The sequence below is a fragment of the Haloarcula pellucida genome, assembly GCF_014647235.1.
Classification (GTDB): Archaea; Halobacteriota; Halobacteria; order Halobacteriales; family Haloarculaceae; genus Haloarcula; species Haloarcula pellucida.
This window is the reverse complement of record NZ_BMOU01000002.1, coordinates 167,083-223,183: the sequence shown is the minus strand read 5'-3', so window position 1 is coordinate 223,183 and position 56,101 is coordinate 167,083. Positions and strand designations below refer to the sequence as shown.

The 56,101-nt window shown below is 64.6% G+C and carries 55 protein-coding genes and 2 pseudogenes (1 of these 57 cut by a window edge); 22 read left to right on the top strand and 35 right to left on the bottom strand.

Annotation, left to right across the window (positions count from 1 at the left end; genetic code table 11):
* On the top strand, positions 1–357 hold the 3' portion of the coding sequence (locus IEY28_RS07785; RefSeq protein WP_188996095.1) for a hypothetical protein. It extends 165 nt beyond the left edge of the window; only the last 357 of its 522 coding nucleotides appear in the window; the start codon falls outside the window, past its left edge; the stop codon is at positions 355–357.
* Between the two features lie 127 nt (positions 358–484).
* On the opposite strand, the pseudogene IEY28_RS20920 reads toward IEY28_RS07785, so the two are convergent.
* From IEY28_RS20920 to IEY28_RS07755, 6 genes and pseudogenes are all read right to left on the bottom strand, one after another.
* Positions 485–1,175: pseudogene (locus IEY28_RS20920) on the bottom strand (GIY-YIG domain-containing protein).
* A 51-nt stretch (positions 1,176–1,226) separates the two neighbouring features.
* Entirely contained in the window at positions 1,227–2,267 is a 1,041-nt protein-coding gene (locus IEY28_RS07775; protein WP_188996093.1) for a ParB/RepB/Spo0J family partition protein, read from the bottom strand.
* 1 nt (position 2,268) lies between these two features.
* Complete coding sequence (locus IEY28_RS07770) at positions 2,269–3,159, bottom strand: hypothetical protein (RefSeq protein ID WP_188996091.1); 891 nt, start codon at positions 3,157–3,159, stop codon at positions 2,269–2,271.
* 67 nt (positions 3,160–3,226) lie between these two features.
* Positions 3,227–4,126, bottom strand: a complete 900-nt coding sequence (locus IEY28_RS07765) for a ParB/RepB/Spo0J family partition protein (protein WP_188996089.1) — start codon at positions 4,124–4,126, stop codon at positions 3,227–3,229.
* A 1-nt stretch (position 4,127) separates the two neighbouring features.
* The gene (locus tag IEY28_RS07760) at positions 4,128–4,358 is read right to left on the bottom strand and encodes a hypothetical protein (protein ID WP_188996087.1); all 231 of its coding nucleotides are present in this window, start codon (positions 4,356–4,358) and stop codon (positions 4,128–4,130) included.
* Between the two features lie 189 nt (positions 4,359–4,547).
* A pseudogene (locus IEY28_RS07755) lies at positions 4,548–5,120 on the bottom strand (transposase); the annotation flags it as partial.
* 50 nt (positions 5,121–5,170) lie between these two features.
* Between IEY28_RS07755 and IEY28_RS07750 the strand changes: the two are divergent.
* Entirely contained in the window at positions 5,171–5,371 is a 201-nt protein-coding gene (locus tag IEY28_RS07750) for a DUF8015 family protein (protein ID WP_188996085.1), read from the top strand.
* Between the two features lie 4 nt (positions 5,372–5,375).
* On the opposite strand, the gene IEY28_RS07745 is transcribed toward IEY28_RS07750, so the two are convergent.
* Positions 5,376–5,729 (bottom strand): DUF5811 family protein, encoded by a 354-nt coding sequence (locus IEY28_RS07745; protein WP_188996083.1) that lies wholly within the window; start codon positions 5,727–5,729, stop codon positions 5,376–5,378.
* A 75-nt stretch (positions 5,730–5,804) separates the two neighbouring features.
* Positions 5,805–6,275: a pyruvoyl-dependent arginine decarboxylase gene (locus tag IEY28_RS07740; RefSeq protein WP_188996081.1), complete on the bottom strand. Its 471-nt coding sequence runs from the start codon at positions 6,273–6,275 to the stop codon at positions 5,805–5,807.
* Positions 6,276–6,473: 198 nt separating this feature from the next.
* Between IEY28_RS07740 and IEY28_RS07735 the strand changes: the two genes are divergently transcribed.
* Entirely contained in the window at positions 6,474–7,877 is a 1,404-nt protein-coding gene (locus IEY28_RS07735) for an MBL fold metallo-hydrolase (protein ID WP_188996078.1), read from the top strand.
* Between the two features lie 112 nt (positions 7,878–7,989).
* A complete protein-coding gene (locus tag IEY28_RS07730; RefSeq protein WP_188996076.1) occupies positions 7,990–9,582 on the top strand; it encodes a methyl-accepting chemotaxis protein in 1,593 nt (530 codons plus the stop codon).
* Here IEY28_RS07730 and IEY28_RS07725 read toward each other — a convergent pair.
* On the bottom strand, positions 9,579–10,790 hold the full coding sequence (locus IEY28_RS07725; protein ID WP_188996074.1) for an outer membrane protein assembly factor BamB family protein: 1,212 nt from the start codon (positions 10,788–10,790) through the stop codon (positions 9,579–9,581). The two genes, IEY28_RS07730 and IEY28_RS07725, sit on opposite strands and share 4 nt — an antisense overlap.
* Before the next feature lie 106 nt (positions 10,791–10,896).
* Between IEY28_RS07725 and IEY28_RS07720 the strand changes: the two genes are divergently transcribed.
* A complete protein-coding gene (locus IEY28_RS07720) occupies positions 10,897–12,396 on the top strand; it encodes a hypothetical protein (RefSeq protein ID WP_188996072.1) in 1,500 nt (499 codons plus the stop codon).
* A gap of 69 nt (positions 12,397–12,465) precedes the next feature.
* Here the strand turns inward: IEY28_RS07720 and pan2 are convergent, their stop codons facing one another.
* The 3 genes from pan2 to truA form a co-directional block, all read right to left on the bottom strand.
* Complete coding sequence (pan2, locus tag IEY28_RS07715) at positions 12,466–13,686, bottom strand: proteasome-activating nucleotidase Pan2 (protein WP_188996070.1); 1,221 nt, start codon at positions 13,684–13,686, stop codon at positions 12,466–12,468.
* Between the two features lie 117 nt (positions 13,687–13,803).
* Complete coding sequence (gene pepF / locus IEY28_RS07710; RefSeq protein WP_188996068.1) at positions 13,804–15,594, bottom strand: oligoendopeptidase F; 1,791 nt, start codon at positions 15,592–15,594, stop codon at positions 13,804–13,806.
* Between the two features lie 40 nt (positions 15,595–15,634).
* On the bottom strand, positions 15,635–16,438 hold the full coding sequence (gene truA / locus IEY28_RS07705) for a tRNA pseudouridine(38-40) synthase TruA (protein ID WP_188996066.1): 804 nt from the start codon (positions 16,436–16,438) through the stop codon (positions 15,635–15,637).
* Between the two features lie 97 nt (positions 16,439–16,535).
* On the opposite strand from truA, the gene IEY28_RS07700 reads away from it, so the two are divergent.
* Positions 16,536–17,042 (top strand): GNAT family N-acetyltransferase, encoded by a 507-nt coding sequence (locus tag IEY28_RS07700; protein ID WP_188996064.1) that lies wholly within the window; start codon positions 16,536–16,538, stop codon positions 17,040–17,042.
* Here IEY28_RS07700 and IEY28_RS07695 read toward each other — a convergent pair.
* The 6 genes from IEY28_RS07695 to IEY28_RS07670 form a co-directional block, all read right to left on the bottom strand.
* On the bottom strand, positions 17,039–17,413 hold the full coding sequence (locus IEY28_RS07695; RefSeq protein WP_188996062.1) for an SHOCT domain-containing protein: 375 nt from the start codon (positions 17,411–17,413) through the stop codon (positions 17,039–17,041). The two genes, IEY28_RS07700 and IEY28_RS07695, sit on opposite strands and share 4 nt — an antisense overlap.
* A 39-nt stretch (positions 17,414–17,452) precedes the next feature.
* Entirely contained in the window at positions 17,453–18,760 is a 1,308-nt protein-coding gene (gene hisS / locus IEY28_RS07690; RefSeq protein WP_188996060.1) for a histidine--tRNA ligase, read from the bottom strand.
* Positions 18,761–18,844: 84 nt separating this feature from the next.
* Positions 18,845–19,444 (bottom strand): DUF7411 family protein, encoded by a 600-nt coding sequence (locus IEY28_RS07685; protein WP_188996058.1) that lies wholly within the window; start codon positions 19,442–19,444, stop codon positions 18,845–18,847.
* On the bottom strand, positions 19,445–19,795 hold the full coding sequence (locus IEY28_RS07680; protein WP_188996056.1) for a DNA-binding protein: 351 nt from the start codon (positions 19,793–19,795) through the stop codon (positions 19,445–19,447).
* Between the two features lie 67 nt (positions 19,796–19,862).
* Positions 19,863–20,324 carry a 30S ribosomal protein S19e gene (locus IEY28_RS07675; RefSeq protein WP_188996054.1) on the bottom strand — a complete coding sequence of 154 codons (462 nt, stop codon included), beginning with the start codon at positions 20,322–20,324 and terminating at the stop codon, positions 19,863–19,865.
* Positions 20,325–20,386: 62 nt separating this feature from the next.
* Positions 20,387–21,427 (bottom strand): lysylphosphatidylglycerol synthase transmembrane domain-containing protein, encoded by a 1,041-nt coding sequence (locus IEY28_RS07670; protein WP_188996052.1) that lies wholly within the window; start codon positions 21,425–21,427, stop codon positions 20,387–20,389.
* 97 nt (positions 21,428–21,524) lie between these two features.
* Between IEY28_RS07670 and thiL the strand changes: the two genes are divergently transcribed.
* A complete protein-coding gene (gene thiL, locus IEY28_RS07665; RefSeq protein WP_188996050.1) occupies positions 21,525–22,391 on the top strand; it encodes a thiamine-phosphate kinase in 867 nt (288 codons plus the stop codon).
* Here thiL and IEY28_RS07660 read toward each other — a convergent pair.
* The 3 genes from IEY28_RS07660 to IEY28_RS07650 all read right to left on the bottom strand — a co-directional run bounded on the left by IEY28_RS07660 (position 22,388) and on the right by IEY28_RS07650 (position 24,261).
* Entirely contained in the window at positions 22,388–22,528 is a 141-nt protein-coding gene (locus IEY28_RS07660; protein ID WP_166966569.1) for a hypothetical protein, read from the bottom strand. The genes thiL and IEY28_RS07660 overlap by 4 nt on opposite strands.
* Before the next feature lie 202 nt (positions 22,529–22,730).
* Positions 22,731–23,915, bottom strand: coding sequence for a site-2 protease family protein (locus IEY28_RS07655; RefSeq protein WP_188996048.1), 1,185 nt, complete (start codon positions 23,913–23,915; stop codon positions 22,731–22,733).
* Between the two features lie 97 nt (positions 23,916–24,012).
* Positions 24,013–24,261 carry a DUF7123 family protein gene (locus IEY28_RS07650; RefSeq protein ID WP_166966572.1) on the bottom strand — a complete coding sequence of 83 codons (249 nt, stop codon included), beginning with the start codon at positions 24,259–24,261 and terminating at the stop codon, positions 24,013–24,015.
* 338 nt (positions 24,262–24,599) lie between these two features.
* Here IEY28_RS07650 and pyrH point away from each other — a divergent pair, with 338 nt between their 5' ends.
* From pyrH to argS, 5 genes are all read left to right on the top strand, one after another.
* Complete coding sequence (gene pyrH, locus IEY28_RS07645; protein WP_188996046.1) at positions 24,600–25,298, top strand: UMP kinase; 699 nt, start codon at positions 24,600–24,602, stop codon at positions 25,296–25,298.
* Positions 25,291–26,940 (top strand): lysine--tRNA ligase, encoded by a 1,650-nt coding sequence (gene lysS, locus IEY28_RS07640; RefSeq protein ID WP_188996044.1) that lies wholly within the window; start codon positions 25,291–25,293, stop codon positions 26,938–26,940. Before pyrH ends, lysS begins: the two co-directional genes overlap by 8 nt.
* Before the next feature lie 299 nt (positions 26,941–27,239).
* The gene (locus IEY28_RS07635; RefSeq protein ID WP_188996042.1) at positions 27,240–27,911 is read left to right on the top strand and encodes a methyltransferase domain-containing protein; all 672 of its coding nucleotides are present in this window, start codon (positions 27,240–27,242) and stop codon (positions 27,909–27,911) included.
* Positions 27,912–28,093: 182 nt separating this feature from the next.
* Positions 28,094–29,857, top strand: coding sequence for a site-2 protease family protein (locus tag IEY28_RS07630; RefSeq protein ID WP_188996040.1), 1,764 nt, complete (start codon positions 28,094–28,096; stop codon positions 29,855–29,857).
* Positions 29,858–29,946: 89 nt separating this feature from the next.
* Positions 29,947–31,683, top strand: a complete 1,737-nt coding sequence (gene argS / locus IEY28_RS07625; protein ID WP_188996038.1) for an arginine--tRNA ligase — start codon at positions 29,947–29,949, stop codon at positions 31,681–31,683.
* Positions 31,684–31,709: 26 nt separating this feature from the next.
* On the opposite strand, the gene IEY28_RS07620 is transcribed toward argS, so the two are convergent.
* Entirely contained in the window at positions 31,710–32,528 is an 819-nt protein-coding gene (locus IEY28_RS07620) for a MinD/ParA family ATP-binding protein (RefSeq protein WP_188996036.1), read from the bottom strand.
* Between the two features lie 154 nt (positions 32,529–32,682).
* Between IEY28_RS07620 and prf1 the strand changes: the two genes are divergently transcribed.
* On the top strand, positions 32,683–33,939 hold the full coding sequence (gene prf1 / locus IEY28_RS07615; protein WP_188996034.1) for a peptide chain release factor aRF-1: 1,257 nt from the start codon (positions 32,683–32,685) through the stop codon (positions 33,937–33,939).
* A gap of 173 nt (positions 33,940–34,112) precedes the next feature.
* A complete protein-coding gene (locus IEY28_RS07610; RefSeq protein WP_188996032.1) occupies positions 34,113–35,366 on the top strand; it encodes a right-handed parallel beta-helix repeat-containing protein in 1,254 nt (417 codons plus the stop codon).
* A 167-nt stretch (positions 35,367–35,533) separates the two neighbouring features.
* On the opposite strand, the gene IEY28_RS07605 is transcribed toward IEY28_RS07610, so the two are convergent.
* The 11 genes from IEY28_RS07605 to ahaH all read right to left on the bottom strand — a co-directional run bounded on the left by IEY28_RS07605 (position 35,534) and on the right by ahaH (position 46,102).
* A complete protein-coding gene (locus tag IEY28_RS07605) occupies positions 35,534–35,926 on the bottom strand; it encodes a DUF6276 family protein (protein WP_188996030.1) in 393 nt (130 codons plus the stop codon).
* A gap of 55 nt (positions 35,927–35,981) precedes the next feature.
* Positions 35,982–36,674, bottom strand: a complete 693-nt coding sequence (locus IEY28_RS07600; RefSeq protein WP_188996028.1) for a V-type ATP synthase subunit D — start codon at positions 36,672–36,674, stop codon at positions 35,982–35,984.
* A 260-nt stretch (positions 36,675–36,934) separates the two neighbouring features.
* On the bottom strand, positions 36,935–37,690 hold the full coding sequence (locus tag IEY28_RS07595) for a bacteriorhodopsin (protein ID WP_188996025.1): 756 nt from the start codon (positions 37,688–37,690) through the stop codon (positions 36,935–36,937).
* 172 nt (positions 37,691–37,862) lie between these two features.
* Positions 37,863–39,275 (bottom strand): ATP synthase subunit B, encoded by a 1,413-nt coding sequence (locus IEY28_RS07590; protein ID WP_188996024.1) that lies wholly within the window; start codon positions 39,273–39,275, stop codon positions 37,863–37,865.
* A 2-nt stretch (positions 39,276–39,277) separates the two neighbouring features.
* Positions 39,278–41,038, bottom strand: a complete 1,761-nt coding sequence (locus tag IEY28_RS07585) for an ATP synthase subunit A (protein WP_188996022.1) — start codon at positions 41,036–41,038, stop codon at positions 39,278–39,280.
* A 2-nt stretch (positions 41,039–41,040) separates the two neighbouring features.
* Positions 41,041–41,364 carry a V-type ATP synthase subunit F gene (locus IEY28_RS07580; RefSeq protein WP_188996019.1) on the bottom strand — a complete coding sequence of 108 codons (324 nt, stop codon included), beginning with the start codon at positions 41,362–41,364 and terminating at the stop codon, positions 41,041–41,043.
* Positions 41,361–42,437: a V-type ATP synthase subunit C gene (locus tag IEY28_RS07575; RefSeq protein ID WP_188996018.1), complete on the bottom strand. Its 1,077-nt coding sequence runs from the start codon at positions 42,435–42,437 to the stop codon at positions 41,361–41,363. Before IEY28_RS07575 ends, IEY28_RS07580 begins: the two co-directional genes overlap by 4 nt.
* Positions 42,434–43,015 carry a V-type ATP synthase subunit E gene (locus tag IEY28_RS07570; RefSeq protein WP_188996016.1) on the bottom strand — a complete coding sequence of 194 codons (582 nt, stop codon included), beginning with the start codon at positions 43,013–43,015 and terminating at the stop codon, positions 42,434–42,436. The genes IEY28_RS07575 and IEY28_RS07570 overlap by 4 nt, the downstream gene beginning before the upstream one ends.
* 22 nt (positions 43,016–43,037) lie before the next feature.
* Complete coding sequence (locus IEY28_RS07565) at positions 43,038–43,304, bottom strand: F0F1 ATP synthase subunit C (protein ID WP_188996014.1); 267 nt, start codon at positions 43,302–43,304, stop codon at positions 43,038–43,040.
* Between the two features lie 232 nt (positions 43,305–43,536).
* On the bottom strand, positions 43,537–45,783 hold the full coding sequence (locus IEY28_RS07560) for a V-type ATP synthase subunit I (RefSeq protein WP_188996012.1): 2,247 nt from the start codon (positions 45,781–45,783) through the stop codon (positions 43,537–43,539).
* On the bottom strand, positions 45,770–46,102 hold the full coding sequence (gene ahaH / locus IEY28_RS07555; protein WP_188996010.1) for an ATP synthase archaeal subunit H: 333 nt from the start codon (positions 46,100–46,102) through the stop codon (positions 45,770–45,772). The genes IEY28_RS07560 and ahaH overlap by 14 nt, the downstream gene beginning before the upstream one ends.
* A gap of 155 nt (positions 46,103–46,257) precedes the next feature.
* Here ahaH and IEY28_RS07550 point away from each other — a divergent pair, with 155 nt between their 5' ends.
* A complete protein-coding gene (locus tag IEY28_RS07550) occupies positions 46,258–46,878 on the top strand; it encodes a methyltransferase domain-containing protein (protein ID WP_188996008.1) in 621 nt (206 codons plus the stop codon).
* 100 nt (positions 46,879–46,978) lie between these two features.
* On the opposite strand, the gene IEY28_RS07545 is transcribed toward IEY28_RS07550, so the two are convergent.
* The gene (locus tag IEY28_RS07545; RefSeq protein ID WP_188996006.1) at positions 46,979–48,223 is read right to left on the bottom strand and encodes a DUF7096 domain-containing protein; all 1,245 of its coding nucleotides are present in this window, start codon (positions 48,221–48,223) and stop codon (positions 46,979–46,981) included.
* Positions 48,224–48,377: 154 nt separating this feature from the next.
* On the opposite strand from IEY28_RS07545, the gene IEY28_RS07540 reads away from it, so the two are divergent.
* The 7 genes from IEY28_RS07540 (at position 48,378) to IEY28_RS07510 (ending at position 54,991) form a co-directional block, all read left to right on the top strand.
* Entirely contained in the window at positions 48,378–49,532 is a 1,155-nt protein-coding gene (locus tag IEY28_RS07540) for a helix-turn-helix transcriptional regulator (protein WP_188996004.1), read from the top strand.
* Between the two features lie 71 nt (positions 49,533–49,603).
* On the top strand, positions 49,604–50,395 hold the full coding sequence (locus IEY28_RS07535; RefSeq protein WP_188996002.1) for an electron transfer flavoprotein subunit beta/FixA family protein: 792 nt from the start codon (positions 49,604–49,606) through the stop codon (positions 50,393–50,395).
* A complete protein-coding gene (locus IEY28_RS07530) occupies positions 50,395–51,348 on the top strand; it encodes an electron transfer flavoprotein subunit alpha/FixB family protein (RefSeq protein ID WP_188996000.1) in 954 nt (317 codons plus the stop codon). The genes IEY28_RS07535 and IEY28_RS07530 overlap by 1 nt, the downstream gene beginning before the upstream one ends.
* Positions 51,349–52,270: 922 nt before the next feature.
* On the top strand, positions 52,271–53,113 hold the full coding sequence (locus IEY28_RS07525; RefSeq protein WP_188995998.1) for a polyprenyl synthetase family protein: 843 nt from the start codon (positions 52,271–52,273) through the stop codon (positions 53,111–53,113).
* A 290-nt stretch (positions 53,114–53,403) separates the two neighbouring features.
* Complete coding sequence (locus IEY28_RS07520) at positions 53,404–53,967, top strand: AAA family ATPase (RefSeq protein WP_188995996.1); 564 nt, start codon at positions 53,404–53,406, stop codon at positions 53,965–53,967.
* Complete coding sequence (locus IEY28_RS07515; protein WP_188995994.1) at positions 53,964–54,380, top strand: RNA-binding domain-containing protein; 417 nt, start codon at positions 53,964–53,966, stop codon at positions 54,378–54,380. The genes IEY28_RS07520 and IEY28_RS07515 overlap by 4 nt, the downstream gene beginning before the upstream one ends.
* Complete coding sequence (locus IEY28_RS07510) at positions 54,377–54,991, top strand: HAD family hydrolase (protein WP_188995992.1); 615 nt, start codon at positions 54,377–54,379, stop codon at positions 54,989–54,991. The genes IEY28_RS07515 and IEY28_RS07510 overlap by 4 nt, the downstream gene beginning before the upstream one ends.
* On the opposite strand, the gene IEY28_RS07505 is transcribed toward IEY28_RS07510, so the two are convergent.
* On the bottom strand, positions 54,988–56,043 hold the full coding sequence (locus tag IEY28_RS07505; protein ID WP_188995990.1) for a molybdopterin-dependent oxidoreductase: 1,056 nt from the start codon (positions 56,041–56,043) through the stop codon (positions 54,988–54,990). The genes IEY28_RS07510 and IEY28_RS07505 overlap by 4 nt on opposite strands.
* Positions 56,044–56,101 lie beyond the last annotated feature (58 nt).

Below are 56,101 nucleotides of genomic sequence, written 5' to 3'. Positions count from 1 at the left end.
AATATAGATGCAGTAAACCGAACAATCACGACAATTCTTGGTCTATTATTCCCTGTCTTAGCAATCATCTACACATTTGGGTTTAGAGATGAGAATCCAGCAATCAAGGAACTGAAGCGCGTCGGGAAGTTTGATGAGGTGATTTCAGTATTCACTATCTCAATCGCCATTATCGGACTCACATGGATATACACGTTCAGTATTACAGTATTTGAGCTTCACACCCTATTCGGTAGCACAGCCAAGCTCGCATTTGCTTATACAGCTGTCCTTGCGTTCTTCTTCGTCATCTTGAGACTATGGAGATGTTTCCAGATATTTGTTCTACTGAACAAGGCAATCAGGGCCAACGAGTAACTCACCCAATCCAAACTAAGCACCGCCACAATCGACAGCAGTCAGTCAAGGTCATAGCTACATACCTAAGTCACCGTCCCCAGCAGAATTGACACTGGCCCTCACAGAATCGAATTGCGACTGACCGTCACAGTGGGGTCGTGTCCTCGACGGCGTCCTCCAGCAGGTCCAGAAAGTCAGGGTCATATTGCTCCTCAACGTGGTTCACGTTCCAGAGTCCTGATTCTCGAATTGCCCGACTACGACTGTACTTCCCAAGCCATCCGTCGTCTCGTGGGTCAACTGTCTGACCCTCGAAGTTGCTGAGGAGGGCGATAGCGTTCTGCTCGATGTGCGCTCGGTCACTGTCCGCGCGGGGTTCGTCGTCGACGTCAACCCATAGAAACGGCTGCTCGCGGATGTACGTACTCACACGCGTTCCAGTATGTACTCCTCGTCACGAACCTCCGACCGGTCTCGGTCGATACTCGACCAGCGTTTGTCCCAGTCGGGATAGTCGTCGTGGAGGTTGTGTTTCTCGATAATCGCCTCACCGACGCGCTTTCGGTACACCGAACCCCGATGGTTCCCGCCATGAGGGTGGTTGCTACTGGCGCTACTGTTCCATAGTGTTGCTTGAGGCTGTCCCAGAGGGATGTGCTGCTCCCCTTAGACACTGCGTGTGTCCCAACGCGGGTTACGCGCAGTTGGTCCGAGGAGTCTCGGGTTTCGCCCGATTCAAGGAAGAAATAGACACCACGGTCGGGCCAGTTCATGTATCCAGTGCAGTTTTTGAGTTTCTGTTTCCCACTGACCCGCCGTTCAAGAGTGTCGATCATGTTATAGAATCGACTGACTTAATTATGATGATTCATATTAATACAAATGATTTAGCTGTCATCAAAGACACTCAATCGGTCAATCCCGTGCTCAGTAAGATAGTATAACCACTCATCAAGCGCACGTTCAACGGCTTCACTCATATCCATATCGTGCTCATCACAGAGGTCGCGTAGGTCGTTAGCTATTTCATCATCTAACTCGGACAAGTCGACATTCCCGGTTTGCTCTCGTTCAAGCCGTTCTAAAACAATCTGTTTCACTGCTTTTTTCTCATTCAGCCCGCGGTCCTTGGCCCACGCATGTAATTGCTCAACATCGTCTCCTGTAAGAGTAATTCGAGGACGAATCCTATCTTCCCCTCTGACTTTGGCGTTCCACTGCTCCACAATTTCATCCCAGAATCCCTCTGGCCCGTCTGCAACCTCTGCCGCACTCCTCACCGCACCAGGAGGTACGTTCTTTTCTATTATTTTCTTTGCAAATCTTTCGGCTAGCTCACTGTCTCCAGTTACTCTACGTAACTTCGGTACTATGTCGTCAGCGAGATATTCCGTATCAATGTCTGAATCAACATCGGGGTCAAAAATTGTGCCACTCCAGAAATCATCTGTTGGCTCCAGTCGAAGCCGAACTGTCTGAGTATCTATACCAAGCTGGTCAGCTACTTCCTCAATACCCCAGTCTTCAACTAATTCTTCGAGTGCTTTAGCTCGGTCTTTGCGAGAAACGTCTTTATCGAGATATTCATTATTTTCGTTTACCGAAGCTGCAAGAGCCTCCATGTCATCAAGCTCCTTGACTATGAGCGGTATTTCAGGAACTCCAACAGCTTTAGCTGCCATCAGCCGCCTCTGTCCGGCAAATACCTTGTAACCTTCTCCATCATCTGTGGGCCGAGCCTGCGGAGGGTCTTCTATACCATTTTCCTTGATAGACTGCTCCAAATCGCCCAAGTCGGTTTCGGGGCCTACTCCGGTTTGCCGTTCGTTGAACTCGTCCACCCTCACCTTGCTTGGGTCGACATATTTTAACTCAGCATCGTGATGCCTGAAACCAGTGTCAGCATTATCGTTTGCCGTATCCGCCATTTTATGCCTCAGTCTGCACCCATTCTTCGTCTTCCTCCCACTCGAACACCTTTGTAGATGTGATATCGCGGGAATACACCCTACGCCACAACCCGGCAAAATCACTACTACGGATTACGCCCGTATAGTCCTCAGATGGCTCGAAATAGTTCATTATATACTTCTCGAGCTTTCTGGGGGTCCAATCATACTGTCGGTCGTCCTTACGGACTGTGTGAATAGCTTGCGCTCTGTTAATGAACCCCTGATACGACCAGACAGATTGGAGATCCAGCGTTCGGATTGACCAGTCCATCCCTTCATAATCCTCCTCAGCCTCAAACATCGGCTTGAAATAGAAATCCTCGTGAATCTCACGTACACGGTCCCGTGCATCTCCTTCCCCGGGGTCCGAAGACTCCAATACCGCATAAAAAGGTGATTCAATCCAAGAGAGCGGAGGATCATTCATGTCGAGGGCCTCTCTGATAGCGTCTCGCCATTCATTTTCAAATTCTTCATCCTCAAAACGGACTACCAGACGCCGAACAGGCAGGTCATAGACAGTAGACGACTGCCCAAGCACAGACTGGATGTCTAACCAAGGGAAGTCACCGTTCTCTGCACGGTCAAATTCCAGTTCGAATTGTTTCCTCTTGACGACATCTCCCTCCATTATATCCGAAACATCGGAAGACGAAACCGCTGCAATACTCTCTCGCTCAGTATTGAATGAACGATTTGCGTCCAGTTCCTGAATATTATCGGCATTCAGATGAGCCATGGCCTTCCGAAGGCCCTGTGTGAAGCTATAAGGGACGTAGCGTTTCGTATTTTCTTTCTTTTGTCTTTCATCTAGAAAGCTGTCTGTAACAAGAGGCTCAAGGGCCTTCCAAGGAACTTCGTCAGTCATGTTTACAGTCGTATCTAAACGGGCGTTAGCCACCGACTAAAAAGTGTGGTAGAGACTGAACGTGGAGTTAGAGATACCCTTCGTCCGTTAGGAACGCTTCGATGGCTTTCCTCACGAGCTGCTCCTCAGAGGTGCCGTAATCCCGCGCTGCTCTTTTTAGCCCAACAGCGTAGTCGCCGGTGAAAGTAGTCTCCGTCCTAACTTTCATATCACCTTCTCGCTGCTCTTCTTTTTCTTTACTCACTTCCTCAACTGTTTCAACAAAAGACTGCTCGCTCCTGTCCGCTCGCTTCTTTGCTTCCCGTACTTCCTCGCTGGACAGGTCGTTTTTCGATACTTTCTGTACCACCTCTTCTCTTTCTTCAGTGGAATCTGCACCTGTCCGAATTGTTGCCAAATCTCTATCCGGGATTTCGTCAACTTCTTCCTTGTTTATCCCCAAAGAGTTTGAATCATGGGTCTCAACTTCGACATCTGTCTCTTCGTCGTCTTCATCACTTGGATCAACATGGACAGACGTACTTTCCCATTCATCCCGAGTACGTTCAAGCCAGTATTGTACACTCCGGTTCGATATCCCCAACTCATCTGCGATGTCTGGTGGGGTCCAGTTATTAATCTCCATCAACTTTTGAACAGCAGCGGCACGGTCGCTCCGGGATACCCCCTTTTCAAACGCCTCGACGTTTTCAGTGATGCTTGCTTCAAGTGCTTCTGAATCGTCCCAGTTCATGACGATAACTGGGATACTATCAAGGCCGACAGATTGGGCTGCGAGAGTTCGTCTTTGCCCAACCACGACCCGAAGGCTCCCATTATCAGGTCGTGCGACAGGCGGTTGGATTATGCCCTGCTTTTCAATGCTCTCTTCAAGCGACTCATCATCTTTGTGAGGTCCAACGTTCTCATTTCGCTCATTGAGAGGGTCGATTTCCAGTTCAGATGGGTCAATTTCTCTAACTTCCATTTTATTTACCGCCCATAAGACGGAGTGCGATTGTCTGCCACGACATTTCCGCGATAGTCCAGTCCTCCCCTTCTACTTCGACACGAACAACGCTGACATCATCTGACTCCGGGTCAACATCCTCAGACTGGTCGCGTAAGTAATCGATTGCTTCATCCTCTTCGTTATGTAGCGTTTTCTCGTCTGGCAGGTGAACGAGATAAAACGTACCATCGTCTACGCTGAGCACCATGTCACGCCATTTAATAGGAGGGTTATTCAAGCTTGTTCCTCAGCGGGCAGTTACAACTGGTTCCACCCGTTGTTTAGAACTATCTCAGATATCAGACGATATAGTTTCTATGCCTATGGAGGTCAACCGTCACACTCTGATGGGCCGTGGTGAATCGCCAGACGTAGCTTGATTTCATGGTTTCAGAGACTACTCGATGTTGTGAACCGCACACATCAGGACGAGCCCTCGAAATTCTCCGTACCAAGTTCGCGCACGTACGGCGTCGCCGAGCGTGCGCGTGATCGATGGGCCGGTACTCACGATGTTTGATCAGCGGTCTCACGCCCTCTTCGCGGAGTTTGTCGCGTAACTCTATCCAATCGTAGCCTTTGTCGGCAGCCGAACTGTGTGTCGTGGCGTTTCTCAGTCGTACAGTGAACGTCCAGAATCGCTTGGCTTTTTGTGTCGACGAGCGCTGTCGCTTTGAGCGTCTGCACTCGGTAATTCGTCCGACGGCAGTAATGTTTGCTAGCGTTTTCGCGGTCGAAGAACGTCGCGTCGATGGCGGCGTGACCGGATGACTCGTCCTCCTGCGCCGACAGACACAGCAACTCGCCAGAGCGCTGTCTTGATCCTATCAAACCACTTGATTAGCGTCGAGCGATCGGGGAGATTGGCCGCGTCGAGGACGATCTCCCCGAGTATTTGTGGCATCTCGCTCAGCAAATCAAGTGCTTCCCGGGAGGGTTTTTCCAGGTAACCCCCCAGACAGTGCAGCGACGACGCTAGTAATAATATTTAATTAGCTGGCGTATGTCCGGACAGACACGATGCTCGGTGCCGCCCCCACGCTGTCCACGGCCGACCTCGTCCTCGCGAGTATCGCACTCTCGATGCTTCTAGCAGCCGTCGGTGCCGTCCTCACGTCCCTCAGCGTCGTCGCCGCGCTCGCGGCCGGGTCGCTGCCGGCCAGCGGGTCCATCGGCTACGCGCTGTTTTACAACCCGCCCGGTTCGACGAAAGCGGTCTAGAAGGTCACTGCGCCGTCGGCGTCGTCTCCTCGCCCATCACTTGCTTGACCTGCAGGGCGGCGGAGGCGGCGATACCCTGTGCGAGGTCGTCGCGTTCTGCGTCGGTGATGGTCGCGTTCTCCGGGTCTTCTGGTGCGTAGTCGGCGCTGACGACCGACCCCACCGGTGGCTGGACGGCGATGGTCGCTCGTGGTCCCGTCTGGCCGTCGCTTATCTCGGACCCGACGACGTACTCGCCCGGCAGTAGTTCCCGCGTCCGGGCGGCGACGCCCGCGAGGTCCTCGCGAAGCGTCTGGCGTTGCTCCGGCGTGAGCGTCACTTTCTCCGTGTCGCCACCGAGCGGCGAATTCCCATACATGGACGTTCTGCTCCACTTAGGCGGTAGGGTACTAAAAACCCCGTGACTAGTCAGATACGGCCGACAGCGCGGCGTTCAGACGACGGGGTGACTCTCGCCGTAGGTCGCCAGCACGACGGCGCTTGCGTACGTCTCCTCGGGGGCGACCGATTCGACGTGGACCGACTCCTCGACGAAGTCCCACTCGCGGAGGTCACGCCCGGCGGCGAGACCCTCTCGAATCTCGGTCCGGACGGCGTCGGGGTCGGTGCCGTCCACCTCGTAGAAGATGCCCGGGCCGCCCTCGCTGCGGGCCCACCCGACGCCGGCCGCGGCCCGTTCGCCCGGCGCGGCCGTCGCCGCCGACTGGACGACTTCCAGCGCCTCGCCCGGCGGCCCGAGGTCCGGTGCGGTCTCGACCACCTCGATGGCCGGTCCCTCGGGGATGACCGACGAGAGCGTCACGAGGTTGTAGTTGTGGACGCCCGCCTCGGCCAGCGCCGCGTCGTACGACGACAGCGCGGTCGGCCCGGTAGCGGTCCCCCACACCACCCGAATCGTGCTCATGACTCTGCATCGACGACGCGCCGGGTAAGGCGTTTCGTTTCCAGCCACCGATACCACAGGATTGGTCGAACAGAGCGTCGACAGCCTCGTCTTGTACGCACCTTACTCCCGGTTGACTCGGTGTTCCACAACGATAGCCCGAGGTTATTCCGGACAATACAGTGATAACAATGGTCGGTTCAGCCGTGCCTCTCCGCCATGCGAGTGACCTATCTGGAATCGGCGGCGGTGTTGGTCGAGACCGGCGACGTGGACGTGCTCTGTGATCCGTGGCTCATCGACGGCGCGTACTACGGGTCGTGGGCCCACTACCCGGAGCCAGACTTCGAACCGGAAGACTTCGACCACGTCGACTACATCTACGTCTCCCACGTCCACCCGGACCACTTCCACCCGGAGAGCCTCGAACGAATGGACACGGACATTCCGGTCCTCATCCACGACTACCGCTGGGACTACCTCAGAGAGGCCGTCGAGGACCTCGGCTTCGAGGCGGTCGAACTCTCGCACGACGAGCGGACCCACCTCGGCGGGGACACTCACATCAACGTCCTCGCGGCCGACGGCTGTGACCCCGAGCGCTGTGGGAACTTCTTCGGATGCACGTGGTACGACACCGAGGCCGACCAGACCGGGTCGACGCAGGTGGACTCGATGGCGGTCATCGACGACGGCGAGGAGACGCTCGTCAACACGAACGACTGCCCCTACCCCATCGCCGAACCCAGTTGCGAGAAGATCAAGGCCGACTACGGCGAGGTGGACATGCTGTGTCACCAGTACAGCGCCGCGCAGTTCTACCCGCAGGCGGTGACCAACTACGACCACGAGGAGAAGATCGCCGAGCGCGACCGGGTCATCCAGGAGAAACACGAACTCGCGCTGAACTTCATCGACCTGTTCGAACCGACCTACTACATGCCCTTCGCGGGCGAGTACGTCCTCGCGGGTGACCTCGCGCACCTCAACGAGTACACCGCCAACCCGCCGCGCGAGGACGCGAAGGCCTTCTTCGAGGCTAACACCGACGACGCCCACGAGTGCGTCTTCCTCAACTCCGGCGAGTACGTCGACGTGACGACGGGCGAGCGGTCGGCCCCGTTCGAACCGGCCGACCCCGCGGCGAAACAGCGGTACATCGAGGAGGAACTGGCACCCCGCGAATTCGACTACGAGGCCGACCCGATGCCCACCCTCGACGAGTTCCGGGCGTACGTGCCACTCGCCTACGAGAACATGGAAGGGAAACGCGCCCGCATCGGCTACGAGACCGACACCACCGTCCTGATTCCGCTGGTCGACGACGTCTGTCTCGAACTGTCGATGGACGGCAGCGGATTCGACTACACGCGGACTCTCGACACCGACGACTACGACGACGGGTGGGTGAAGATGGACGTCGACCCGCGACTGCTCATGCGCCTGTTCGAGGGCCCCCACAGCGCGTACTGGGCCGACGCGAAGATCGGGTCACACATCGGCATCAGCAAGGACCCGGACATCTACGAACGCGGCCTCTACAACACGCTCGGTGCGTTCCACGCCGACGGTGCCGACGTACAGGCGACGGCGAGTCACGACGCCACCGCCGAATCGGACTGAGCGGCCGCGAACCGAGTCGGCCACCCGGCGTGACAGTCGAGTAGCGAGGGGATTTTCACGCTTGATATCACGGCGCGAATCTATTTATGCGCAAACATCTGTTGTCCGGATAATGATTTCGCGGATAGTCCGGACGCTCGTCGGACTGATGCCTCGGCGGGTGCAAGAACGAATGCTGTACGAAGTACTCGTTAGTCAGGGGCTCTGGGCAGTCCTGAGTGGTATCGGCGTGGTCGTTGCAGTCACGGTCAGCAGTGGCGACCTCACGACCGCGCTGACCGCGTGGGCGATTACGGTCCCGGTGATGTCGGCAGGCACCATCATCGTCGGTGGGGAACTCATCAAGACGTCCAACCAACTGACTGCCAGCGCGAAGGAACTGGCCGCCGAGAACTTCGACGCGGACGTCGAGATGGACCGCCGGGACGAACTCGGCGACCTGAGCGTCGCTCTCCGCGAGGTCAGAGACTCCCTGAGTAGCCGAATCGAGGAGGCCGAACTGGCGCAGACGGAGGCAGAGGACGCACAGGAGGCCGCCGAACAAGCACAGACGGAGGCCGAGAAACTCGTCGAACAACTGCGCGACCGCGCCGACGAGTACAGCGAGGTCATGGCCGCGACGGCCGACGGTGACCTCACTCGACGGATGGACACCGACGCCGAGGCGGACGCCATGGCCCGCATCGCCGAGTCGTTCAACGAGATGGTCGAAGCGCTGGCCGCGACAATCGAAGAGGTCCAGTCGTTTTCCGGGACCGTCGCCGCTGCCAGCGACGAGACCAGCACGCACGTCTCGAGCGCCCGTGAGACGAGTCGCGACGTGATCCGGACGACCGACGACATCGCCAGCGAGGCCGACGAGCAGAACCGGAACCTCGAAACCGTCACCGCCGAGATGAACGACCTCTCGGCGACCGTCGAGGAGATCGCGTCCTCGGCCGACGAGATGGCGTCGACGGCACAGAGCGCAACCGACCGCGGCGAGGACGGAAGCGAGTTGGCCGGCGAAGCCACCGCAGAACTCCGAGACATCGAGCGGACGATGGCGGAGATGGTCGAGTCGACGGCGGCCCTCGAAGAGCAGATCGACGAGATACGTGATATCGTCGGCCTCATCGACGACATCGCCAGCCAGACCGACGTGTTAGCAATCAACGCATCTATCGAGGCCGCACACGCCGACGGCGACGGCGACGGGTTCGCGGTCGTCGCAGACGAGGTCAAAGACCTCGCGACCCAGACGCAGACCGCGACCGACCGCATCGAAGACATCATCTCCGACGTGACCGAGCAGGCCGACGAGACGGCCGCCGAGATGCGAGCGACCAACGAACGGGTCGCGAACGGGGCCGAGACCGTCGAGTCGGCACTAGCGGCGATGGACGAACTAACCGAAGAAGTCGAGGACGTCAACGCGGGCATTCAGGAAGTGAACCGGGCGACGGACGAACAGGCGGCGACCAGTCAGGAGGTCGTCACGATGCTCGAAGACGTCGCCGAGGTGTCCGAACAGACGGCCAAGCGGGCCGAACAGGCGGCGACGGCGACCGACGAGCAGATGGCAGAGCTAGACGACGCAACCGACGACATCGATCGTCTGGCGAGTCAGTCACAGGCGTTGCAACGCGCCCTCTCCGACTTCGAGACGGCGACGAGACGACGGCCGGCCGCCGGTGGGGCGGCGACGGTCGCCGAAGACGACTAAGCGGTCAGTTTGTAGAGAGAGCCCGGTCGGTCGGCCTCGCCGTCGACCGCCCGTTCCGTGTAGTATACCGCGTCGTCGGTTACCAACGGCGCGCTCGTGACGTGGCCGCGGTTGTCGACGGCCCACGCCACGTCACCGCTCTCCCGTTCTAGCGCGTACAGCGTACTGGTGTATGACCCGACGAGGACGTGGTCGGGCGTGGCGACCGCGCTCCCGATGACCCACCCGCCGGTGTCGAATCGCCACCGCTCCTCGCCGCTGTCCAGCGCGATGGCGTAGAGGTTGTCGTCGTGACTGCCGACGTAGACGGTGCCCGAATCGACGGCCGGCGCACACATCAGGTCCGCGTCGGCCTCGAACTCCCACTCGACGGCGCCGTCTTCCACGTCCAGCGCGGTGACAGTGCCGGCCCACGAGGGGACGATCGCCAGACCGTCGGCGACGGCGATGGGCGCTTTCACGTCGCCGCCGGTGTCGTGGGTCCACGCGCGTTCGAGGTCGGGGAACGACCACGCGTAGACGTGGCCGTCGTTCGACCCGAACAGCAGACGGCCGCCCTCGCGGTCCAGCGCCACCGTCGAGTGGGGGTGGTTCGTCGGCCGGGAGTCGCGCCACTGCACGCTCCCGGTGGCGGCGTCGACGGCCGCGACGCTGCCGCTGGGGGCGGCGTGTTCGACGGCGACGTACAGCACGCCGTTGTAGTAGGTCGGACTCGCGCCGATGGCGTCGCCGAGGTCGGTCCGCCAGCGCCGCTTTCCGGTCGCCAAATCGAGCGCCGACAGCGCGCCGTCGTACGCCCCGACGTAGGCCGTCTCGTTGGCGATGGCGGCCGTGCCGTGGCTCCCGCGGCCGGCCTGCGTGATGGTCGTCGCCCACCGAACCTCGCCGTCGGTCGAGACGGCCCGCACCCGGCCGGTGTCGTCGGCGACGACGAGATCGCCGGATGGGGCCAGCACCGGACTCCCCTTCGCCGCAGTGTGGTCGCCGTGGTTGGTCGGGAGTTCCCACGCTTTCTCGACGCTCGCCGGAATCGCCCTGTCGGTGTAGCCCTGATTCAACAGCCCCTGCCGGAACTGGGTCGCCGCGAACTCGTCCAGCGACGTGGAGGCGAGCGGGTCGAACCCGGACTGACAGCCAGCCAGCGACCCGGCGACGGCGGTGCCGACGCCCGCGAGGAACGCCCGTCGTGTGTGGCCGCGCTCGTGCACGCGACCCGCTACCGGGCGGGGCGGCTTAAATCGCGCGGCGACCCGTCGCTCAAACCGTGGCTGACCCTCCAGAAAGCGTTTACTACGAGGGGACGACCCCGAGACTATGCGACGACGCGCCCTCCTCGCCTCGCTCGCGGCCGGCGTGACCGGACTGGCCGGATGTTCGTTCGGTGACGGCAGCGATGCGACACACACCCCGGTCGACCCGTCGGCGACCGACACGCCCGTTCACTCACAGCCACAGACGGACACCCAAGCGGACCGGCGGACCGGCGAGCCACCGCGGCCCGAGGAGCCATCGCACGTGGTCGAGTTGGAGACCGGGCCACGGACCTACGCGCTCTCGCCGTACGTCCGCGTGGACGATGGCGGACGCGTCGCCCTGTGGTTCGACCGCACCGCGACGGCCGAGCATCCGGCCCGTATCCGGGGATGGCTCAGAAACGGCAACGACTTCGAGAACACCTTCCGGATTCAGTGGCTGCCCGTCGTCGGCCGGGTCCACGCCCGGCAACCGCGTGGCTACGACCACGAGGCCAGCCTCCACCTCGCGCCGACCGAGAACAACGAACTGGCGGCGACGGTCCCGACGGTCGTCCGCGACGAGACGGGGTACTGGCGCGTCGAAGCCGTCGGCCCGTGGATGACCGAGACCTACCGGATGGCCCCCGGTGAGTGGGTCCGACTGGAGTACGAGGTGGTCGGGTCACCGGAGATGTCCGGCCGACCGACCGGCACCTACGAGTTCGACGACGAGGCGACGCTGACCGTCTGGGACACGGCCAGTCCCGGTCCGGCGGCCGAGTCGCGCTTTGCCGGACGGTCGCTCCCCGAGTTCCCCGGCGACGGTGGCGTGCAGTGGTACCACGAGGCCGACGCCGACACCGTCGCGTTCGTCCGCCCCTCGACCGAGCGCGTCGAACTCGACGGCCTCGTCGAGTTCGAGGTGATCAACCACAGCCACGAGCGACTCCAGTGTGGTCACTGGAACCTATACAAACTCGTCGACGGCGAGTGGTTCCACGTCGGGCCGTGGGTACACACTTCCGACTGCCGGCTCCTGTCGCCGGGCGACCGGAAACAGTGGCCGCTCCGGGCGTTCAACGGCGAGGCAGTCCACACTGGACAGGACTGTCACGGCGGCCTCACGCGCGGGTATCTCGGCGGCGGCGAGTACGCCGTCGTCGCCGGCTACGGCCACCCCGAACCGGAGAGCGGCGCGCTGGTCGAACTCGTCGGCGAGCCAGCGACGGTGGTACCCACGGCGGACGCCACCACCGAGCGCGACGGGTCGACGGTCACGGTCACGACCGAGCGGTACGGCGACGACGACCACCCGCCCGACGCGGCGTTCACGCTCCAGTACGCCGATGCCGGCGGCGAACGCGTCGTCGCCGAACAGGTGATGCGACCCAGCCAGTTCGGCGGCGACGGACGCGGCCTCCGGAACGCCCTCCCCTTCCTCACGGGCGACGTGGAGCAAGTGGTGGTCCACACGGACGCCCACGTCGTCGACAGCGTGCTCGGTCACGACGAGCAAACGAGACGGTTCACCTTCCGCGGACGAGGCTACGTCGCCTCGCGTGGCGCTAGCGACGAGTGACGAAGCGGACGTGTGGTAGTCGCCGCGCGTCCCGGTGGCCGTGGGCCACCCGACGCAGTACGAAGTGGCTCAGGCGAAGGCGACCGGCTGGCTGCCCGTCTCCCCGCCCTGATCGATCTTTTCGAGTGCGTCGCGGAAGTCCCGCTGTTCGACCGTGGTCCGTTCGTCGCGGATGGCGAACATCCCGGCTTCGGTCGCCATCGAAGCCAGCTCCGCGCCGGAGAGGCCGTCCGTCTGGCGGGCCATCGCCCGCAGGTCGACGTCCTCGGAGAGGTTCATGTCCTCCGTGTGAATATCCAGGATGCGCTCGCGGCCCGCGACGTCGGGGTTGGGCACCTCGATGAGGCGGTCGAACCGGCCGGGCCGGAGGATGGCGCGGTCGAGCATGTCGAAGCGGTTGGTGGCGGCGATGATGCGGATCTCTCCCCGGTCGTCGAAGCCGTCCATCTCCGAGAGCAGTTGCATCATCGTCCGCTGGACCTCGGCGTCGCCGCTCGTCTTCGATTCGGTCCGCTTGGCGGCGATGGCGTCTATCTCGTCGATGAAGATGATGGCCGGCTGGCGCTCGCTGGCCAGTTCGAAGAGGTCACGGACGAGGCGGGCGCCCTCGCCGATGAACTTCCGGACGAGTTCGGACCCGGCCATCTTGATGAAGGTGGCGTCGGTCTCGTTGGCGACGGCCTTCGCGAGCATCGTCTTGCCCGTCCCGGGCGGGCCGTGGAGCAAGACGCCGCTGGGCGGTTCGATGCCGACGTCCCGGAACTGCTGGGCGTTGACCAGCGGCTCTTCGACGGCCTCGCGGACCTCCCGAATCTGTGCTTCGAGGCCGCCGATGTCGTCGTAGGACACGTCCGGCGACCCGTCGACCTGCATGGCCTGCGCCCGGGCGTCGGTCTCGGGGTCGAGAATCTCCTTGACCGAGAAGGAGTCGTTGATGGCGACGCGGTCGCCGGCCTCCAGCGAGTCGCGGATAGAGGGAGAGACTTCGGTCAGAACCTCTTGGTTGTTGCCGTGCTGTTTGACGACGACGCCGTCGTCGGTGAGTTCCTCGGCCGTTGCGATGTACAGCGAGGAGGTCTTCAGCGTCTCGTTCTCCCGCTCTAGCTGGTCGACCTCGTCGGTGAGGTCCTCCCGACGGTCGCGGGCGCTGTTCAGTTGGTCGGTGAGTTGTTCGTTGACGCGGACGATGTCTTCGAAGTGGTCCCGGAGTGCCTCCAGACGCTCTTCGGGCGTCATGTCGGGGTCGAGGTCCAACCGTGGCCGCTCCGGAAGCGAGGGACTACGCGACATTTGGCTGGGCGGTACTACACGGTTGAGACACAAAGTGCCTTTGGGTGGTATACTGAGTGAAACGTATTTATACGCTCCAGCGGTCGCCGACCCGCCGTCGCGTTCGGCGAAGACCGACTAGAGCAGGCGCTCGAACTCGTCTAAGTACTCGCCGTACGTCGAGAGCGCCGCGTTCACCGGGTCGGGACTCGCCATGTCGACGCCGGCGTCGCGCAGGAGTTCGAGCGGGTACTCCCGGGAGCCACTGCGGAGGAAGTCGACGTAGCGCTCGGCGGCGGGTTCGCCCTCCTCCAGAATCCCGTCGACCAGCGCGACCGCGGCCGAAATCCCGGTCGCGTACTGGTAGACGTAGAACGCCCGGTAGAAGTGGGGGATGCGCATCCACTCGCGGGCGATGCGGTCGTCCAGTTCGGCGGGGGCGTAGTACTCGCCCTTGAGGTCGGCGTAGAGGTCGTCCAGCCTATCGGGCGTCAGGGGGTCGCCCTCTTCGGCCATCTCGTGGGTCTTGTGCTCGAACTCCGCGAACATGGTCTGTCGGTACAGCGTCGACCGGAACCGTTCGAGGTACTCGTTGAGGACGTGCCGGCGCAGTCGCTCGTCCTCGACGGTCTCAAGCAGGTGGTGGGTCAGCAGCGTCTCGTTGACCGTGCTGGCGACTTCGGCGACGAAAATCTCGTAGCCCGAATACACGAACGGTTGCTCCTCGCTAGTGTACTCAGAGTGCATCGAGTGGCCGAGTTCGTGGGCCAGCGTGTACATCGACTCGACGTCGTCCTGATAGTTCAGCAGGATGAACGGCTGGGAGTCGTAGGTGCCGCCGGAGTACGCGCCCGACTGCTTGTGTTTCGTCTCGTAGACGTCGACCCACCGCGACTCTAAGCCCTCGGCCAGTCGGGACTGGTAGTCCTCGCCCAGCGGCGCGACGGCCTCGGTGACGTACTCACAGGCCTGCTCGTACTCGACCTCGGGTGATTCCTCCTGTACGAGCGGGGTGTAGAGGTCCCACATCCGCAACTCGTCGGCGCCGACGGCCTCGCGTTTGAGTTCGGCGTGGTGGTGGAGCGTATCGAGGTTGTCGTGGACGGCGTCGACCAGCGTGTCGTACACCTCGACGGGGACGTTCGGCCCGTTCAGCGCGGCCTCACGGGCGGTGTCGTAGTTGCGGGCTCGGGCCATCTTCACGTCGGTCTTGACGGCGTTCTTGTAGGCCGTGCCGACGGCGTTGCGGACCCCCTCCCACTCGTCGTAGAAGGCCTCGTACACCCGCTGTCGGAAGTCTCGGTCGGGGTGCTTCTGGAGCGTCGTGAAGTTGTTGAGCGTGATGGGCTGGTCGTCGCCGTCGGGGTCCTCCACCGTGGGGAACTCCATGTCGGCGTTGGCCAGCATGTTGTACACCTCGCCCGGCGCGCCCGTGACCTCGCCCAGTTCGGCCAGCAGGTTCTCGACTTCGGCCGAGCGGGTGTGTTCTTTCATCCGCAGGACGTCGTCGAAGTAGTGCTCGTAGGCTTCGAGGTCCGGTTCCGCGTCCATCATCGCCTCGATGTCGTCCCACGCCAGGGACTGCAGTTCCGGTTCGAGGAACGAGGCGGCGCTGCTCGCGTCCGAGGAGAGCGACTGCGAGCGTGCGGTCAGCGCCTGATACGTGTCGTCGGTCGTGTCCTCGTCCTTGCGCATCCGGGCGTAGGAGGCGACGTTCGAGACGGTTCGCATCAGTTCTTCGTAGGTCTCTAAGGTCGCCAGCAGGGTCGCGGCGTCCTCGGTCGCCCGCCCCTCGTAGGCGTCGAGGTCCTCGATGAGGGCCTCTGCCTCCTCGTAGGCGGCCTCCCAGTCCTCGTCCGTCGCGAAGAGGGATTCGAGGTCCCACTTGTAGCTCTCGTCGATGTCGCTGCGTGCGGGTACCGAACTCATGACCCGGCCTAAGCGAGGCGCCGAAGTAAGCCTTTCCGGGCTACGGCAGGCCGTCGCGGACGGTTCCGGCGATTCTCGCCGCGGTCTGTCGCTCGGCCCGCAGGTCGGCGAACACCTCGCGGGCGCTGGACCGCGCGTCGGGGTCGGGCGCGAACGAGACGGCCGGATACGTCACGTCGGTCAGGACGAGCGGATACGCCGGTGCCGGGGCGACGCCCTCGGGGCCCGACAGCGGGTCGCTGCCGAGTACCCGGTCGACCTTCGACGGCGGCGATTCGCCGCGGGCGATTTCGGCGACGAGGCCGACGACCCGCCGGACCAACTGCCGGCAGAAGCCGCCCGCGCGAAGTTCGAAGACGAGGTAGTCGCCGTCGCGGGCGAGGTCGCCGTCGAGAGTCCTGACGGTTCCCTCGTCGTCCGGCGTGAGGTTGTGGAAGTCGTGGTCGCCACGGAGCGCCGCGAACGCGTCCCGTGCCCGTCCCTCGTCGGCGTCGGGCGCGTAGAGGTGGTAGGCGTAGGTCCGTTCGCTCGCGTCGTGAGTCGCGTGGAAGCCCTCGGGCACGTCGGCGCTGGCCCACGCGCGGACGCTCGCCGGGAGTTCGCTGTTGAACGCCGCCGGCGAGAGCCAGCCGGGGGCCTCGAAGGCGACGGTCTGTGCGACGGCGGAGACGCCGGCGTCGGTCCGGCCCGCCGCCGCGTACCCCTCTGGCGGCCCTGCGCTTCGTTCGCGGACGCCGAGTCGGTCCAGCGCGTCCAGCAGTTCGTCCTCGACGGTGGGGACGTCGGGTTGGCGCTGGAACCCGTTGTACGGCCGGCCGTCGTAGGTGACCCGATACGCGCGCATAGGCGGATTTCGTCGAGCAAGCACTTGTGCGGCCCGACTCCCGGTCGGCGGGAACGATAGACGGGTTTAGGACCGTCCACGCCGTAGGCCGAGCATAATGGCTCCGTCCGCCGAAGAGATCCGTCAGTTCCCGCGTCCGCCGGTCACGTTCACCGACCAGAACGGTCGGACGGTGGACATAGAGGCGTACGCTGACGGGCCGGACCCGCTGGTGGCGATGTACACACAGTTCGACGCAGATTCCCGCGCACAGGGCGTCCCGCCGCGAGGGGAGACACAGATACGCGACTGGGTCGAGACGCTGCTCGACGAAGGGCTGAACGTCGTCGTCTGGCACGGCGGGGACGCCGTCGGCCACGCCGTCCTCGTCCCGTCACGGGACTCTTCGGAACTGGCCATCTTCGTCCATCCGGAGTACCAGTCGGCGGGCATCGGCACCCGACTCATCGAGGTACTGCTCGGCTACGGACAGGAAAACGACTTAGACCACGTCTGGCTGGCCGTCTCACGGACCAACCACGTCGCGATGAAACTGTACGACAAGGTCGGGTTCGAGACCCGCCTGCGCGACCGGGCCGAACACGAGATGGAACGCCCGCTCTAGGTCAGTTCGGGTTCCGCCGCCCGGTCGTCGACCACTGTCGCCGCGAGGTCTTCCGTCTCCAGCAGGCGTTCGAGCCGTCGCTCGAACTCCTCGTCAGAAACTTCCCCGCGAGCGTAGCGGTCGCGGAGCCGTTCTATCGGCGATTCGGTTGGCTCAGGTTCGGACGAACGGGCCTGGCTGGTCGCGTCGCTCTCGACGAGCGGGAAGTCGGCGCCGAGGATACCGACGAGCGGCAACACGACGAGAAATCCGAGGATGGCCGTCGCTGCGGCCAACTTCGGGAACCCAGCAATCGGGAACAGCGCCGTCAGCCCGAACGTCAGGACGGCGACGACGCCGGCAAACTTCTTCTTTGGGAGGGTCGGCGGCATACGGAGATACCGCACTCCGATCGACTAAAAACTAGGCCGTCACTCCGCGAAGTCCTCGAACGTCGGCCGGTCGTGGTTGCCGGGGAACGCGTCGACGGGGACCGAAATCTGCTCGCCCTCGTCCATCTCTTTGAGCGTCACCTCGTCGTTTTCGAGGTCCTGTTCGCCGACGATGACCACCGTCTCGGCGTTTATCTCGTCGGCGTAGCCCATCTGCGCGCCGAACGAGCGGTCAGCGATGTCCGTCTCGACGACGTGGCCCTTCTCGCGCAGGTCGCGCGTGATCCGGGCGGCCGTCGCCCGCGTCTCGCCCACCTGCAGGACGTAGTAGTCCGTCGACAGTCCTTCCTCGGGCCAGACACCGGCCCGCTGACACAGCAGTTGTAGCGTCGCGTGACCCGGCGCGAACCCGACGGCTGGGGTCGGTTGCCCCCCAAAGCCCTCGATGAGGTCGTCGTAGCGGCCGCCGCCGAACACCGACCGGGAGACTTCGCCGGTCGAGTCGAAGCACTCGAAGACGACGCCCGTGTAGTAGTCCAGTCCCCGAGCGGTCGTCAGCGACAGCGTGAGGTGGTCTCTCACCCCGAAGTCCTCGGTGGCGTCGAGGACGGCCCGGAGGTTCTGGGTAGCCTCGGCGACGGCCTCGGAACCGGTGATGTCGGCCAGCGAGTCCAGTTCGTCCTCGCCGCTCTGAAGCATCTCGTCGAAGGAGTCGGCCTGTCCGTAGCTCAGGCCGGCCTCGACGAGCGCATCGAGGTACGCCTCGTGGTCGACTTTCGACCGCTTGTCGACGGCGCGGATGGCCTCGCGGGTGTCCACCTCGGCGTCGAAGGAGTCGAGCAGGCCGGCGAGGATGTCGCGGTGGGAGACGCGAATCTGGAAGTCCTCGCTGGTCAGACCGAGGTCGGTGAGCATGTCGACGGCGACGGCCAGCACCTCGGCGTCGGCGGCGGGGTCAGAGGAGCCGAAGATGTCGACGTTGGTCTGGTAGAACTCGCGGAAGCGGCCCTGCTGGACCTGTTCGTAGCGCCAGAACGGCCGGGTCGAGACCCACTTGACCGGCTTCGAGAGAGCCTGTTGCTTCTCGACGAACATCCGGGCGACGGTCGGAGTCAGTTCCGGGGTCAGGGCGACGCTGCGGCCGCCCTTGTCCTCGAAGCTGTACAGTTCCTCGACGATCTCCTCGCCGCTCTTGTCCGTGTACATCTGGGTGGGTTCGAGCGCGGGCGTCCCGATCTCCCGGAAGCCGTAGCGCGTTGCCACGTCCTCGATGGTATCCATGGCCCACCGGCGCGCCGCCATCTCCTCGGGATAGAAGTCGCGAAAACCCTTGACGCGGTCGTACATACACCCGCGTACAGGCAGGGCGCGCTTGAACCTGTCCGTTCCGGGCTGAGCGAACGAAGTGAGTGAAGCCAGCGCTCAGACCGCTCACCGCAACCCGACGACCCGCGACTGCGTGTGATCGGGAAACACGTCGTCGACAGCGGAGTCGCCGTACGACTCGGCCAACAGCGCCCGCAACTCCACCTCGTAGTCGGCTTTCGGTATCTGTGCGCTCGGTCCGGATTCCACGTCGAGCGACTGGGCAGCCATCGCGTCGATGGCACCGCGACCGACGCCGGCGAGCGGTGCGAGGTAGTCCACGCCGAACCGGTCCTCGACGCTCTGGGCCAGCGGTCGGTCGACGGTCGGCACCCGGTCGTCCCGGCGCGTGCCGTCTGCGACGGCGTCGAGCGAGTCGGTCCACGCCCCGTCGGCCACCCGTTCGACGGCGTGTTCGTGGACCTGCTGGATGCCGTTGCGCGGGTAGCCGTCCTCGTACATCCGGTCGACGGCGGCGTGGGCCACGTCGGGGTCCAGTTCGACCGTCTCGTGGGCGAACCCGACCGCCGCGGCCGACGTACGGGCCGGGTCCGGGTCGACGACGCCGAACGTCCCGCTGACCAGCGTCACGTCGTAAAACGGGTCGAGAAGCAACGCCGCTAGCGTCGAGTCCTTGCCGGCGCTGTACAGCAGTCCACAGTGCATCTACCGGCGCTTGATGTCGAAGCTCTTCGAGTCGGGCGTGAGTTCCGAGAGGAGTTCCTTCATCTGCTCTTCGTCAATCTGGTCCTGAATGCGACCGCTCCGGGCGAGCGCGACCACCTGCTGTTCGACCTGTTCGCCGACCTGTGGCTTCGACATCTTGACGGTGTTGAGCCGTTTTCGCGCACCGTCGGTGAGGTGCTGGCGCAACAGCGCCTTCTTCTGGGCTTCGGCCTGCTCTTGGGCGGCCTGCTGGGCCTCGGCGTCGCCGTCGCCCTGCTGTTGTTCTTTGAGCTGTTCCATCTTCTTCTTGCGGAGTTCCTCTAGCTCTTCCTCGCTGGGGTCACCACTCATGAGTACCAGAAACTACCGGCGACTGCCGGAAAACGATTTCGGACCGCCAAACAGGAGAGAGCGGCGTCTACGCGTAGCGTTCGAGTTCCGGACGGTCGAGGTCCTGGATGACCTCGCCGGCCGTGTCGTCCAGCAGCGCCTGCCCGTCACCGGTGACGCGGCGGCCGTCGTTCTCGCTGGTCTCGACGTAGCCGGCGTCTTCGAGTTGCTGGAGCGCGGTGCGGATGATGTTGCCCGAGCCCTTCGACTTCTGGTGGGGTCGAACGCGGTAGCGCGTGGTGCCCTGCTTCGAGGTGCCGTACTCAGAACGGAGGCTGTTGACGCCGACGGGGCCGTCGACGGCGACCTTCCGGAGGAGGCTGGCGGCGCGGCGTGCCCAGAAGTCCGCCTGTTCGGGCGGCAGTTCGCGGTCGACGCCGGTCTTGGCGACGGCCACCCACTCGGGGGCCTCGATGTCGTCCTCGTCTTCGAGCTTCTCGGTGAGGGCCTCGATGAGGTCCTCGGCGGGCGCGTCGTAGAGTGTCGTCATTGGCACTTGCTTTCCGTCGGCGTCATTTAAGCGCATCGTTCGCGTCTCCGGGCGTGAACGGTTCACTCCCCGGCGCTGGCCGCCGCACGGTCCGCACCGAGGGCGCTCGCGACGCCAGCACCCACCAGCGTCGGGAGCAGGTACGTCGCGCTGCGGTGGATGAGGACTGCCGACGCGGCCGCCGGACCGGAGAGCGGCGGCACCGTCGAGACCAGCAGCGTCACCAAGACCGTCTCGATGGCACCGGACCCGCCGGGGAGCGGGACCATGCTCGCGATGCTCCCGACGGGCACGACGAGCAACACCGTCGCCACCGGGACGGCGTGGCCGACGGCGTACAGCGACGTCCACAGCGACGCGGCCAGACACGCCCACCCGAGCGCGGAGAAACCGAGCGTCTGGAGCAGCGTCTCCCGGTCGGTGGCGATGCGGTCGATGGCCGCGAAGAAGCTCTCGATGCGCGTCTCGATGACCGCGGCCGTCGGCGGCGAGCGACGGGGCACCACCCGGCCGAACAGTTTGACGAGCGGCGTGAACAGGTTGACGACGGCGGCTTCGAGTTCGTAGCGGTAGCGCCACCCCATGTAGGCCGCGACGGGCAATCCGACGGCGAGGACGGCGACGGCGACGGCGGCGAACACGAGATTCCGACCGAGTCGCACGGCGCCGGCAGCGACGAAGGTGAACCCGACGATGGCGTACCCGACGGAGGGGACGAAGTGGACGGTGTCGACGCTGGCGATGGCGGCCAACCCCGTCTCGTACTCGCTGTCGGCCGCCGAGGAGATGAGCAGCGCCGAGAGCGGTTCGCCGCCGGCCTGTCCGAACGGTGTGACGTTGTTCGAGAAGACGGCCGCCGCGTAGACGAGTATGGCAGTGTGGGCGGGTACCTCGGACCCGAGCGCCCGGAGGACTGCCCAGAGCGCCAGTCCCCAGGACGTCAGCCAGACGGCGGCGATACCGACGACGACGGCCAGCGCCCCGGGGTCGGCCATGAGGAGCGCGGCCAGCGTCCGGTCGACGCCGACGACCCAGACGAGGACGCCGAGGACGAGCAGCGCCCCCGCAAACCCCGCAATCGTCGCCCACCGGTTGCCGTCCATAGGGGGTTCGTCGCACGTCTCGGCTTTCAACGTACCGACCGGGAGCGACGGTCCGACATCCCCGTGCGTTTTGCCCCCCGACCACGACACCCCACGTATGGACGAGCAGGCCGCTCTCGCGCTCATCGGCGACCGGCTTTCGGCCGCGGGCGACGACTGTGCCGTCGTCGACGGACAGGTCGTCACCACCGATATGCTCCACGAACGGACGGACTTCCCCGGAGGGACGACCCGCTACACCGCCGGGTGGCGGGCCGTCGGCGCGTCGCTGTCGGACGTCGCATCGATGGGTGCCGAGGCGACGGCGGCGGTGGCCGTCTACGCGGCGCCCGAGTTCGACGCTGACGAACTGACGGCGTTCGTCGACGGGGCCGCGGACGTCTGCGAGGCGGTCGGTGCCGAGTACGTCGGCGGCGACCTGGACGGCCACGACGAGTTCACCGTGGCGACGACGGCGCTCGGCGACACCGACGACCCGGTCTTCCGGTCGGGCGCGTCCCCGGGCGACGCCCTGTGTGTCACCGGGACGCTGGGTCGGTCGGGCGCCGCCGTGTGGCTGTTCGAACGTGGCGAAGTCGAGCGGGCCAACGACCTGTTCCGATTCGAACCCCGCGTGCGTGCGGGCGTCGCGCTCCGGCAGTACGCGACGGCGATGATGGATTCGAGCGACGGTCTGGCGCGGTCGGTCCACCAGCTCTGTGCGGCGAGCGACTGCGGGGCGGACCTCTCGGGACCGCTCCCGATAGACGACGCGGTCGACGCGGTGGCCGACGACGCCGAAGAACGCCGCGAACTGGGCGTGTTCTTCGGCGAGGACTTCGAACTGGTGTGTACGGTGCCAGAGGCCGACCTCGAGGGCGCGCGCGAGGCCGTGCCCTGTCCGCTACACCGTATCGGCACCGTCACCGACGGGGCCGTGACGCTTGACGGCACCTCGCTACCGGACCGTGGCTACTCGCACTAGCGGTCGGCAGCCAGCGCCGTCGCGACCTGTTCGACGGCTCTGGCGGCGGCGGTCGCACGCTCTTCGTGGGTTAGTTCGGCCGCCTCGCTGTCGGTACTCGGATCGTCAGCGGGGGTGCCACAGCGGTGAGAGCTCATACGCCAGTCCCGGCTACGGGCTGGGACTCCGTATAAACCGCCGACCGTTGTGTCCGCTTAGCATACCGTTATGTCCTTCAGGTCGCTGTCTCCGGCCCACGGCGTCGTCGCTCGACGTCGAGACCGCATCAGAGATCTCCAGATCGTTTAAATCGAGCGCTGAGGGAGTTCAGGCGATAGAAACGGAGAGCATTCCCGACGCTCACGCGGCCACGATTTCGAACGGGACGGGCGTGAAACAGGCCACGCCGAGTGCGAACGTCGCGATACCGAGGAGGATGCGCCGCCGGTCGAGCGGTTCGTCGACCGTCGGCCGCGCCGGGCCGGCGTACGCCAGTCCGGTGGCGAACAGTCCCCAGAACGCCCACAGCGACCAGACTCCGAACCCGATTGGCGGGGCGTCTCGCGTGAGATAGAGAAAGCCAGCCAGCGCGAACAGGGCGCCCGGCACCGCCGCGGCGATGGTCTCCTGTCGCTGCCCGACGATAGCGCGGACGATGTGCCCCCCATCGAGTTGCCCCACGGGCAGGAGGTTCAGGAAGGTGAAGAACATCCCGGCCCACCCGGCGAAGACGACCGGGTGAACCGACTCGTTGGGGCCGTACTCGACGCCCCAGCCCATGACGTCGACGAACCCCTGTAAGCCTTGCATGAGCAGGGGGTCGTGAAAGCGGAACGCGTACTGCGCGCCGCCGTCTAAGACGCTCTGTGGGACGGTGATAGGCTCTAACGTGAGACCGACGACGGTGACGACCACCGTCGCGACCAACCCCGCCAGCGGCCCGGCGACGCCGATGTCGAACAGCGCCCGCCGGTCGGGAATCTGCCCACGGATGTTGATGACCGCGCCCAGCGTCCCGAGCAAGGACGGGAACGGGATGAAGTACGGGAGCGTCACGTCCACACCGTAGTAGCGGGCGGCGGCGTAGTGGCCGAGTTCGTGGATACCCAGCACGCCGAGCATCGCGGCGACGAACGGCCACGCCTCGAAGATGCGGAGTGGCTGTTCGAGGACGGGGATGTAGTACCAACTGCTCGCGCCGACGTACAGCGACGAGGCGATGGTCACGAGCAATAGCCCGACGTTGAGCCACGGGACGCCGTCGGGGCCCGTAGTGGTCGGTTCCGCGACCAGCGCGTAGGGCTGTGGCGGTGCGGAGACGAGGTCGTGCCCGCCGTCGGTCGTGCCCGTCGCGGACTGTCGTTCGAGTCGGAGGTCGAACCCCCGCCGGGAGAAGAGTGGCCCGAGTTCGTCGACGACGGCGTCGGGCGGGACCAGTGGGTCACCGAAGTATCGGACCGTCTCACCGTCCTGACGGACGGCAGCGACGTGGAACGCACCCGACAAGTCGGCGGGCGACGGGGGTTCGTCGGCAGGGCGACTCATCACATCGCAATACAGCGTGCGGGCACAAATATGCCGTGCCCGCGGATGGAGAACAGGGGGACCGTAGCTGGGGTCGGGCAGACACCAGACAGCGACGTTACGCGGGTTCGACGCGCCAGGTGGTCGCGCTCGTGTACGACCACTTTTCGACCTCGATCTCCGTGGCGCTGTCCTTGAGTTTCACCATCAGCGCACCGATCTCTTTCGGGGAGAGATCGACTTCGTCCGCGATGAACTTGCTCTTGAAGTACATCTCGCCGTCGGCGGCCTTCTCTGCGAGGAAGGACTTGAGACGCTGTTCTTTGGAGGGCTCTTCCTCACCGGAGGGCGTTGCAGTAGCGCTCATCTGTGTCACCTCGACTACGCCTTGTATCGGAGGGAGTATATAAAGAAAGGAAGCTTCGCGTCGCTTCGGGGCCTTTCAGCTCAAATCGGTGTGAAATACACATTTTACGACGGTTTCAAAAACTCTTAGACGTTTTATTATCGCCTCTCGATCCGTAAACGCGACAGTGTAGACGGGCACAGCGAGCGGTTCGAACCCCCCCATTATCAGCGGATTTGGGGCCATTTGACGGCGTATTTTGCTCATATTATGTCTGACAGGCGTCTGCCATCCGGCGGTGTACATCGGATGAGCGGGCTTGATAACCCTTAAGAACGCATCGCGGCTACGGCGAGGCAATGAAGACAGTCGTCTCTATCGGTGGAAGCGTCCTCGTCCCGGACCTCGATGCAGACCGGGTCGCCGCGTACGCCGACGTCGTCGAGTCGCTGGCCGCCGCGGACCAGACGCTCGGCGTCGTCGTCGGCGGCGGCCCCGTCGCTCGCCAGTACATCGGGGCCGCCCGCTCGCTGGGCGCGAACGAGGGCGAACTAGACCAACTCGGTATCGACACGACGCGGCTGAACGCTCGACTCCTCCTCTCGGCGCTCGACGGCGACATCGCCGCGCCGACGATTCCGACCGACTACGAGGAAGCAGCGACGACGCTCCACCGCGACGCCGTCGCCGTCATGGGCGGCGTCGTCCCCGGCCAGACCACCGACGCCGTGGCCGCGGCGCTTGCTGAGTACGTCGACGCCGACCGCCTCGTCTTCGCCACGTCGGTCCCCGGCGTGTTCGACGCCGACCCCAACGAGGACCCCGACGCCGAGCGCTACGACGAGATTCGGGCCTCCGACCTCGTCGAACTGGTCGCCCGCGGGGAGTCGCTCGGGGCTGCCGGGTCGAACGCCCCAATCGACCTGCTGGCGACGAAAGTGCTCAAACGCTCGTCTATCACCGCCGCGGTGGTCGACGGCAGCGACCCCACCGCAGTCGAACGGGCCGTACTGGACGACGACTACGACGGCACCACTATCCTCCCGGACGATGACTGAGACGGTACTCGACCCCTACGAGGTCGGACGGAGTTCCGAACGGGCCTTCTGGGCCGACTCGGTCGCCGACGCCGTCGAGGCCCGCGACCCGGAGGACCCCATCGTCATCAAGGGGGGCGTCTCGCCCTCGGGCGTGCCACACATCGGGCACTTCAACGAGATAATGCGGGGCTACTTCGTCGCCGAGGCCCTGCGTGACCGGGGTCACGAGGTCCGACAGGTGTTCACCGCCGACGACAAGGACCGACTCCGGAAAGTCCCCCGGAAACTCGCGGACTTAGACTGGAACGTCGTCGGTCTCGGCGAGGTGGACGCCGGCGCACTCGGCCGGAACCTCGGGAAACCGTACACGGACATCCCGGACCCGTTCGGCTGTTGTGAGTCCTACGGCGCGCACTTTACGAACCTGCTGAAAAAGAGCGCCGAACTCGTCGGCGTCGACGTCGAGTTCGTCTCGAACACCGAACTGTACGCAGACGGCGAGTTCGAGGCCGTCACTCGACGCGTCCTCGAACGCGCGGACCGCGCCCGCGAGGTGCTCTCGGAGTACCAGAACAAGGTCGACGAGGACTACGTCCCGTTCGTCCCGCAGTGTGAAGCGTGCGGGAAACTCACCGAGGGCGTCACCGAGGTCGACCTCGATGCCGGCGAGGTCCACTACGTCTGTGCGGACGTCGAGGCCGGCGACCAGACCATCGAGGGCTGTGGTCACGAGGGCGTCGCCGGCCTGCGTGACGGCAAACTCCCGTGGCGCTTCGAGTGGCCCGCCCAGTGGGAGATTCTGGGCGTCGACTTCGAACCGTTCGGGAAGGACCACGCCGAGGGGTCGTGGCCCTCCGGCGAGGACATCGCCCGGAACGTACTGGACGTCGACCCCCCCGTACCGATGGTGTACGAGTGGTTTACGCTGGAGGGCGAACCGCTCTCTTCCTCCTCGGGGAACGTCGTCACCGTCGACGAGGTGCTGGAGATTCTGGAGCCCGAGGTGTTCAAGTACTTCTTCACGAAGAACCCACGGAAACAGCGGGACTTCTCGGTCGCGAACGTGGACCGGCTGGTCGACGACTTCGACCGCTTCGAGACCGTCTACTTCGGCGAAGTCGACCCGCGTGACGAGACGGAGAAAGCGCTCGCCGAGCGTGCCTACCCGATGGTCGTCGACGAGCCCCGCGAGGACCGGGTCCGCATCCCCTACACCTTCGCCGCGGTACTGGGGATGACCGACGACCCCGGACTCCGCGAGGACATCGCCCGGAAGGAGGGGCACATCCCCGACGACGCCCCCGAGTGGGCCGTCGACGGCGCGCTGGCCCGCGTCGAACGCGCCCGCAACTGGGCCCGGCGGACGAGCAACGAGTTCGACTACGAACTCAAGCGGGCCGAACTGCCCGACGCCGAGTTCGACGACGCCACCGCGGCCGCGCTCGACGACCTCGCGGACTTCGTCGCGGAAGGCCACGACGGCGAGGCGATTCAGGGCGAGATATACGAGACGGCCAAGCGCCACGACGTCGACGTCGGCGAGTTCTTCGCGGCGGGCTACCGCCTGCTGTTCGACGACACCGAAGGCCCGCAACTCGGACCGTTCATCGCGAAACTCGACCGGGACTTCGTCGTAAAGCGGTTGCGACGCGAGGCGTGACTTCCTCCCCAACCACCTCGCTCACTGCCTGCTCGGTTCGCTCCCCGAGGTATTGACAACTGAGCGGCGACATTCTCGACGGCTTGCTGCATGGAGCGACCATCGATAGATCGAGAGGGACAGTTTCCCGAGGACGATGAACGCGACAAGCAGGCAGGGTCGTCAAAACCCGCTCTTAAAAAACTCGACAACTGATAAAGAGACGCTTACGGTTACGGGCGACCGCCGAGTGACGACCTTTCCCCACCGCCGTCTGTTGAATCGAGGCGGACGACATCGGGTAAGCGACGTATAGTGATATGCGTCGATTCGAACGTCATAGCGTGCGCTCGTTCATCACCACACTCGGCAAATGGACGCTTGCCAAGGCTGACAAACTCGGCATTGCCACGCCCGACGTTATCTACGGCTTTGGCGACCGCTGGCTTCGCTTGGTCTCCAACACGCCGACCGAGGAAGCCCACGCTGTCGCCGACGTCCTGTACGAGGCATACGAGCCTGACTCCGTGATAGACCTCGGGTGTGGACTCGGCCGGTACCTGACTGGGTTTCAGGCCCATGGCGCCACAGTCCACGGCGTCGAAGGCTGTTCACAAGCCCGAGACCACGCCGAGATACCGGCCGACGCGCTCACTATCCACGACCTCCGCGAGCCGCTGGAGTTCGAGGACCGGTACGATCTGGCGCTGTGTATCGAGACCGCCGAACACATCCCGTCGCGCTTCGCCGACACCCTCGTCGAGACCGTCACGGCAGCGGCGCCGCGCGTGGTCTTCACTGCCGCCCCACCCGGGCACCGCGGGACCCATCACGTAAACGAAGCACCACGAGAGTACTGGATCGAGAAGTTCCAGTCGAACGGGTTCTCGTACGCCGCTGCGGAGACGGACCGGCTTCAGGAATCGATTCGCTCCGAAATAGACGCCGCAGAGTGGGTCGCCGACCGACCCTTTATTTTCGTTCAGCGATAGCACGACGCTCACAGTCGTGTTGTGTACGTTCTCTGTCCGAGCATCCGGCGCGAGCGAAGCGAGTGAGCGCGTTTTTCATAGCCGTTTTCGGGGTCAGGCGGTCGCCGCAGACGAGCGCGATGTCCCGAGTGAAAGCGGCCGAACCCGAACCCTCTTGCTTTGCTGGCCCCACGTTCCGGTACATGGTGAGTACGCTCACGTGGGTCCTCGTCGGCGTCGTCGCCTACACGCTGGTTGCGATGGCACTGAAGGCCCGCGGTGTGGTTCCCGATTTCATCCGCTTTAGCGGTCCGATAACGACGATTCACACACAGAGTGGGAAGATCCTCTTAGAGCGACTGGCCAGACCCAAACGGTTCTGGCGGGCCTGGACCAACCTCGGGTTCGGCGTCGCGCTGGTCGTGATGGTCGGGTCGTTCCTGCTGGTCGTCCTCGGTGCGTATCAAGCCGTGGTCAACCCACAGCCCTCACAACTCACCGAACCCCGAAACGTCCTCGTCATCCCGGGCGTCAACGACTTTCTCCCCCTGTCGGTCGCCCCGGAGATACTCGCTGGCTTCGTCATCACGCTGGTCGTCCACGAGGGCGGCCACGGCCTGCTGTGTCGGGTCGGCGACATCGACATCGAGTCGATGGGCATCGCGACGATCGCGCTCGTCCCGCTAGGTGCGTTCGTCGAACCTGACGAAGAGGACGTCCAGACGGCTGACCGCGGGGCGCAGGCGCGGATGTACGTCGCCGGCGTGACGAACAACTTCGCCGTGGCCCTCCTCTGTCTGGCGCTGTTGTTCGGTCCCGTCGTCGGCGCAATCTCCGTCGTCGGTGGCGTCCCCATCGGCGGGACGCTCCCCCAGTCGCCGGCCGACGAGGCCGGCATCGACAGCGGTGCCGTCATCACGACCGTCGACGGCCAACCGGTCGCGAACAGCAGCGACCTGGATCGGCGGCTCGAAGACGCCGGCGGAACGGTCGACGTCGGACTGCGAAACGGCGAGACCAGAACAGTCACCCGGTCGGTGGTGGTAAACAGCGCCGTCGAAGGGAGCCCCCTCGGCATCAACCAGACGATAGTCGCGGTCAACGGCACGGAAGTCAGGACGACGACGCAGTTCCGGGCGGCGACCGAGAACCGGAGCGTCGCGACGTTCACGCTCGACGACGGCGAGACGGTCACGACGCCGGTCGGCGGGTACGCGGTCGTCTCTGACGACGGGCCGCTCGCCGCCGAGGGCGCACCGACCGACCAGCCGCTCTACATCACCAGCGTCGACGGCCAGCGGACGCCCAACGCCAGCGCCGTCTTCCGCTCGCTCTCGGGGTCCGAACCCGGCGAGCAGGTTCGCATCACCGGCTACGCAGGCGGCGAACGGCAGGTCTACGAGATCACGCTCACGGAGCGCAGCGACTTAGACCCCGGCATCGGCGTCCAGTACGTCGCCCGGGGGACGAGCGGCTTTACCAGCAACGACTTCGGAATTCAGGCCTACCCCGCGAACACCTTCCTCGCACTCATCGGTGGGAACCCGGCCGAAGAGACCCGGTTCGACTCGCTCTCGTTCCCCCAACTCGTCGGCGCGTCCATCGCCCTGCCCTTTGCGACCGCTGCACTGGGCTTCCAGTACAACTTCGCGGGCTTTACCGGTATCGCGACGAACTTCTTTACCGTCTCCGGCCCGCTGAGCGTTCTGGGCACCGAGGGCGTGTTCCTGCTTGCGAACCTCCTGTTCTGGACAGGGTGGATAAACCTCGTCGCCGGCCAGTTCAACCTCGTCCCCACGTATCCGCTCGACGGCGGGCACATCCTGCGCGTCTGCTCGGAGTCGGTCGTCTCCCGCCTTCCGATTTCGAACCGGCGGCGGATCGTGACGACGACCACGCTGGGCATCTCGCTCGCGATGATCGGCAGCCTCGTGTTCATCATCGCCGCACCGCAGTTACTGGGCTGACGCGGGCGCCCACGGCGTCCGCTGTCGGCCGCTGAACCGCACCGCCTCCGCTTCGTTAAGGCTAAATCGGCCCCTCCGATACACCCGATATGTTTCTACAGATGCGTGCGGAGGTCGAGGACGCCCTCGAAACCGCACTGGAGACGCTCGACCTCCCGACGGCGGACCTCGGTGTCGAGGAGCCCCCGGAAGACGTCGACGCCGTCCTCGCTTCGAGCGCGGCGTTCCGCCTCGCCGGTGAGATCGGTGCGCCGCCGCCGAAAGTCGCGGCCGACGTCGCCGACGCCATCGACGTCGGCTCGCTGACGTACGTCAGCGCGGTCACGACACAGGGGCCGTACGTTAACTTCCTCCCGAGCGACGCCTACTTCGCGGAGACGCTCGATGCGGCGACGGACGACGACTTCGGTCGCCTCCCGGACCGCGAGACGAGCGTCGTCGTCGAACACACCTCCGCGAACCCGACCGGCCCCGTCCACGTCGGCCGGGCCCGGAACCCCATCATCGGCGACGCCGTCGCTCGCGTGCTGGATTACGCCGGCTACGACGTCGACCGGCACTACTACGTCAACGACGCCGGCCGACAGATAGCGGTGTTCACGTGGGCCTACGAGACGTTCGACGAGTCCGATCTCCCCGAACCCGAGCGTGACTCCCCCGAGTACGAGATGGTCCGCTACTACCGGAAGGGCAACTCGTTCCTCGAAGACGGCGATCCGGACGAGGTAGAGACGGCAGAGGCCGAGATACAGGCCATCCTGCAGGGTCTCGAGGCGGGCGACGAGACGACGTACGAGCGCGTCGCCGAAGTCGTCGACACCGTGCTGGGCGGGATGCAGACGACGCTCGGCCGCCTCCCCGCCGAGTTCGACGAGTTCGTCAAAGAGACGCGGTTCATGCGCGACGGCAGCACCGACGAGTTGGTCGACCGCCTGAAAGAACTCGACTGCGCCGTCTACGAGGAGGACGCGTGGCAACTCGACCTCCCCGACTTCGAGAAGAACCTCGTCTTTCTCCGCTCTGACGACACGTCTCTGTACACCACCCGTGACCTCGCCCATCACGAGTGGAAGTTCGACAACTACGACCGCGCCGTCACGGTGCTGGGCGAGGACCACAAACTGCAGGCCGACCAGCTTTCGGCTGCCCTCGAACTGCTGGGCAACGACACCGACCAGCTCCGGCAGGTGTTCTACTCGTGGGTCAACCTCCCCGAAGGCGGGATGAGTACCCGGGAGGGAACCGGCATCGATTTAGACGACCTGCTCGACGAGGCCATCGCCCGGGCCCGCGAGGAGGTCGAATCGCGGCTCGACGACCGGAGTCGTGGCGAACTGGACGAGGACGATATCGAACGCATCGCCCATCAGGTCGGCATCGGCGCGGTCCGCTATGACATCGTCTCGAAACAGCCGACGAAGGGTATCACCTTCGAGTGGGACCGCGCGCTGGACTTCGAGGCCCAGTCCGCCCCCTACGTCCAGTACATCCACGCCCGCTGCTGTGGGATTCTAGACGAGACCGGCGCCGACGAACGGACGGCCTCGTTCGACCACCTCGACGAACCGGAAGAACGAGCCCTCCTGCGGGTCATCGCTCGGTTCCCGGCGGTCATCGACGAAGCCGCCGAGGACCTCCAACCCCACACCGTCGCCACGTACACCCGTGACCTCGCCGAGACGTTCAACGCGTTCTACCGGGAGTGTCCGGTACTCGACGCCGACGAGGAGACCCGCGCAGCACGGCTTGCGCTCGTCGCCAGCACGCGCCACACGGTCGCGAACGCCCTCGATGCCGTCGGTGTCGCGGCACCGACCTCGATGTGAGGCGGGGTCGAAACCGATCAGAAACCCTAGTTGAACAGGCCGAAGACGCCGCCGGACTCCTCTTCGTCCGCGTCCGCATCTGTGACCTCCTCCTCGTCGACGAACCAACTGTCGTCGACGATGGTGTCGACGTCCTCCTCGACGGTCGCACCCTCGAAAAAGAGGCCTTCGAGCGCGTCGGTCAGGCGGAGGTAGGCGTCGGCGGCGGGGCTCTCTGGCCGGTTGAGCACCAGCGGTTCGTCCGTCGTCGCCTGCGGGTCGTCGGGGACGACGGCGAGCAACGGGAACGCAAACCGGTCGGCGATATCGGCGACGTCGGTGTGGCGGGTGACGCGGTTGATGATGGCGCCGATGACCTCGCCGTCGATGCGCTCGGCCAGTTCCGCAGTCTTGACCGTATCACCGACGGCGACGTCGTCCGGCGTGGTCACGAGGACGATGCCGTCGGCCAGCCCCAGCGGGACCGCCACCTCGTGGCTCAGGCCCGCACCGGTGTCGATGAGGACCACGTCGTAGGCGTTGCGCAACGTCTTGATGACCTTCCGGAGCTTCGCCGGGTCCGCATCGGCGAAGGCCTCTAAGGACTGCTCACCGGGGATGACCGTCAGGCCGCCCGCGGCGTCGGTGAGCGCCTCGCTGACCGCGGCGTTGCCCGCCAGAATCTCGTGGAGGCTCTTTTCGGGTTCGACAGACAGCATCGCACCGAGGTTAGCCATCCCGAGGTCAGCGTCGACGACGGCCACGTCGTACCCGAGTTCCTGTAAGCCAGCGCCGACGTTGACCGCGGTCGTCGTCTTCCCGACCCCGCCTTTCCCGCCCGCAATCGTACACACGTACCCCGCCATAATCTGGTTGTGTGTCCTCTGTACGGGGAGTTATATAAACCCGGCTGTCCCTGTCTCCGTGTGTCATGGGTGAGTCGGGCAGAGTGGCGAGGCTCCGTCGACCGTAGCTCTCGCTGTCAACAGGTTCTTACGCAACGTCGGCGAAAACAGTGTAATGAGCGAGCAGCAGGAAGGACAGGAGCAGTCGGACAAACAGAAGTACGAGTTCCGGAAGGTAATCGAGGAGCTCAAGGGGTATCAGGGGTCAGGAACACAGCTCGTCTCTATCTACGTTCCCGAGGACAAGCTGCTGAGCGACGTCGTCGCCCACGTCACCCAAGAGCACTCCGAGGCCTCGAACATCAAGTCGAAGGACACCCGCACCGCGGTGCAGGACGCCTTGACCTCTATCAAGGACCGCCTGCGCTACTACGACACGGCGCCGGAGAACGGGATGGTGCTGTTCTCCGGTGCCATCGATACCGGGGGCGGCCGCACCGACATGGTGACGAAGGTGCTAGAGAGTCCGCCGGACCCAATCCAGTCGTTCCGCTATCACTGTGACTCGAACTTCCTCACCGGGCCACTAGAGGAGATGCTGGCCGACAAGGGCCTGTTCGGCCTCGTCGTGCTGGACCGGCGCGAGGCCAACGTCGGGTGGCTCAAGGGCAAGCGCGTCGAACCCGTCAAGTCCGCCTCGTCGCTGGTGCCGGGCAAGCAGCGAAAAGGTGGCCAGTCCGCCCAGCGATTCGCTCGACTCCGGTTGGAAGCCATCGACAATTTCTACCAGGAGGTGGCGGGGATGGCGAACGAACTGTTCGTCCCCGACCGCCACGAGATGGACGGCGTCCTCGTGGGCGGCCCCTCGCCGACGAAAGACGAGTTCCTCGACGGTGACTACCTCCACCACGAACTCCAGGACATGGTGCTGGGGAAGTTCGACGTGGCCTACACCGACGAGTCCGGCCTCTACGACCTCGTCGACGCCGCCGACGAGGTGCTGGCCCAACACGAGATGCTGGAGGACAAGCAGGTCATGGAGGAGTTCTTCAAGCAACTCCACGACGGCGATAAGGCCACCTACGGGTTCGATCAGACCCGGCAGAACCTCAACATGGGCGCCGTCGAGACGCTCCTCATCTCCGAGGACCTCCGGAAGGACGTCGTCGCCTACACCTGCGAGAACGGCCACGACGAGTACGACCTCATAGACAGCAGCAAGACCACGTCCGACCACGAGTGTACGCGATGTTCGGCCACTGTCGACGCCGAAGCGGGCGAGCGCGAAGACGCCATCGACCACCTGATGGAACTGGCCGAACAGCGCGGGACCGAGACGATGTTCATCTCGACCGACTTCGAGAAGGGCGAACAGCTCCTGACCGCCTTCGGCGGCGTCGCGGGCCTCTTGCGATACTCGACGGGCGTGTAAGCCCCGATAGCCGCCAGTCCTGCCTGCTCTTGCCGTCGTCGACCTGTGTTCTGGCCGACTAAGCACCGATTACCGGCCGGACTGTCACGAGTAGGGACCACCGCTCGGTCCCAAGACCCGCCTATTCGGAGTGGTGTCTCGATAACAATACGGTCGCTGGCTAACCGGGCGGTATGTCAACGACAGCCGCAGGGTCACACACTGCCGTGCTGGTCGGACTGGGACTGTGCGTCGGCCTCGTGCTGGCTGGCACGACGCTCGCCCAGTCGTCGCCCGGCGGTGGCACGCCGATTTCGTCGTGTACAGTCCTCGACGACCCCGGTCGGTACGAACTCACGAGGGACCTCGCAGCCGAAACGGGCGTGTGCCTGTACGTCCGGTCGGGCGACGTGACTATCGACGGGAACGGCCACGCCGTCACGGGAAGTGGAGCGCCCGACAGCACCGGCGTCCTCGTGTTCAACGGGACGGTCGATCAGCGACGCCGGGGTCCCGAACTGTCCAACGTCACCGTCCGAGACCTGCGCGTCCGTGGCTGGCAGACCGGCGTCGGCCTCGGCGTCTTCGCCCGCGACGGTCCACGGGCGACGCTGGAGAACGTCACCGCGGCCGACAACCGCGTTGGAGTGCGTCTGCTGGACGCCGACCGGTCGACGCTCCGTAACGTTACTGCAAGCGGTGGGTCCGACGGCGTCCTGCTCTGGGAGACGGCCGACGTCCGCGCCACGGACCTCGTCGTCGCCGGGAACGACGACACCGGCCTGTATCTCGCACAGGAGGTGACGAACGGCACGTTCCGCCGCGTCACCGCGGTCGACAACGACGACGAGGGCGTCTCCTTCTCGACGTCCGTCGCCCGGAACCGACTGACCGACGCGCGCGTGACCGCCAACGGCGGCCCCGGAATCGAGTTCGCCGACAGTTACCGGAACGTCGTCGAGAACACGACAGTGGTCGGTAACCTCGGTCCCGGCGTACTGAGCAACCCCGCGAGCGAGGACACGCTCCGGGACGTGACGATTCGGGACAACGCCGGCAGCGCCTACCTGAGCGAGAGTTCGTTCGGCGGTGTCGCCGCCGAGAACGCCCGTCTCAGCGCCCGAACGACGGTGGACTGGACGAGCGGCGTCGAACGGATAGCCGTGGCGTCGTCGCCACCCGCCCCGCCCGTGAACGCGACGGTGGTCAGCGACAGCGTCCGTATCGAGACGTACGAGGGACACAACGCCACGGCCGACGTCCGTCTCGGCTACGACCGACAGGCAGTGAGCGAGACGGACGGGCGCGTCGCACTCTGGCAGTGGACGGGTGGAAACTGGACCCGGCTATCGAACGTGACCGTCGACGAGCGTACCGGTACCGTCTCGGGGTCGGTCAGTGGCGACGGCATCGTCGCCGTCCTGTCCAGTAGTGCCGACACGAACTGAGACGCGACGGCCACGGCGCTGGTCGGTGGGTCAGAGTGGGGAACGAGGTGGACGGGGTGGCGTAGTGGGGGCCATCCGTCCGGAAACGGATACACACGCTCGGATACTGCGTTCGAAACCAACCGCGGTCGCTACTAACTCGTTGTCCCTTACTAGTGAGGAGACTGTCAGAGGAGCTGTTCGAGTTGGTGGCGGCGGCGCGCGAGGTCGACGTGCGCGTCGTCGCCGTAGCTCTCGGCCAGTCGGTCGACGACCAGCAGCGGGTCCGTCCCGGCCCGTTCGACGCGTTCGAGCAACGCCGTTATCTCCTGTCGATGCAACGCCAGCGAGTCCAGCAGACCGAGCAACAGCACCATCGGCACGGCGGCCGCGGCGTCGCTGGGCATCGCGTCGTCGAGGACCGTCAGATCGGGGGTCGACTCGGGCGGGGACTCGGTCGGCCCCATCGCTAAACAGGTCCGACAGATGGTCGCACCCGCAGCGCCACCGGGGAGGTACTCGCGGAGTTCGTCGGGAACCGGAACGGCGAGCGTCTCGCCGCCACACTCGGCACAGGACATAGAGAACAGACGGACGGCGTGTGGATAGTCGTACCGGCCGGGAGAGAGCGGCGAGTCAGTCGTCTGCCGCCAGCGGCTCGACTTCCTCGTCTTCGGCTTCCTCGGCGGCGAGTGCGGCTTCCTCTTCCTCTTTCTTTGCCTTGATCTTCTTCATCCGGAAGATCTCCTCGCGCTCTTGCTCTTCGAGTTTCTGCTCGATGTACTCCTTGTTGTCGTGAAGGTCCGGGAGGAGTTTGAACTCCAGCGCGTTGACACGGCGCTTGGTGGTCTCGATCTCTTCGAGCATCTTCTTCATCGCCGTCTCGACCTCGGCCGCGAGGATGATGTTCTCCAGCAGTTCCTCGTAGGCCTCGGCGGCCTCGTCGATGCGGGCGGAGGTCCCCATCACGCCGTACCCGCGTTCGTCGAGGGACTTACGGACGCCCTTCGAGTCGATCTGTGGCACGACGACGCCCATGATGTTCTTCGACTGGGTGGTCAGTTCGGGGTGCTCTTTCAGCGCGGCCGCCGCGCCCCGGACGGCGACGTCACCCTCCATCGCACGGGCCATGTTGATGGCACGCTGTGCGCGGTCGTACGAGTCGTCGAGGTCGTCACGGACGTCCTGTGCCTGGTCGAGGATGTCCATGAACTCCATGATGAGGCCGTCACGCTTCTTCTCCAGCGTGTCGTGCCCACGCTCGGAGAGCTCGATGCGGTCCTCTATCTGCATCAAGTTCTTCCGGGTGGGTTTGACGTCCTTCGCCATTACCGGGCCGTTTCGGGCCGAGCCAGTTAACCGTTTTCAGTCGTCCCGGGCCGACAGCAGTGGCTCCCCGGCGATGGCTGTGAAAACGGGGGTGTGAGCTTTCGACGGCACTGCACAACCACTGTGGTCGATCCACCCCCGAACGACGGCGCGATTCGTCGTGCGGAGGCGGTCGGGCGACGCGTATCGCCACCCCCGCTACTTGCGATGCGGAGCGTCACTCCGCTCACAGCGGAGCGGCCTCGCTACGCTCGGCCCCTCTAGTCGTCGGCGGGCGTCGCACCGGTCGGTGCGCGCTCGGCGGCGCCGTCTAGCACGCTGTGGCTCCGCAACAGGATGAACCCGAACCCGACCTTCGCGACGAGGTCGATGACCATGAACCCGGCCGTCTCGATTCCGATGCCGACGAGGCCGAGGCCCTCGGTGCCGACCAGCCACCACACGGGGTATATCAGCCAGACCACGGTCACGAGGTTCCGCAACGTCCGGAACGTACTCTGTGTGTCGCTCGGTAAGTCGCCGACCCGACCGGACAGCGAACTGAACAGGAAATACAGCAACACGAGCAGGAACGCCGTGCTGATACCCCACCAGACCAGCCGTTCGGCGCCGGGCGAGAGCACGCCGCTCCCGGCCGACAGCGTCGCGACGACGCCGGTCCCGATCATCAGCACGTCGAGACTGACCAGCGTCGCGATGGTGTTGCGGTCGGCCCCGGCGAGCAGTCCGAGGTCGTACAGCAACAGCGGTGTCGTGAACAACCAGTCCGTGTACCGTGCCCAGTAGATGGGCGCTTCGGGGTCGTTTGGCAACTCGATTATCGTCAGCCCGAACCCGAGCGCCATCGCGAGGTAGTTGACGAACGCTATCGCCGTTATCAGTATCGTCGCGATGTAGAACTTCTGTCGTCGGTCGTCGGTCTCACCCCACCCTCGACCGATGAAGTACAGCATGCCGAGGAACATGCCTGCAGTACCGAGCCAGAGCCATACCGATTCGCCTCCTGGTTGTGGCATAATGCAGTTGTAGTTTCGGCTGCACAAGTGAAGTTTAGCGTACCCAAACAGTTAGGCAGAATCCGGCAGATATTACGTCGACCAGCAACCACCCTCGGCAGCCTGTCGACACGGCGGAAAAAACTGTCCGGTCTGGACACGGTACCCGCGACCGTGCCGAGCGGTGACCGGCTCAGTCCGCGGCGACTTCCGCTGTTTCTTCCTCGCGGTAGTGCTCTTCGATTAGCTCCTCGTCGATGCGGTTGAGCGCATCCTTCGGGAGCATCGAGAGCAGGTCCCAGCCGAGTTCGAGCGTCTCGTCGATGTCGCGGTTCTCGTCGAAGCCCTGGTCGACGAACTCGTCCTCGAAGCGGTCTGCGAAGTCGAGGTACTTGTTGTCGAGGTCCGACAGCGCCTCGCGACCGACGATGTTCACGAGGTCGCGCAGGTCCTCACCTTCCGCGTACGCGGCGAAGATCTGGTCTTTGACGTCGGCGTGGTCGGCGCGGGTCAGGCCCTCGCCGATGCCGTCGTCCATCAGCCGCGACAGGCTGGGCAGGACGTTGATCGGCGGCTGGACGCCCTGGCTGTTGAGGTCGCGGTCGATGTAGATCTGGCCCTCGGTGATGTATCCGGTCAGGTCCGGAATCGGGTGGGTGTCGTCGTCGCCGGGCATCGTCAGGATGGGAATCTGGGTGACAGAGCCCTCCCGACCCTCGATACGACCGGCCCGCTCGTAGAGCTGGGCCAGGTCCGTGTACATGTATCCGGGGTAGCCACGTCGGCCGGGGACCTCCTCACGCGCGGCACCGATTTCGCGCAGCGCCTCGCAGTAGTTGGTCATGTCCGTCAGGATGACCAGTACGTGGTAGTCCTTCTCGAAGGCCAGGTACTCGGCCGTGGTGAGCGCGAGTCGCGGCGTAATCGTCCGCTCGACGGCCGGGTCGTCCGCGAGGTTCATGAAGACGACAGAGCGTTCCAGCGCACCGGTGCGCTCGAAGTCGTCCATGAACTCGTTGGCCTCCTCGGCCGTGATACCCATCGCGCCGAAGATGACGGCGAACTCGGAGCCGTCCTCGTCGTCGCCCTCTTCCTCTTCAGGCACGCTCGCCTGACGGGCGATCTGGAGTGCGAGGTCGTTGTGGGGCAGCCCCGACGCCGAGAAGATGGGCAGTTTCTGCCCGCGGACGAGCGTGTTCATGCCGTCGATGGCCGACACGCCCGTCTGGATGAACTCCTCGGGGTACTCACGCGAATAGGGGTTGATGGCTGCGCCGACGATGTCCTGCCGTTCGTCGGGGACGATCTCGGGCCCGCCGTCGATAGGCTGGCCGGTCCCGTCCATGACCCGCCCGAGGAGGTCCTCGGTGACGGGCATCTTCATCGTCTCGCCGAGGAAGCGAACGGAGGCGTTGCGGTCGATACCCTCCGTGCCCTCGAACACCTGGATGGCGACGTAGTCGCTCGCGGATTCGAGCACCTGGCCACGGCGGGTCTGGCCGTCGCCGGTCTCGATCTCCACGATCTCGTCGTAGCCGACCGGTTCGTCGGTCTCGACGAAGACCAGCGGTCCGCTGATCTCTGTGATTGTCTGATACTCTTTCATTGTTAGTACATCTCCCGGATCTCGGAGGTGATGTCGTCCTCTAGGTCGTCGATATACTCGTTGTAGTCTTCCTGGACGCCGATACGGTTGAGCCGCGGTGCGGCGTCGATATCGGTGATCTCCTCGACGGGGACGCCGGCTTCGAGCGCGTCGAAGGCCGCGTCGTTGTACGTCTTGATGGCGTCCATGATGCGGTAGGTCTTCTCGGGCTCACAGTAGGTGTCCGTCGGGTGGAACGCGTTCTGCTGGAGCCACGCCTCGCGCAGGTAGCGGGCGATCTCCAGCGTGAGCTGCTGGTCCTCGGGCAGCGCGTCCTTCCCGACGAGCTGGACGATCTCCTGCAGTTCCGCTTCCTCGTCCAGCGTGTCGATGGCCCACTGGCGCGTCTCCGGCCAGTCGTCGCGGACGTTCTCGACGAACCACGGGTCGAGCTGGTCCCGATAGAGGGAGTACGACTCGTTCCAGTTGATAGAGGGGAAGTGCCGGCGTTCGGCCAGGTCGGCGTCCAGCGCCCAGAACGTCTTGACGATACGTAGCGTGTTCTGGGTGACCGGTTCCGAGAAGTCCCCGCCCGGCGGGGAGACAGCCCCGATGACCGAGACCGAGCCCTCGGTGTCGTTGATGTTCTGGAAGTAGCCGGCGCGCTCGTAGAACTCGCTCAGGCGAGCGGAGAGGTACGCGGGGTACCCCTCCTCACCGGGCATCTCCTCCAGCCGCGAGGAGATCTCACGCATGGCCTCGGCCCACCGGGAGGTGGAGTCGGCCATCAGCGCCACGTCGTACCCCATGTCGCGGAAGTACTCCGCGATGGTGATCCCCGTGTACACGCAGGATTCACGCGCCGCGACGGGCATGTTCGACGTGTTCGCGATGAGGCAGGTGCGGTCCATCAGGGCGTTGCCCGTGATGGGGTCTTCCAGTTCCGGGAAGTCCTCGATGACTTCCGTCATCTCGTTGCCACGCTCGCCACAGCCGACGTAGACGACGATGTCCGCGTCGGCCCATTTGGCGAGCTGGTGCTGGGTGACCGTCTTGCCCGACCCGAACGGACCGGGGATGGCGGCCGTCCCACCCTTCGCGATGGGGAACAGGCCGTCCAGCACGCGCTGCCCGGAGATGAGGGGTTCGGTCGGCGTCTCCTTTTCCTCGGCCGGGCGCTGACTGCGGACCGGCCACTCCTGACGCATCTGGATCTCCTCGCCGTTGTCCAGTTCGACGACCGTCTCCTCGACGGTGAAGTTGCCGGACTCGGCCGAGGTGACTTCGCCGCCCTCGTAGTCGGGCGGGACCATCACTTTGTGGTCGATGCTGGGCGTCTCGGGGACGGTCCCGACGATGTCGCCGGACTCGACCGTGTCGCCGGCCTCGACGGTCGGCTCGAACTCCCAGGTCTTCTCTAAGTCGATACCCGGCGCGTCGACACCACGGTCGAGGTACGCCGAGCCCATCTTCTCTTCGAGGACGTCGAGCGGGCGCTGGACGCCGTCGTAGATGGCGTCGAGCATGCCCGGCCCGAGGTCCACGGAGAGGGGTGCACCGGTCCCTTCGACCGGTTCACCCGGGGAGACGCCGGAGGTCTCCTCGTACACCTGGATGGTGGTGATGTTGCCTTCGATCTCGATGACCTCGCCCATCAACCCTTCCGAACCGACGTAAACGACGTCGTTCATCCGGGCGTCGAGGTCTCGAGCCGTTACGACCGGTCCCGAGACACTTTCGATGATACCGTCCTCGCGGACGTCGGATTCTGTTGCTTGACTCATAGTTAGTCTTCGTCCATCAGGTCGATACCGATGGCTCGTTTGATCTGTTCACGCAGCCCGCCGCTGCCGGTGCCACCGCCGAGTGTCACCAGCACGGGCTCGACACTCGTCTCGGCGTTCTTTCGGACGCCGCGAGAGAGGTGTTCCAGGTCGTCGTCGTGCATCACGACGATGCCGACGTCGTCGTCCGTGAGTATCTCCTCTACGGCGTCGTCCAGATGCTCGTCTTTCTCTTCGGCGGGAACGTCCGCGAACTTGCGGACGCCTGCCAGTCGGAACCCCGTCGTGAACTCCGGGCTCCCGATAACGGCTATCTCCTGGCTCATAGTATCACCAGTTCCTGTTCGATTTCGTCGGGTTCGAGCCCGGCCTCCCGGCCGCGTGCGATGGCACGGATGTTGTCGACCTCTCGCTCCTTCGCGAGGATGTACGACAGCACCGGGCAGACCGACAACGGGTAGCGATTCGAGAGTCGGTCGGCGTACTCCAATAGCGCCGCGTCCAGCGCACGCTCGAACTCGATGAGGTTCTCGGCGTCTTCGAGCGCGCCGAGCGCCTGATCGAGGTCGTCACCGTACGTGCTCTCACGGACGGCGGCGACGAGTCCGTCGAAGTTCGACGCGAGCTGTGCGAGCGACTGTTCGTCGAACAGCTTGCCCCCCTCGATGTAGTACTCGGAGGGGTCGATGTCGGCGCCGCTCCGTGCCAGCCGAAGGGCGTTCCGGAGGTTCCGGAAGTCGACTTCGGCTTCGAGGAACTCGACGTAGAGACCGGTCGGGCTGTCTATCTCCGGGTTGTCCGGAAGCCCGTCCAGCATCATCTCGTAGAAAGCGCGGTCGACGGCGTTTTCCAGTGGCACGAGGACGTTGCTCTCCTCGTACACCTCGTAGGCCTCGGCCAGCGAGTCGCCGAAGATGGTGTCGTCGAGTTGCTCGACGACTTCTTCGATGGAGCCGGCGTTCAGCAACTGGTCGATTCGGCGCTCACTGAACTCGCCGGCACGGATGAGGTCGTCTTCGACCTCGGTCGCGTCCGAGTCGGCGTAGAGGCCACGGATGACCGTCTTGACGTTCCAGACGTCGAACTTCCGCAGGTATCGGGCGATGTAGTCGTACAGCGCGCCTTCCGACCAGCGGAGCAGGTCGTCGAAGTGCTTCGCGAGGTTGCGGTTGAGCGCGTACTCGACGAGGTCGACGCCGGAGTACCGCGACCCGAGGGCGTTCATCTCGGACTCGTACTCGGTCTCCTCCATGAATCGGGCGATCTCGCCCGTTCCCATGCGGACCAGTTTGCGGTAGTCGTCGTCGTCGAACAGCGAGGCACGACGGGAGCGAACCCGAGCGATGACGTACTCGTAATTCGAGCTCCGGCCGCGTTTTGCCGTCCCTTGGCTGCTCATTGTGCTTCGAAGAGGCGGTCGCTGATTGCTTTCAGGTTGTCCTCCCAGACGCTCTCCAGCACGGAGTCGAACGTGTTGTTCACACGGACGCGGGAGGCCTCGCTCTCGACAACCACACCGCCGAGACAATCGTATTCCCCGGCGAACTCTGCGTCGTCGTAGTCGGTGAGGATATCCTCGATGAGGTCCTGGTCGTCGGCGCGGCCGTAGACCTGGAGGCTATCGTCGTCGAACTCCTCGACTGCCGCCGAGATGAGCGACCGCGTCAGCTCTTCGCGGCGGTCGCCTTCGAGGTCGGCGATGGCCTGTTCGACGTCCTCGCGGACGTCCTGAAGGACGTCGCGACGGGCGCCGAGTCGGGCCTGCTTGGCCTCGAGCTTCGCCGAGGAGAGACGCTGCTCGCGTTCCTGCTCGATCTCGCGGTCGACTTCTGCCTCGCGCTCCTCTCGGATCAGGTCGGCATCGGCCTCGGCCTCGGAGATGATCTCCTCGGCACGCTCGTCGGCCGCTTCGCGTATCTCGTCTGCACGCGCGCGGGCCTCGTCTCGGATGTCCTCTACGACTGTATCAAGGCTCATTGTTGGAAAAGGGGGTGGGTGGTTAACCGAGGATGAAGACGACGACCAGCGCGAGGATGACGAGTGTCTCCGGCAGGACCGTCAGGATGAGGCCACGACCGAACATGCTGTCGTCCTCTGCGATGGCGCCGACTGCGGCGGCACCGATACCGCGCTCTGCGTATCCGGAGCCCAGCGCGGCCAGCCCGACGGCGAGGGCCGCGGCGGCACCAGCCGGGATGGCCGGTGCGGCGCCGGTGGTACCTTCCTGCAGTACAGCGTTGACAACGAGTGCGATGTTTTCAATCATGTTGTTGAAGTCCTCTCTGAGATTGCTCGTGTCCGAACAGGCGTATGTGACTCCACGTAGTTCATAAAGCTTCCCAAAACACTTCGTCAATAGGCTATTCGGGCGATTTAGCGGCTGTAGACGCGGTGGTTGTGAGCTGGTACCAGCCGTCGCTCGTGTCGAACCGGAGCTATCGCTACCCTCGTGGGAGGTCGTCGTCAAAAAAGGCGTCGTCAGGAACGGTGTCGGCCGCTCAGTCGTCGGTCGTGTAGTTCCGCTCGTAACCGAACGGGCTGTAGGCCTTGCCGCCGCCCTCGAAGAACTTGCCGAAGAACTCGACGTACTCGAGACGCACACCCTGTAGACCCGCGCTGGTGACACCCAGCACGAGGACGAGGACGTGACCCAGCACGAGGACGAGGAGGCCGCCGACGACGCCGGCGATGCCCGAGTGCATCAGGCCGCCGAACATCACTTCGGTGACCTCGTGGCCGTGATAGGTCCCTTCCGCGAGCATATGGGCCGGTGAGTGATTGATACCGAAGTGCCATTCGGCACCGTGCCCCGTCTCGACGACGTACACGCCGAAGAACAGCAGGTTGACCACGAAGGCCATCCCGGCCTTCGCGAGCAACACTGCGGCGAGTCGGGTGTACGACAGGACGTTCACGAACACGTTCAGGAACTCGACGACTTCGATGGGGTCGGCGAGTGCCAGCAGCACGAGGCCGGCGAAGAACAGGATCAGCCACGCCGAGAATGGCGCGCCGAGCCCCGGAATCGTGAACAGGTTGATAGCCGGCAGGCCGGCGAACCCGAGCGCGAACGGGTGCCCGGCGAAGATACCCTCCTCTGCGGTGTAGAGGAAGTTCGGTGCGGCGCCGTTGGCGCCGGAGAACACCCACGCCCACAGGCCGAACAGCATCAGGAGCCACGACCCGCTCTCGGTGACGGCGTCCCAGAGCCCGTGGCCGAGGTTCTTCACGAAGTCGAACGTCCAGCCGATAGCGAGATGGAGCATGCCAGCGAGCAGGCTGATGGTCAGCCACGCGATGGCGTAGTCACCGTAGACCGGCTGGAGTCCCTTGTGGATCGGCGGGTTGCCGCCCCAGACGATTTCACCGAGCTGGTGCAAGCCGAAGAACTCGCCGTAGAGGACGCCGAACAGCGCAGTGAACCCGCCGGCCCACATCGCGACGCCGCCGAGACTCTTCAAGACGTCGCTCTCGACGTTCGAGTACAGGAAGTACCCCGCGAGGAAGTACAGCAGACCGTACCCGAGGTCGCCGATCATGAACCCGTAGAACGCCGGGAACGTCAGGAAGAAGACGACCGTCGGGTCGAACTCGCTGTACTTCGGCCGGTTGACGACCTCGACGAGGTCCTCGAACGGTCGGACGACGCCGGGGTTGTCCTGGATGACGGGCGGCTGGTCGTTGTCCATCGTGACCAGTCCGCCGTCGGCGACGGCCTCCTGGGAGGTGTCGCCGGCCTCTGTGATGGTCGCTTCCTCGTCTTCTTCGACCCCACCGTTGCCACCCTCGTGTTCGACCTCCTCGCGGGAGTGGACGTGGCCCTCGTCGTACTCGGCGATTTCGAGCTTCTCGATGTCGACCGCTTCCGAAACGTCGGCCTCGACTGCGCTCTCGAACTCGCTGTAGCGCTCGTTGGGAATCCAGCCCTCGGCGATGAAGGCGTTCTCCGTCGTCGCGAAGGTCAGCGGCGCCTCGGCCTTCTGGACCTCGATGGAGAGCTTCTCTTCTGCGGCCAGTAGGAAGCCCGCGTAGTCGAGTCGAAGGTCGTCGAGTTCGTCCTCGACGGTGCCGAGCTTGGACTCGAGCTTCTGTTTCTGGTGTTGCAGTTCTTCTAAGTACTCCGTCGGGTCACCGTCGCCATCGGGTATCTCGAGTCCCGAGAAGGTCGCGCCGACGAGGGTGTCCTGGAGCGTACTCTCGTCGGTCTGAGCGAAGACGGCGACGACGTCGTCCTCGGACCGGACCTCGAACGTGTCGACGTCGCTGTCCGCGAGCGCGATCTTCACCTCGTCTGCGTCGCCTTCGCCGACGGCGACGGCAAGCGACTCGTAGTCCCGAAGCAAGTCGAGGTCGATGCCGAGCGTGACGAACGGCTCCATCGTACTGATGCGTTCCTCGACGTCCCGGAGGTCGTCGCGGATGTCGTCACGGCGGTCGTCGAGTTCGTTGACCTGCGTCCGGATCTCTTCTAGGTCCTCTTCGAGCGCGTCGTCGGTGACGAGGCGCGTCGGTCCGGCGTCCTCCTCGTCGACGTCGAGGATGGACTGCAGCGACCGGACGGTGACGAGCTGGTCGGAGGCCGAGTCGGCCCCCTTGACGGGGTCACCGGGCTCGAACCCGTCCCAGGACCCGTCGTACTCGGTGACGTGAAGCATATCGAGGTCGTGGACCGCCTCGATGGCCTGCCCCATGACACGCTTCGACCCCGTCACCGAGACGCGGCACATCTTCTCAGGTCTGAGCATGTACCGCCTCCTCGAAGAGGTCTGTGACGTAGTCGACCACCTCGTCTTCGCGACCGGCGGCCTGTTCCTCGAGTTCGGCGCGAGCCTCCTCACCCTCGGCGATGAGTTCCTCGCGTTCGGCCTCGATGTCCTCGCGAGCGTCTTCGAGACGCTCCTCGGCCGTCGCCTCGGCCTCCTGCTCGGCCTCTTCGCGAATTTCGTCGGCCCGTTCTCGGGCCTCTGCGATCCGCTCTTCGCGGTACTCTTCGGCCTCAGCGACGATGTCGTCGGCCTCCTGCTCGGCCTCCTTTATCCGGTCTAGAACTTCTGGCCGTGGCATTCTCTAATCGTGTGCCCGTTGCTAGAGCGGCTATTTGGTAGTTGCGAAGTTTCCGCGCCTGCATGAGAGTTTCTCGCAACCGGCGAATCGGGGCGGCGTGTGGCCCCAGACCGAAATCCGGGGAATTATGACCGCGAACCCCTAACGAGTGGGTAATGGGAGTCCTCGAGAACAAAGCCCGTGCGCGGACGTTCTATAAGTACCTCTCGAAGGTCTACGACACCATCAACCCATTCATCTGGGACGAGCGGATGCGTGACGAGGCCATCGAGATGCTGGACGTAGCCCCAGAGGACCGCGTCCTGGACATCGGCTGTGGCACCGGTTTCGCCACCGAAGGGCTACTTCAACACGTCGACACCGTGTACGGTCTCGACCAGAGCCCCCACCAGCTCTCGAAAGCCTACCAGAAGTTCGGCAAGCGCGGGAACGTGCGCTTTCACGTGGGCGATGCCGAACGGCTCCCGTTCAAAGACGATACCTTCGACGTCGTCTGGTCGTCGGGCTCTATCGAGTACTGGCCGAATCCCGTCGACGCGCTAGAGGAGTGTCGCCGCATCACGAAACCCGGTGGCACGGTCCTCATCGTCGGGCCGGACTACCCCAACTCCTCGCTCTTCCAGAAGGTGGCCGACGCCATCATGTTGTTCTACGACGAGGCGGAGGCCGACCGGATGTTCGAGGCCGCCGGGTTCGAGCGGTTCGAGCACCACATCCAGCAGTCCCGGCCGGGTAGCCCGCGTGCGATTACCACGATCGCCGACGTACCGGAGTAAGCCGTAGCGACGGCGGTACCGTAGCGGGCGAGGCGAGACACGACCCTCGGTACCACGCCGTGTACCGAGTCGGCGTCGGTTCGACGACGCGCGCCGGCGGTTAGCGTTCGGGGACGGTGACCGACGTCCGGGTGCCGTTGGCCGTCGTCACCGTCACCGTGTACTCCCCGCGCGGTTCGACGGTCCAGAGAACGCCGTCGGTCCCACCGGTGCCGACGCGGCGGCCGTCGATGTGGACGGTCGCATCTACCGGAGCGCCGGTCTCGTTGTTCGTGACCTCGACGAACAGGGGACCGGTCGAGTACGCTCGTTGGACCTCCAGACGGAGCGACTCGTTGACCGACTGTCGGGTTTCCGTGGTCTGTACGGTAGCCAACTGTCGGTGCTGGAGTTCGTAGAAGACGTTCGTCGTCCCGCCGTCGAGGTACGCGGTAAGTCGACCGTTGGGGTGGTTCGCGGTCAGTTCGTAGATGCCGGAGGTCCCGTAGTAGGTGAAACTCGGCCGCTGTCGCTCGTAGAGCCAGGTGTACAGTTCCGAGGCGCGGTTGTCAGCCACGTCGAGGCGGTTCGTGTCCCCGGAGGCGCCCTCGGCGAACTGGTCCGGTTGCGTGGGTTGTCGCTCGCTGCCGAGGGACGTCTCACGGACGTACTCGCTGCCGTCGACGGTCGCGAACATGTAGCCTTCCGAGGAGCCCTCGACGTACACGATGCTCGCGTCGCTGGCGCCCGTGACGGTCGCTCGCACCCGCTTGCTGACCGGTCCGTGCAGTAGCTGTAACGCCCCCTCGATGTTTCGCAGACGGGCCTCCATGCCGCTGGTCATCGAGTAGTCGGGTTCGAGTTGCTGGGCCGCCGAGATACGGTCGAGCGTGTCGAGCAGGGCACGTGATTCGGCGTCGACGAGTACGCGGACTCGGAGGAGTTCACGCTCAGAGATCTCGCCCGCCGCGTAGCGGCTGATAGCCGTCTGCTGGCGCTGTCGCAGTTGCGCTGTTCTGCGTTCGGCGGCCGCCAGCGTCCCGCGGACGAGTTGCCGTCGCGCGGCCTCCGAGTCGGCACGGCGGAACCGCTTTTCGAACGTCGACGCTCCGTGTCGTTGGTGTAGCTGTCGGGAGCCGGAGGCGACCGCCGTCCCGACGTCGATACCCGTCTCGTTGAACCCGGTCGCCTGTATCTCGTCGGGTGGAATCGTGAGATGGTTCGTCGTGTTGGCGATAGGCGTTATGCGGGGAGACACGGACGCGTCCGAGACCGACTGCGCCGGTGCCGTGTTCCAGCCAGCAGCGGGGGCTGCCGTCGCACTCGCAAGCAGCAGTGCGACGAGGAGGGCAGGGAGGAGTCGCATCACCACCGGGTTAATGCGGAGAGTACAAAAATCCCCCTATTGCCATAGCGAGGATAGACGGCAGAGAAGGCGCGAAACCTTTCAAAAAGGGAGCTGACGTTTTATTCGCGGATGGAAAGGGTTTTGCCGACGGACTGAGCATCCACGAGTGGAAATGTCCTCGCGGATATCTGCCGCCCTCCTCATCGTCCTCGTCGCGGTGCTGGCGACGGCGTCAGCCGTGGCGACACCGGCCCTGTCGGACGGCGTCGCTGTCGCCCAGACGTCGCCGACCGAGACGCCGACGCCGGTCACCGAGAACACGACGTTCTACCTCCAGTTACAGTCGAACGGTGACGCGCGCTGGACGATTACCGACACGTACGCGCTCGAAGACCGGAACGACACGGAGGCATTCGAAGAACTCGCCAAACGGTACGTCGACGGTGAGGCCGAAACGGGGTGGGAAACGGCGTTCCGAGAGGCCAACGAGGCCGCGACGGCGGCGACGGGCCGCGAGATGAACATCACCGGGATGAACCGGGACTACGTCGTCAACGCGGACAGCGGGACGCTCGTACTCGAGTTCACCTGGCGCAACTTCGCGACGGTCGAAGACGACCGCCTTATCATCGACGACGCGTTCGACACGCCCAGTGGCACGTGGTTCGACAGCCTCACCGCGAACCAGACGCTCGTCATCTCGGCGCCGACGGGCTACGGCGTCCAGAGTTCACCCCCGACGATGGGTGTCCAGAACGGCGAACTCCGGTTCGTCGGCCCCCGAACGTTCGAACCAGGCTACCTCGAAATCGTCTACACGGGTGACCAGGAGACGTCGGCTCCGGGATCCGAGGAGACGCCGAACGGTGAGTTACTCGGCGACCCGCCGCTGTGGATAGGGGCCGTCCTCATGCTGGTCATCGGACTCGTCGTGGCCGTCGGGTACATGAACCGCGACGACGACGACGACGTGCCGGCGGCCGGAGCGACGAACACGACAGGCGGCGATACTGGGGGGCCCGACGCCGAGGTCGCTACCGGGGCGTCCACGAACGGGTCGGCCGACGAGGCGGCGGTCGACGAGGCAGACGAAGCGGAGGTCGACGTCACCCTGTTGAGCGACGAGGAGCGCGTCGAGCGCCTCCTCGAACAGAACGGGGGCCGGATGAAGCAGGCCCGCATCGTCAAGGAGACGGGGTGGTCGAACGCGAAAGTGTCGCAGTTGCTCTCGGCGATGGACGAGGACGACCGCATCGACAAACTCCGCATCGGCCGGGAGAACCTCATCTCCTTCCCCGACGAGGACGTCACCGAGATAGACGAGTAGTCGTCGTAAACCCCACCGTAGTGGTTTCTGGTTCGGAAACGTTTATTCGCTGTCCGACCCCACTGCGTGGTATGAAAATCCTTGTCACGGTGAAGGAGGTGGCCCACGTCGACGACGAGTTCGAGATAGACGGACTCGGTATCGACGACCGGTACGTCACGTACGACCTCAACGAGTGGGACGACTACGCCGTCGAGGCGGCCGTCCAGATACAGGAGGCCGGCGACGACGTCGAAGTCGTGGCCGTGACTATCGGTGATGCAGACACCGAGGACACGATTCGGCAGGCGCTGGCGAAGGGTGCGGACCGCGCGATTCGGGTCTGGGACGACGCACTCGCCGACGCGGGACTGCTAGACCCCGAGACGAAGGCGCGGCTTATCGCCGCCGTCGCCGCCGAGGAGGACCCCGACCTCGTGCTCACCGGCGTGCAGTCGGCCGACGACGGGTTCGGTGCGACCGGCGTCACGCTCGCCGAACACCTCGGCTTCGAGTGGGGGGCCGTCGTCAACGCTCTCGACCTCGACCGGGAGGCGGGGATCGCACACGTCCACCGCGAACTGGAGGGCAGCGTCGAGGAACTGACCGACGTGGAACTGCCCGCGGTGTTGACGATACAGACCGGCATCAACGAGCCACGGTACGCCAGCCTTCGGGGCATCCGACAGGCCCAGAGCAAGGAACTGGCCGAGTACTCCCTCTCGGACCTCGACCTGACGCCGGCGGACGTCGAGAGCTCGCTGGAGCAGACGGACCTCTACGAACCCGAGAGCGAGAGCGAGGCGACGGTGTTCGAGGGCAGTGCCGAGGAGACGGCCAGCGAGTTGGCTGGTCTGCTCCGTGAGAAGGGGGTGGGTAGCTGATGACGGTCCTCACCGTCGCGGAACACCGCCGGGGCGAACTGCGCGACGTGAGTCTGGAACTGCTGACCGCGGGCCGCGAACTGGCCGACGCGACCGGCGGCGAACTGCACACCGCCGTCATCGGTGGCGACGTCGAGGCGTTCGCCGAGCGACTGAACCGCGTGGGCGTCGACGCGATACACACCGTCGACGAGGGCGAGGAGTTCAACCACGACGTGTACACACAGGTCGTGACCCAACTGGTCGAGGCCGTCGACCCCGACCTGCTCGTCATGCCGAACAGCGTCAACGGCCTCGACTACGCGCCCGCGGTCGCGAGCAGACTGGACTGGCCGCTGGTGACGGACGTGGTCGATCTCGGCTACGACGACGAACTCACCGCGACCCGTGAGCTGTACGGGTCGAAAGTCGAGACGACCATCGACGTCCACGCCGACCGCGCGGCGGTGACGGTCCGGCCCGCCGAGTGGCCGGTCGCCGAGGGGAGCGGCGACGCCACCGTCGAATCGTTCGACGCCGACATCGACGAGTCGGCGGTCAGGTCGACGGTCACCGGATTCGAAGAGGTCGGCGGCGGCGACGTGGACATCACGGACGCCGACGTCCTCGTCTCGGTGGGCCGCGGTATCGAAGAGGAGGAGAACCTCGACATGATATTCGACCTCGCAGAGACGCTTGATGCGACGGTGTCTGCCTCCCGACCGCTCATCGACAACAACTGGCTGGAAAAAGACCGGCAGGTCGGCCAGTCAGGGTCGGTCGTCACGCCCGACGTGTACATCGCCATCGGCATCTCCGGAGCGGTCCAGCACGTCGCCGGCATGAAAGGCAGCGATACCATCGTCGCCATCAACACCGACCCCAACGCGCCCATCTTCGACATCGCCGACTACGGCATCCAGGACGACCTGTTCGACGTCGTGCCCGCACTCATCGAAGAGTTCGGTGGGTAGCGATTCGGGCGTCTCGACAGAGTCTCGTCGGTGGGTTTCTTGCTGTTAGCAGCCTATCGCCGAGGTCGTCATCGAACCCAGCACACAGCAGTCACGTCAATCGAGCGAGCGAGACAACTGCCCAGTCGAGTGTGGAACGCCAGAACGGTCTGCCGTGATCGATGACGCGTAGGGACATACTGGAGAGAGCGCGGTCCTCTCAGATAGTTCGCCTACTCGAACGCCCACTCCGTTTCGATTACTGGCGGGTTCTCACCGATCTAAGTACAACTCCAACAACAAAGCCAAGACAACCGAACAAGACGCCCCACGAGAAAATGAGAAATAGCAATTGTGACAAGAATCGAAATCGTTCTAAAAGTGTGTAGCCTGAGTATTGGGAGACATCAACTATTGCTGTCGAGAAGAAGGCCATAACCGAGCCTACCAGTCCGGTAAGGAGACCTCCGTGAAAGTACGCTACTCCCGCTGCTAACGAGATCGCAAGTATTGTCGTAACTGTTGGGGGCACCGGCCCTCCTCGGGGAGCGAAGGAGCTTGTACCGAAGCTGTTCAAAGAGTATCCAAACCCAAGAGCGAACGCGATAACAGCTGAATAGGTTAATTGAAGCCCTGGGTTAGATTCTTTCTTTCCAAGTAACATGCGAAGCATACTGGTGTTCATGAATTGTCATGAAATGTGAAATGCTGTATTTCTTCTGACTATATTTCGAGAGTCTGAGTACTTATCTCAGATCGAAGAGTTGCTTCCGGATTGCTACTGATTGTAGTCGGTCGCTCTCGACGGCCCCGGTGTTTGAGGGCCGCCCGGACGAGATCGACCGCAGACGGCCGTCCAAGGTCGACGCTGGGCGGGTACTGCGAACACGACACCGGAAGCGGGTCGTCAGGTACTTTTCCGGGTGGTTCTAACTGGTACATAATGGAGTATCTCGAGCGGCGTCGTGACCGCGTCGAGGAGCGACTGGAAGCGGTTCTGGACGGCATCGAGCCAGAAGAACTCGCCGACGAGGTCCGTCACGTCGCGCTCTCGGGTGGGAAACGCGTTCGACCGACAGTGACGGTGCTCGTCTGCGAGGCACTGGGTGGGGAACCGGCCGACGCCGTCGACTTCGCCGTCGGCATCGAACTCGTCCACAACGCCTCGCTGGTCATCGACGACATCATCGACGAGTCCGAGTTGCGCCGCGGGACCCCGGCGGCGTGGGCGGAGTTCGGCCACGGCCCGGCCATCATCTCCTCAGACGGCCTGCTGGGGGAAGCGTTCGCCCTCTTTTCGGCCGACGGACGGGCGATGCAGACCGTCTCAGAGGCGATGGTCGAACTCGGCGAGGGCGAGGCGACGGAACTGGTCGCCCAGCCCACGAACGAGGAGGAGTACATGCAACTGGCCCGCCGTAAGACGGGCGCGCTGTTTCGGGCCGCTGCGGAACTGGGCGCTATCGCCGCCGACGCCGACGGCTACACCGTCGAGGCGGTGGGCGAGTACGCCGAACGAGTCGGCGTGGCCTTCCAAATGCGTGACGACGTCTTAGACGCCACCGCCGACGCCGAGACGCTGGGCAAACCAACGGGCCACGACGCCGAGATGGAGCGCCCGTCGCTGGTCGAGGTGACCGAACTGACCACCGAGGAGGCAAACGACCGTGCCCGCGCGGAGTCCGACGCGGCGCTTGACGCCCTCTCGACAGTGAACGCCCCGGACTCCCAGTCGATGGAATACCTGCGCGACCTAGCGGAGTTCGTCGTCGTCCGCGAGCGGTGAGTAGCAGTACCCGACGACTACCGCTTCGAGACAGCGGCTGGCAGCGCGTCGCTTGATACTCCCGAGAGCCAGAAAGCCCCGGGAGCCTGTCCCGCGTCTCGTCGTCGCCGAAAATCGGCGATCGTCGTGCTGAGGAGAGTGCGTCGTACTCCCGGACCACGACGACGCACGCGAGCGAACGGCGCGCTCGGGGGGTTGCTGGCAGTGCTGGTCGCAGCGGTCCCACGAACCAGCAAGCGACGACACCGAGAACAGCAGGTCTTTAGCCCGCTGTCGACAAATCGAGGGCAATGACAGTCATCGGTATCGTCGGACTACCCGGCAGTGGGAAGAGCGAGGCGGCCAACGTCGCCGCCGACATGGGGGTGCCGGTCGTGACGATGGGCGACGTCATCCGCGAGGAGTGCCGCGACCGAGGGCTAGACCCCGCGACCCACCACGGCGACGTCGCGACGGCCCTGCGCGAGGAGAACGGGCCGGGCGCCATCGCCGAGCGGTCGCTGCCGGTCATCGAACGCGAACGCACCGACGGCGACACCGTTCTCGTCGACGGCATCCGCTCGGACGTGGAAGTCGAGGCGTTCCGCGACGCCTTCGGCGGGGACTTCTTGCTCGTGAAGGTGGACGCTCCCTTCGAACTGCGCGCGGAGCGACTGGACCTGCGCGGCCGTGACGCCGGCCGCGAGGACGGCGGCGAGTCCCTCGAAGACCGGGACGAACGCGAACTGGGCTTTGGCATGGGCGAGGCCATGGAGATGGCCGACCTCGAACTCGACAACACCGAGTCGCTGGCGGCCTTCCAGCGGAAAGTACGCACACTGCTGCGGGAGGGTCCGGAGGCGATCCAGTCGTGAGCGCAGTGTACAGCGTCGACGTCCGCATCACCGCACCGGTCAACGACACCGAGGTGACCGACCGCGTGGCCGACGCGATTCGGAATCTGTTCCCCGAGGCCGATCCCGACCACCGCGAGGGCGAACTCGTCGCGGAGGTACACACGATGGAGGGGTTCTCCGAGGAACTCCACCGCGCGGAGATTCTCGACACAGCGCGCTCGGTCTTTTTCGACTCGCTCTCGGGGGAGACCTTCGCCTTCGACCTGAAGAAACAGGCGGCCTTCGAGGGACGGGTCAACTTCGCCGTCGGCGACCCCTCGGAACTGGGCGACATCCACGTCGAGGTGACCGTCCGTGAACCGGACGCCGAAAGCTACATCGACTACGTCGCGCCGCCGACGGAGGACGGTCGGCCCGTCGATCAGGGATGACGACAGCCCTCTGTTTCGACCTCGACGGGACGCTGGTCCACTATACGCGACCGTACGGCGAGGTGGTGGAATCGACCTTCGCCGCCCACGGTATCGCCCTCGACGATGGCCTCGAAGCCGTCGGGCGGTCGGCCTACCAGCGCGCCTTCGACGCGCTCGAACCGGACCCTCACCGAACGGCGATGGCCGCCGTCGTCGCGGAGGCGGGCGTCGACGCCGACCCCGACGCGATGGCCGAGACACTGCGCGAGAACGACTACGCGGCGACCGAGGTCCCCGACGCCGCTCGGAGCAGTCTCGAAGGCCTCGCCGAGGACAACGAACTCGCCGTCATCACGAACGGCGTCCGCGAGTGGCAGGTCGGGAAACTCGATCACCACGACCTGACCGACCTGTTCGACGTCGTCGTCGCCTCCTACGAGGCCGGCGCGCACAAGCCCGATGCGGCCCCGTTCGACCTCCTGCGTGAGCGCCTGCCCGCCGACGAGTACGTCATGGTCGGCGACGAGTACGAAGCCGACGTAGAGGGCGGGCGAGCCGCCGGGTTCGTCCCCATCCACTACGAGGCGGAGGGGCCGGACCTCTGGGCGACCATCGGGGCGCTGCTCTAGAGTCCGCTGACGAATATCGCCAGCCACTCGCCGAGTTCCCGCCGGCGGGTCACCCGAACCTCCTCGACCCACTTCACCCACTGGAACCCCCGGCGCCCCGGCGCGACGAGTCGGAGCGGGAAGCCGTGGCCGTGCGAGAGCCGCTCGCCGTCCACGTGCGTCGCAAGCAGGGCGCCGCGGGCCGCTTCGAGTGGGAGGCTCCAGCGGTAGCCAGTCACCGAGCGGAACTGCACCCACCTCGCGGCGTCGTCGACGTCGGCCGCGTCCAGCAGGGCACCGACGCCGACGCCCCGCCACTCGTGGCCGGAGTACCACCCGCTCGTACAGTCCAGAACCGCGTCCTCGCTCGTGCCGGTCGGAACGTCGTCGAGCGTGTACGTCCGCTCGCTCTCGACCCGGCCCGTCACCGTCAGTCGCCAGTCGCCAGCGTCGACGGGGTCCGGGTCGTCGGCGACCCAACTGGTCACCGGGAACCGGTTACCCGCGTCGGACCCCTCCTCGCGGGACCCGGTGTAGCGCCGGTCGGCGCCCGCCGTATCGAGCGCGTCGTTGACCTGCCCCTGGAGCCGCCAGACCAGCGCGCCCGCCGTCACGAGGCCGGCGTAGCGGATGGCGTCGCGCCGCCCGCGGCGCGTCACGCTCGACGGCGAGTGGAAGCGATAGCGCAGGTGTGCGAGCAGGAGCGGCGGGACGAGGAGACCGAGACCGACGTGGAGGTGAAACAGCCCCCACGGTCCCAGATCGAGCGACCCGCCGAATATCCACCAGACGCCGGTCGCGAGCGCCGCCGCCGCGTCGACGGCCAGCAGGAGCGAGAAGAGCCGTCGCCCCGTCAGGCGGTCGGGCGCGACCCGCCGGCGGACCCGCCACAGTTTCACCGGGAGCAGGCAGACGAGGACGACCCCCGCGATAGCGTGGAGGTCGACGACCCACGCCGTGCTCGGGGTGCCGGTGAACATCGTCGCCACGCCCGTCGTCAGCAGGACGGCGACGGAAGCGAACAGCCCCCAGTCGACCGCTCGCGGCGACGGGGCGTACCGGCGGACGTCCATACACCCGTGTTGGCCCTCGACGCGCTTATATTGCCGGTCGGTACCGCCGTCGGCGAGT

Bases quoted from the DNA above. Each gene is read 5' to 3' on its own strand.
- IEY28_RS07775 (WP_188996093.1), bottom strand. From the start codon at position 2,267: ATGGCGGATACGGCAAACGATAATGCTGACACTGGTTTCAGGCATCAC.
- IEY28_RS07770 (WP_188996091.1), bottom strand. From the start codon at position 3,159: ATGACTGACGAAGTTCCTTGGAAGGCCCTTGAGCCTCTTGTTACAGAC.
- IEY28_RS07765 (WP_188996089.1), bottom strand. From the start codon at position 4,126: ATGGAAGTTAGAGAAATTGACCCATCTGAACTGGAAATCGACCCTCTC.
- IEY28_RS07760 (WP_188996087.1), bottom strand. From the start codon at position 4,358: ATGGTGCTCAGCGTAGACGATGGTACGTTTTATCTCGTTCACCTGCCA.
- IEY28_RS07750 (WP_188996085.1), top strand. From the start codon at position 5,171: ATGCTCGGTGCCGCCCCCACGCTGTCCACGGCCGACCTCGTCCTCGCG.
- IEY28_RS07745 (WP_188996083.1), bottom strand. From the start codon at position 5,729: ATGTATGGGAATTCGCCGCTCGGTGGCGACACGGAGAAAGTGACGCTC.
- IEY28_RS07740 (WP_188996081.1), bottom strand. From the start codon at position 6,275: ATGAGCACGATTCGGGTGGTGTGGGGGACCGCTACCGGGCCGACCGCG.
- IEY28_RS07735 (WP_188996078.1), top strand. From the start codon at position 6,474: ATGCGAGTGACCTATCTGGAATCGGCGGCGGTGTTGGTCGAGACCGGC.
- IEY28_RS07730 (WP_188996076.1), top strand. From the start codon at position 7,990: ATGATTTCGCGGATAGTCCGGACGCTCGTCGGACTGATGCCTCGGCGG.
- IEY28_RS07720 (WP_188996072.1), top strand. From the start codon at position 10,897: ATGCGACGACGCGCCCTCCTCGCCTCGCTCGCGGCCGGCGTGACCGGA.
- pan2 (WP_188996070.1), bottom strand. From the start codon at position 13,686: ATGTCGCGTAGTCCCTCGCTTCCGGAGCGGCCACGGTTGGACCTCGAC.
- pepF (WP_188996068.1), bottom strand. From the start codon at position 15,594: ATGAGTTCGGTACCCGCACGCAGCGACATCGACGAGAGCTACAAGTGG.
- truA (WP_188996066.1), bottom strand. From the start codon at position 16,438: ATGCGCGCGTATCGGGTCACCTACGACGGCCGGCCGTACAACGGGTTC.
- IEY28_RS07700 (WP_188996064.1), top strand. From the start codon at position 16,536: ATGGCTCCGTCCGCCGAAGAGATCCGTCAGTTCCCGCGTCCGCCGGTC.
- IEY28_RS07695 (WP_188996062.1), bottom strand. From the start codon at position 17,413: ATGCCGCCGACCCTCCCAAAGAAGAAGTTTGCCGGCGTCGTCGCCGTC.
- hisS (WP_188996060.1), bottom strand. From the start codon at position 18,760: ATGTACGACCGCGTCAAGGGTTTTCGCGACTTCTATCCCGAGGAGATG.
- IEY28_RS07685 (WP_188996058.1), bottom strand. From the start codon at position 19,444: ATGCACTGTGGACTGCTGTACAGCGCCGGCAAGGACTCGACGCTAGCG.
- IEY28_RS07680 (WP_188996056.1), bottom strand. From the start codon at position 19,795: ATGAGTGGTGACCCCAGCGAGGAAGAGCTAGAGGAACTCCGCAAGAAG.
- IEY28_RS07675 (WP_188996054.1), bottom strand. From the start codon at position 20,324: ATGACGACACTCTACGACGCGCCCGCCGAGGACCTCATCGAGGCCCTC.
- IEY28_RS07670 (WP_188996052.1), bottom strand. From the start codon at position 21,427: ATGGACGGCAACCGGTGGGCGACGATTGCGGGGTTTGCGGGGGCGCTG.
- thiL (WP_188996050.1), top strand. From the start codon at position 21,525: ATGGACGAGCAGGCCGCTCTCGCGCTCATCGGCGACCGGCTTTCGGCC.
- IEY28_RS07660 (WP_166966569.1), bottom strand. From the start codon at position 22,528: ATGAGCTCTCACCGCTGTGGCACCCCCGCTGACGATCCGAGTACCGAC.
- IEY28_RS07655 (WP_188996048.1), bottom strand. From the start codon at position 23,915: ATGAGTCGCCCTGCCGACGAACCCCCGTCGCCCGCCGACTTGTCGGGT.
- IEY28_RS07650 (WP_166966572.1), bottom strand. From the start codon at position 24,261: ATGAGCGCTACTGCAACGCCCTCCGGTGAGGAAGAGCCCTCCAAAGAA.
- pyrH (WP_188996046.1), top strand. From the start codon at position 24,600: ATGAAGACAGTCGTCTCTATCGGTGGAAGCGTCCTCGTCCCGGACCTC.
- lysS (WP_188996044.1), top strand. From the start codon at position 25,291: ATGACTGAGACGGTACTCGACCCCTACGAGGTCGGACGGAGTTCCGAA.
- IEY28_RS07635 (WP_188996042.1), top strand. From the start codon at position 27,240: ATGCGTCGATTCGAACGTCATAGCGTGCGCTCGTTCATCACCACACTC.
- IEY28_RS07630 (WP_188996040.1), top strand. From the start codon at position 28,094: ATGGTGAGTACGCTCACGTGGGTCCTCGTCGGCGTCGTCGCCTACACG.
- argS (WP_188996038.1), top strand. From the start codon at position 29,947: ATGTTTCTACAGATGCGTGCGGAGGTCGAGGACGCCCTCGAAACCGCA.
- IEY28_RS07620 (WP_188996036.1), bottom strand. From the start codon at position 32,528: ATGGCGGGGTACGTGTGTACGATTGCGGGCGGGAAAGGCGGGGTCGGG.
- prf1 (WP_188996034.1), top strand. From the start codon at position 32,683: ATGAGCGAGCAGCAGGAAGGACAGGAGCAGTCGGACAAACAGAAGTAC.
- IEY28_RS07610 (WP_188996032.1), top strand. From the start codon at position 34,113: ATGTCAACGACAGCCGCAGGGTCACACACTGCCGTGCTGGTCGGACTG.
- IEY28_RS07605 (WP_188996030.1), bottom strand. From the start codon at position 35,926: ATGTCCTGTGCCGAGTGTGGCGGCGAGACGCTCGCCGTTCCGGTTCCC.
- IEY28_RS07600 (WP_188996028.1), bottom strand. From the start codon at position 36,674: ATGGCGAAGGACGTCAAACCCACCCGGAAGAACTTGATGCAGATAGAG.
- IEY28_RS07595 (WP_188996025.1), bottom strand. From the start codon at position 37,690: ATGCCACAACCAGGAGGCGAATCGGTATGGCTCTGGCTCGGTACTGCA.
- IEY28_RS07590 (WP_188996024.1), bottom strand. From the start codon at position 39,275: ATGAAAGAGTATCAGACAATCACAGAGATCAGCGGACCGCTGGTCTTC.
- IEY28_RS07585 (WP_188996022.1), bottom strand. From the start codon at position 41,038: ATGAGTCAAGCAACAGAATCCGACGTCCGCGAGGACGGTATCATCGAA.
- IEY28_RS07580 (WP_188996019.1), bottom strand. From the start codon at position 41,364: ATGAGCCAGGAGATAGCCGTTATCGGGAGCCCGGAGTTCACGACGGGG.
- IEY28_RS07575 (WP_188996018.1), bottom strand. From the start codon at position 42,437: ATGAGCAGCCAAGGGACGGCAAAACGCGGCCGGAGCTCGAATTACGAG.
- IEY28_RS07570 (WP_188996016.1), bottom strand. From the start codon at position 43,015: ATGAGCCTTGATACAGTCGTAGAGGACATCCGAGACGAGGCCCGCGCG.
- IEY28_RS07565 (WP_188996014.1), bottom strand. From the start codon at position 43,304: ATGATTGAAAACATCGCACTCGTTGTCAACGCTGTACTGCAGGAAGGT.
- IEY28_RS07560 (WP_188996012.1), bottom strand. From the start codon at position 45,783: ATGCTCAGACCTGAGAAGATGTGCCGCGTCTCGGTGACGGGGTCGAAG.
- ahaH (WP_188996010.1), bottom strand. From the start codon at position 46,102: ATGCCACGGCCAGAAGTTCTAGACCGGATAAAGGAGGCCGAGCAGGAG.
- IEY28_RS07550 (WP_188996008.1), top strand. From the start codon at position 46,258: ATGGGAGTCCTCGAGAACAAAGCCCGTGCGCGGACGTTCTATAAGTAC.
- IEY28_RS07545 (WP_188996006.1), bottom strand. From the start codon at position 48,223: ATGCGACTCCTCCCTGCCCTCCTCGTCGCACTGCTGCTTGCGAGTGCG.
- IEY28_RS07540 (WP_188996004.1), top strand. From the start codon at position 48,378: ATGTCCTCGCGGATATCTGCCGCCCTCCTCATCGTCCTCGTCGCGGTG.
- IEY28_RS07535 (WP_188996002.1), top strand. From the start codon at position 49,604: ATGAAAATCCTTGTCACGGTGAAGGAGGTGGCCCACGTCGACGACGAG.
- IEY28_RS07530 (WP_188996000.1), top strand. From the start codon at position 50,395: ATGACGGTCCTCACCGTCGCGGAACACCGCCGGGGCGAACTGCGCGAC.
- IEY28_RS07525 (WP_188995998.1), top strand. From the start codon at position 52,271: ATGGAGTATCTCGAGCGGCGTCGTGACCGCGTCGAGGAGCGACTGGAA.
- IEY28_RS07520 (WP_188995996.1), top strand. From the start codon at position 53,404: ATGACAGTCATCGGTATCGTCGGACTACCCGGCAGTGGGAAGAGCGAG.
- IEY28_RS07510 (WP_188995992.1), top strand. From the start codon at position 54,377: ATGACGACAGCCCTCTGTTTCGACCTCGACGGGACGCTGGTCCACTAT.
- IEY28_RS07505 (WP_188995990.1), bottom strand. From the start codon at position 56,043: ATGGACGTCCGCCGGTACGCCCCGTCGCCGCGAGCGGTCGACTGGGGG.